General features: G+C 66.3%; 44 protein-coding genes (1 of these 44 running past the window's edge). 25 read left to right on the forward strand and 19 right to left on the reverse strand.

Annotation, left to right across the window (positions count from 1 at the left end; genetic code table 11):
• Positions 1–262 precede the first annotated feature (262 nt).
• The 12 genes from rfbF (at position 263) to HT136_RS09890 (ending at position 14706) form a co-directional block, all read left to right on the forward strand.
• Positions 263–1030 carry a glucose-1-phosphate cytidylyltransferase gene (rfbF, locus tag HT136_RS09835; protein ID WP_214199599.1) on the forward strand — a complete coding sequence of 256 codons (768 nt, stop codon included), beginning with the start codon at positions 263–265 and terminating at the stop codon, positions 1028–1030.
• Positions 1024–2112: a CDP-glucose 4,6-dehydratase gene (gene rfbG, locus HT136_RS09840; RefSeq protein WP_214199830.1), complete on the forward strand. Its 1089-nt coding sequence runs from the start codon at positions 1024–1026 to the stop codon at positions 2110–2112. Before rfbF ends, rfbG begins: the two co-directional genes overlap by 7 nt.
• Positions 2102–3463 carry a lipopolysaccharide biosynthesis protein RfbH gene (gene rfbH, locus HT136_RS09845; RefSeq protein WP_214199600.1) on the forward strand — a complete coding sequence of 454 codons (1362 nt, stop codon included), beginning with the start codon at positions 2102–2104 and terminating at the stop codon, positions 3461–3463. The genes rfbG and rfbH overlap by 11 nt, the downstream gene beginning before the upstream one ends.
• A 28-nt stretch (positions 3464–3491) precedes the next feature.
• The gene (locus HT136_RS09850) at positions 3492–4199 is read left to right on the forward strand and encodes a hypothetical protein (RefSeq protein WP_214199601.1); all 708 of its coding nucleotides are present in this window, start codon (positions 3492–3494) and stop codon (positions 4197–4199) included.
• A complete protein-coding gene (locus HT136_RS09855; protein ID WP_214199602.1) occupies positions 4196–6004 on the forward strand; it encodes a thiamine pyrophosphate-binding protein in 1809 nt (602 codons plus the stop codon). The genes HT136_RS09850 and HT136_RS09855 overlap by 4 nt, the downstream gene beginning before the upstream one ends.
• A gap of 24 nt (positions 6005–6028) precedes the next feature.
• Positions 6029–7045, forward strand: coding sequence for an NAD-dependent epimerase/dehydratase family protein (locus tag HT136_RS09860; RefSeq protein WP_214199603.1), 1017 nt, complete (start codon positions 6029–6031; stop codon positions 7043–7045).
• 90 nt (positions 7046–7135) lie between these two features.
• On the forward strand, positions 7136–9094 hold the full coding sequence (locus HT136_RS09865; RefSeq protein ID WP_214199604.1) for an SLBB domain-containing protein: 1959 nt from the start codon (positions 7136–7138) through the stop codon (positions 9092–9094).
• 35 nt (positions 9095–9129) lie between these two features.
• Complete coding sequence (locus HT136_RS09870; protein ID WP_214199605.1) at positions 9130–10197, forward strand: GumC domain-containing protein; 1068 nt, start codon at positions 9130–9132, stop codon at positions 10195–10197.
• Entirely contained in the window at positions 10190–11173 is a 984-nt protein-coding gene (locus HT136_RS09875) for a glycosyltransferase family 2 protein (protein WP_214199606.1), read from the forward strand. Before HT136_RS09870 ends, HT136_RS09875 begins: the two co-directional genes overlap by 8 nt.
• A gap of 7 nt (positions 11174–11180) precedes the next feature.
• Positions 11181–11570 carry a GtrA family protein gene (locus HT136_RS09880; protein WP_214199607.1) on the forward strand — a complete coding sequence of 130 codons (390 nt, stop codon included), beginning with the start codon at positions 11181–11183 and terminating at the stop codon, positions 11568–11570.
• The gene (locus HT136_RS09885) at positions 11567–12997 is read left to right on the forward strand and encodes a glycosyltransferase family 87 protein (protein WP_214199608.1); all 1431 of its coding nucleotides are present in this window, start codon (positions 11567–11569) and stop codon (positions 12995–12997) included. Before HT136_RS09880 ends, HT136_RS09885 begins: the two co-directional genes overlap by 4 nt.
• Positions 12997–14706, forward strand: coding sequence for an ArnT family glycosyltransferase (locus tag HT136_RS09890; RefSeq protein ID WP_214199609.1), 1710 nt, complete (start codon positions 12997–12999; stop codon positions 14704–14706). Before HT136_RS09885 ends, HT136_RS09890 begins: the two co-directional genes overlap by 1 nt.
• A 167-nt stretch (positions 14707–14873) precedes the next feature.
• Here the strand turns inward: HT136_RS09890 and HT136_RS09895 are convergent, their stop codons facing one another.
• Positions 14874–16772: a hypothetical protein gene (locus HT136_RS09895; protein WP_214199610.1), complete on the reverse strand. Its 1899-nt coding sequence runs from the start codon at positions 16770–16772 to the stop codon at positions 14874–14876.
• Between the two features lie 896 nt (positions 16773–17668).
• On the opposite strand from HT136_RS09895, the gene HT136_RS09900 reads away from it, so the two are divergent.
• Positions 17669–18526 carry a sugar transferase gene (locus tag HT136_RS09900; RefSeq protein ID WP_246543571.1) on the forward strand — a complete coding sequence of 286 codons (858 nt, stop codon included), beginning with the start codon at positions 17669–17671 and terminating at the stop codon, positions 18524–18526.
• Positions 18527–19511: 985 nt separating this feature from the next.
• On the opposite strand, the gene HT136_RS09910 is transcribed toward HT136_RS09900, so the two are convergent.
• The 5 genes from HT136_RS09910 to HT136_RS09930 form a co-directional block, all read right to left on the reverse strand.
• Complete coding sequence (locus HT136_RS09910; RefSeq protein ID WP_214199612.1) at positions 19512–20723, reverse strand: hypothetical protein; 1212 nt, start codon at positions 20721–20723, stop codon at positions 19512–19514.
• 2 nt (positions 20724–20725) lie between these two features.
• Positions 20726–21469, reverse strand: coding sequence for an HAD family hydrolase (locus HT136_RS09915; protein WP_214199613.1), 744 nt, complete (start codon positions 21467–21469; stop codon positions 20726–20728).
• Positions 21447–22631, reverse strand: coding sequence for a glycosyltransferase family 4 protein (locus tag HT136_RS09920; RefSeq protein ID WP_214199614.1), 1185 nt, complete (start codon positions 22629–22631; stop codon positions 21447–21449). Before HT136_RS09920 ends, HT136_RS09915 begins: the two co-directional genes overlap by 23 nt.
• Positions 22632–22686: 55 nt before the next feature.
• The gene (locus HT136_RS09925) at positions 22687–23532 is read right to left on the reverse strand and encodes a glycoside hydrolase family 16 protein (RefSeq protein ID WP_214199615.1); all 846 of its coding nucleotides are present in this window, start codon (positions 23530–23532) and stop codon (positions 22687–22689) included.
• 312 nt (positions 23533–23844) lie between these two features.
• Positions 23845–24537 carry a class I SAM-dependent methyltransferase gene (locus HT136_RS09930; RefSeq protein WP_214199616.1) on the reverse strand — a complete coding sequence of 231 codons (693 nt, stop codon included), beginning with the start codon at positions 24535–24537 and terminating at the stop codon, positions 23845–23847.
• Positions 24538–24826: 289 nt separating this feature from the next.
• Between HT136_RS09930 and HT136_RS09935 the strand changes: the two genes are divergently transcribed.
• The gene (locus HT136_RS09935) at positions 24827–25957 is read left to right on the forward strand and encodes a glycosyltransferase (RefSeq protein WP_246543573.1); all 1131 of its coding nucleotides are present in this window, start codon (positions 24827–24829) and stop codon (positions 25955–25957) included.
• 10 nt (positions 25958–25967) lie between these two features.
• Complete coding sequence (locus HT136_RS09940) at positions 25968–27434, forward strand: hypothetical protein (protein WP_214199617.1); 1467 nt, start codon at positions 25968–25970, stop codon at positions 27432–27434.
• A 96-nt stretch (positions 27435–27530) separates the two neighbouring features.
• Here the strand turns inward: HT136_RS09940 and HT136_RS09945 are convergent, their stop codons facing one another.
• Together HT136_RS09945 and HT136_RS09950 are read right to left on the reverse strand one after the other, a co-directional pair.
• Positions 27531–28661: a glycosyltransferase family 4 protein gene (locus HT136_RS09945; protein WP_214199618.1), complete on the reverse strand. Its 1131-nt coding sequence runs from the start codon at positions 28659–28661 to the stop codon at positions 27531–27533.
• 64 nt (positions 28662–28725) lie between these two features.
• Entirely contained in the window at positions 28726–29634 is a 909-nt protein-coding gene (locus tag HT136_RS09950) for a glycosyltransferase family 2 protein (RefSeq protein WP_214199619.1), read from the reverse strand.
• A gap of 196 nt (positions 29635–29830) precedes the next feature.
• On the opposite strand from HT136_RS09950, the gene HT136_RS09955 reads away from it, so the two are divergent.
• The gene (locus tag HT136_RS09955) at positions 29831–30805 is read left to right on the forward strand and encodes a glycosyltransferase family 2 protein (protein ID WP_343222166.1); all 975 of its coding nucleotides are present in this window, start codon (positions 29831–29833) and stop codon (positions 30803–30805) included.
• On the opposite strand, the gene HT136_RS09960 is transcribed toward HT136_RS09955, so the two are convergent.
• The 3 genes from HT136_RS09960 to HT136_RS09970 form a co-directional block, all read right to left on the reverse strand.
• Positions 30794–33472 carry an oligosaccharide flippase family protein gene (locus HT136_RS09960; protein ID WP_214199621.1) on the reverse strand — a complete coding sequence of 893 codons (2679 nt, stop codon included), beginning with the start codon at positions 33470–33472 and terminating at the stop codon, positions 30794–30796. The two genes, HT136_RS09955 and HT136_RS09960, sit on opposite strands and share 12 nt — an antisense overlap.
• An 88-nt stretch (positions 33473–33560) precedes the next feature.
• Positions 33561–35789, reverse strand: a complete 2229-nt coding sequence (locus HT136_RS09965) for a GumC family protein (protein WP_214199622.1) — start codon at positions 35787–35789, stop codon at positions 33561–33563.
• Positions 35790–35889: 100 nt separating this feature from the next.
• Positions 35890–37188 (reverse strand): outer membrane beta-barrel protein, encoded by a 1299-nt coding sequence (locus tag HT136_RS09970; RefSeq protein ID WP_214199623.1) that lies wholly within the window; start codon positions 37186–37188, stop codon positions 35890–35892.
• Between the two features lie 366 nt (positions 37189–37554).
• Between HT136_RS09970 and HT136_RS09975 the strand changes: the two genes are divergently transcribed.
• Positions 37555–38157 (forward strand): polysaccharide biosynthesis/export family protein, encoded by a 603-nt coding sequence (locus tag HT136_RS09975; protein WP_214199624.1) that lies wholly within the window; start codon positions 37555–37557, stop codon positions 38155–38157.
• Between the two features lie 113 nt (positions 38158–38270).
• The gene (locus HT136_RS09980; RefSeq protein WP_214199625.1) at positions 38271–38861 is read left to right on the forward strand and encodes a hypothetical protein; all 591 of its coding nucleotides are present in this window, start codon (positions 38271–38273) and stop codon (positions 38859–38861) included.
• Positions 38862–38891: 30 nt separating this feature from the next.
• On the opposite strand, the gene HT136_RS09985 is transcribed toward HT136_RS09980, so the two are convergent.
• The 7 genes from HT136_RS09985 to HT136_RS10015 form a co-directional block, all read right to left on the reverse strand.
• Positions 38892–39344, reverse strand: coding sequence for a MaoC family dehydratase (locus HT136_RS09985; RefSeq protein ID WP_214199626.1), 453 nt, complete (start codon positions 39342–39344; stop codon positions 38892–38894).
• Entirely contained in the window at positions 39344–41185 is a 1842-nt protein-coding gene (locus HT136_RS09990) for an acetyl/propionyl/methylcrotonyl-CoA carboxylase subunit alpha (protein WP_214199627.1), read from the reverse strand. Before HT136_RS09990 ends, HT136_RS09985 begins: the two co-directional genes overlap by 1 nt.
• Positions 41182–41499, reverse strand: a complete 318-nt coding sequence (locus tag HT136_RS09995) for a DUF3088 family protein (protein ID WP_214199628.1) — start codon at positions 41497–41499, stop codon at positions 41182–41184. Before HT136_RS09995 ends, HT136_RS09990 begins: the two co-directional genes overlap by 4 nt.
• A 4-nt stretch (positions 41500–41503) precedes the next feature.
• Complete coding sequence (locus HT136_RS10000) at positions 41504–43105, reverse strand: carboxyl transferase domain-containing protein (protein ID WP_214199629.1); 1602 nt, start codon at positions 43103–43105, stop codon at positions 41504–41506.
• Positions 43106–43223: 118 nt separating this feature from the next.
• Entirely contained in the window at positions 43224–46853 is a 3630-nt protein-coding gene (locus HT136_RS10005; protein ID WP_425516889.1) for a hydantoinase B/oxoprolinase family protein, read from the reverse strand.
• A gap of 52 nt (positions 46854–46905) precedes the next feature.
• On the reverse strand, positions 46906–48126 hold the full coding sequence (locus HT136_RS10010; RefSeq protein ID WP_214199630.1) for a M20 metallopeptidase family protein: 1221 nt from the start codon (positions 48124–48126) through the stop codon (positions 46906–46908).
• Between the two features lie 57 nt (positions 48127–48183).
• A complete protein-coding gene (locus HT136_RS10015) occupies positions 48184–49545 on the reverse strand; it encodes a lipopolysaccharide biosynthesis protein (RefSeq protein WP_214199631.1) in 1362 nt (453 codons plus the stop codon).
• Positions 49546–49790: 245 nt separating this feature from the next.
• Between HT136_RS10015 and HT136_RS10020 the strand changes: the two genes are divergently transcribed.
• The 5 genes from HT136_RS10020 to HT136_RS10040 all read left to right on the forward strand — a co-directional run bounded on the left by HT136_RS10020 (position 49791) and on the right by HT136_RS10040 (position 55133).
• Entirely contained in the window at positions 49791–50954 is a 1164-nt protein-coding gene (locus HT136_RS10020; RefSeq protein WP_214199632.1) for a hypothetical protein, read from the forward strand.
• A gap of 8 nt (positions 50955–50962) precedes the next feature.
• Complete coding sequence (locus HT136_RS10025) at positions 50963–52135, forward strand: glycosyltransferase family 4 protein (protein WP_214199633.1); 1173 nt, start codon at positions 50963–50965, stop codon at positions 52133–52135.
• A gap of 116 nt (positions 52136–52251) precedes the next feature.
• Entirely contained in the window at positions 52252–53304 is a 1053-nt protein-coding gene (locus tag HT136_RS10030) for a diacylglycerol kinase family protein (RefSeq protein ID WP_343222157.1), read from the forward strand.
• Positions 53305–53370: 66 nt separating this feature from the next.
• Positions 53371–54354 carry a hypothetical protein gene (locus tag HT136_RS10035; protein WP_214199635.1) on the forward strand — a complete coding sequence of 328 codons (984 nt, stop codon included), beginning with the start codon at positions 53371–53373 and terminating at the stop codon, positions 54352–54354.
• Positions 54354–55133, forward strand: a complete 780-nt coding sequence (locus HT136_RS10040) for a nucleotidyltransferase family protein (RefSeq protein ID WP_214199636.1) — start codon at positions 54354–54356, stop codon at positions 55131–55133. Before HT136_RS10035 ends, HT136_RS10040 begins: the two co-directional genes overlap by 1 nt.
• 34 nt (positions 55134–55167) lie before the next feature.
• Here the strand turns inward: HT136_RS10040 and HT136_RS10045 are convergent, their stop codons facing one another.
• The gene (locus HT136_RS10045) at positions 55168–55674 is read right to left on the reverse strand and encodes a DUF2141 domain-containing protein (RefSeq protein ID WP_214199637.1); all 507 of its coding nucleotides are present in this window, start codon (positions 55672–55674) and stop codon (positions 55168–55170) included.
• A 310-nt stretch (positions 55675–55984) separates the two neighbouring features.
• Between HT136_RS10045 and rpe the strand changes: the two genes are divergently transcribed.
• Both rpe and HT136_RS10055 read left to right on the forward strand, forming a co-directional pair.
• Positions 55985–56647 (forward strand): ribulose-phosphate 3-epimerase, encoded by a 663-nt coding sequence (gene rpe, locus HT136_RS10050; protein ID WP_214199638.1) that lies wholly within the window; start codon positions 55985–55987, stop codon positions 56645–56647.
• Positions 56648–56772: 125 nt separating this feature from the next.
• Positions 56773–57671, forward strand: partial view of a heparinase II/III family protein gene (locus tag HT136_RS10055; RefSeq protein WP_214199639.1) — the start only. 928 nt of this gene lie beyond the right edge of the window; only the first 899 of its 1827 coding nucleotides appear in the window; it begins with the start codon at positions 56773–56775; the stop codon falls past the right edge of the window.

Consider the following 57671-nt stretch of genomic DNA (forward strand, 5'->3'; position numbering starts at 1 on the left):
ACAACCAACATCCCTGTACCCGCCGTTCGGAACCCAAACGGCGGCGCTTCTCACAATGAGATGAAGGGGGTCAATTTTAGACGCCGATCACCCCGCTAAGGGGGTCAATTTTGCACGCCGCTCCACACCCCAAAAATCCCGAAATAAAGATTGACGACAGAGGGATCGACTCTAAGGGTCTGAACTCACCGCAGCATTGCCGCGCGGCTTCGCAAAGTATGCAGCACCACCCCATTGCCGAACAAGCAAAATGTGAGCAGTTGTGACAAAAGTAGTTATCTTAGCCGGTGGCCTTGGCACGCGCCTTGGTGAAGAAACCGGCCTCCGCCCGAAGCCCATGGTGAACGTCGGCGGCAAGCCAATTCTTTGGCACATCATGAAAATCTATTCACAGCATGGTGTGAATGACTTTATCATTTGCCTTGGGTACAAAGGCTATGTGATCAAAGAATATTTTGCAAACTATTTTCTGCACAATGCGGATGTCACGATCGACATCGAACGCAACGAGCTCAAGGTGCATCAGAACTGGGCCGAACCTTGGAAGATCACGCTGGTCGAGACGGGCGCCGAAACGATGACCGGCGGCCGCCTCAAGGCGGTGCGCAACTACCTTGACGACGAGCCCTTCTGCTTCACCTACGGCGACGGCGTGGCCGACATCGACGTGACCGCGCAGCTCAAGTTCCACGCCGAGCACAAGAAGAAGGCCACCATCACCGCCGTCGCCCCTCCGGGCCGCTTCGGCGCTCTCGAATTCGACGGCGACCTCGTCCGCCGCTTCCACGAAAAGCCGGCCGGCGACGGCGGCCTGATCAACGGTGGCTTCTTCGTGCTCGATCCCTCGGTGATCGACCTCGTCGACCAGCCCTCGACGATCTGGGAAAAGGAACCGCTCGAGAAGCTCGCGCAAGCCGGCGAACTCGCGGCCTTCCGCCATGACGGCTTCTGGCAGCCGATGGACACCCTGCGCGACAAGCAGCACCTCGAGCAACTCTGGGAGCAGGGCGCACCTTGGAAGTCATGGTAAACGAGGCGTTCTGGCGCGACCGCCGCGTTCTGCTGACCGGCCACACCGGCTTCAAGGGAAGCTGGCTGGCCCTGTGGCTCTCGCGTCTTGGCGCGAAAGTTACGGGCTTCGCCCTCCCGGCTGAGGAGGTCAGTCTCTTCAACCAGGCCGGCATCGCCGGCCTGGTTGATCACGTCGAGGGCGACATCCGCGATTTCGCGGCCGTCGAGGCCGTCGTGCAGCGCGCACAGCCCGAAGTGGTCTTCCACCTCGCCGCGCAGCCGCTCGTACGCCTGTCCTACGACGAGCCGGTCGAGACCTTCGCGACCAACGTTCAGGGCACCGTGCACGTGCTCGACGCCTGTCGCCGGGTCCCCGACCTCAAGGCGATTGTCTGCGTCACCAGCGACAAGTGCTACGAGAACCGCGACTGGGTCTGGCCCTACCGCGAGAGCGACCCGATGGGCGGCCACGACCCCTACAGCGCGAGCAAGGGCGCGGCGGAACTCATCGTCGCCTCGTACCGGCGCAGCTTCTTCTCGCAAGGCGAGACGCGGCTCGCCTCGGTCCGCGCCGGCAACGTGATCGGCGGCGGCGACTGGGCCGCCGACCGCCTGATCCCCGACATCGTCCGTTCGCTGCTCGTGGGCGAAAAGCCCTTCATCCGTTCGCCGGATTCGATCCGCCCCTGGCAGCACGTGCTTGAGGCACTTGGCGGCTACCTGCTGATCGCGCAGCACCTTGCCGATGGCCGTGACTGGGCGGCCACGGGGTGGAACTTCGGCCCCGCCGACGACGACGCGCGCCCGGTGCACTGGATCGCCGACCGCATGACCGAGACCTGGGGAACCCCGGGCTGGACGACGCAGGCCATCCAGCAGCCCCACGAAGCGCGTCTTCTCAAGCTTGATTGCACCAAGGCACGCAGCGAACTGGGTTGGCGGCCCGCACTGCGCCTTGCCGAGGCGCTCGACTTCATCTGCGACTGGCACAAGGCCCTGGCCGGCGGCGCGGATGCTCTCGAGACCTCTTTCAATCAATTGGACGATTACCGCCATCGTCTCAACGAAGCCCTTGATGGAACGAAACCCTATGACCGTTGAACAAATCGCGAGCGACCTCTCCTCCCTTGCGGGTGACTGCGATGAAAGCCAGCTGCGCTCGCTCATCCTGGACCTCACCGGCGAATATGCCCGCCGCTTCCACGCCCCCAAGCCGTTCGTTCCCGGCGAGAGCCCCGTCCCCGTTTCGGGCAAGGTCTACGGCGAGAACGACATGCGCCTGCTCGTCGATTCCTCGCTCGACTTCTGGCTGACCACCGGCCGCTACAACGACGCCTTCGAGAAGCGCCTTGCCGAGCGCGTCGGCGTGGCTCACGCGCTGACCACCAACTCGGGATCGTCGGCCAACCTGCTCGCCCTCTCGACGCTGACCTCGCACTACTTCCGCGGCGACGCGCTCAAGGCCGGCGATGAAGTCATCACGGTGGCGACCGGCTTCCCGACCACGGTCAACCCCGCGCTGCAGTACGGTCTCAAGCCGGTCTTCGTCGACGTCGACATCCCGACCTACAACGTCAAGCCCGACATGATCGAGGCGGCCGTTTCGGACAAGACCCGCGCGATCATGATCGCGCATACGCTGGGCAACCCCTTCGATCTTTCCGAAGTGATGCGCGTGGCCGAGAAGTACAACTTGTGGGTCATCGAGGATTGCTGCGACGCGCTCGGTGCGAAATACGACGGCAAGGGCGTAGGTACCTTCGGACATATCGGCACTCTCAGCTTCTATCCCGCCCACCACATCACGATGGGCGAAGGCGGCGCGGTGTTCACCGACAAGCCGCGCCTCAAGCGCGTCATCGAATCGATGCGCGACTGGGGCCGCGACTGCTGGTGCGCGCCCGGAATGGACGATACCTGCGGTAAGCGCTTCGCGCGCCGTCTCGGCACCCTTCCCGTCGGTTATGACCACAAGTATACATACGGTCATGCCGGCTACAACCTGAAAATCACCGACATGCAGGCCGCCGTCGGCCTCGCGCAGATGGATCACCTCGAAGGCTTCATCGCCGCGCGTCGCCGCAACTTCGATCTGCTGACCGAGATGCTGCGCCCCCTCGAGAACGCACTGATCCTGCCCGAGGCGACGCCCAACAGCGATCCCTCCTGGTTCGGCTACCCGATCACCATCCGTCCGGAAGCCAACATCGACCGCGAAGAGCTGATGCGTTTCCTCAACACGAAGAAGATCGGCACGCGCCTCCTGTTCGGCGGTAACCTGCTACGCCAGCCCTACATGAAGGGCCGCGACTACCGCGTGGTCGGCGAACTGACCAATGCGGACCTGGTGACCACGAACACGTTCTGGATCGGCCTGTTCCCCGGCCTGACCGAATCGCACCTCGCCTACACCACCGAACAGCTCGCCAACTTCATCGCCGGCAAGCGCTGAAGACCACAAGTTTGAGGAGGAGCAAACTGTGACCGAGATCAAGTTCGTTCTGGATTTCGATGGCGTGCTGTTCAACAGCGCGTTCGAAGCCTACAGCGTGTGCAACGAAACCGTCGCCAACAAACCCGGGTACCGCCAGGACGTGAGCTACGAGGAATTCCTCAGCTTCCGTTCGGTGGTAACCGACGCGTGGCAGTACAACCGGCTCTACAGCAGCGAGCGTAGCGTCCCGCTCTCGGCGATCACCGCGATCAAGCCGGATGCCGCCGACTGGCAGTTCTCGAAGGAGTTCTTCGAAGCGCGTGAGCGGATCATGGCCAATCCCGATTGGCCCAAGCTCATGCCGCCCTACGACTTCTTCTACCTGCTCAAGCCGTACCTGATCGAGTACCCGCAACACTTCGCGATCCTCTCGACGCGCAACGTCACCTCGCTGCGCGAGACGCTGGCGTTCCACGGCGCGGATGTCATCCCGGTCTTCGGACAGGAGGACATCCGACGCCTGGGCAGCAAGCTCGATGTCGCCAAGTCGCAGCACTGGCTCGATCGCGGGCGCTACCTCATCGTCTACGTCGACGACATGAACCGCCATCTCGAACCGTTCGAGGGCGAAATCCACCTGCCGCTCCACGCCAACTGGGGATATGACGCCAGCACGTCGAGCAGTCTTTCGGCCAATCAGATACACACGATCATCACGTCTCTACTCACGATTGCCAAGAGGGGGAGCGAATGAAGTATTCAGATCAGATCGGCGCCTGGCTCAAGGCCGCCGGATATACGCACTATTTCTATGTCGGCGGGGGCAACATCATGCACCTCACCGAGAGTCTCGACCGGTTCCTGACCGGCGTTCCCGTGGTCCATGAAGTGGCCGCGGGCATCGCGGCGGAATACTTCAACGAGATTCATCCCGAGGCGCGCGCGCTGGCGCTCGTGACCACCGGGCCGGGTCTTACCAACGTGCTCACCGCGGTCAGCGGCGCCTGGCTGGAAAGCCGCGAGCTCCTGCTCATCGGCGGACAGGTCAAGACCAGCGATCTCGCCAACGGCGAAGTGCGCGGACGCGGCATTCAGGAAGTGGCCGGCGTGGAGCTCTTCGCCCCCACGACCAAGGCCTCCTACCGCTTCACTGCGCCGATCGACGCCAAGGCCTTCCTGGGCCTGATCGAGCAGAGCTGGACCCCGCGCAAGGGCCCCGTCTTCCTCGAGATGCCTCTCGATGTGCAGGCCGCGAACGTCGAGGAAGAAGCCCTGCCCGAAATCGTCGCGCCCAGCCTGCCGGCGGCCCCGGACAGCGACGTCCAGAAAGTCGTCGAGCTCTATCGCTCCGCGCAGCGCCCCGTGGTGCTGGTGGGTGGCGGTATCGACAACGCGACGGTCGACGCCCTGCGCGCTCGCCTCGAGGACCTGCGCGTCCCGGTGATGACCACCTACAACGGCGCCGATCGCTTTGCCGGCGATGCGCCCAACTTCCTCGGCCGCCCCAACACCTGGGGCCAGCGCGCCGCCAACATCGTCATCCAGAAGTCGGACCTGATCATCGCCCTGGGCACGCGCCTCGGGCTGCAGCAGACCGGCTTCAACTGGCAGGAATTCGGCCGCGACGCCCAGATCGTCCAGCTCGACATCGACGCACGCGAACTGACCAAGGGCCATCCGCGCATCGATCTCGGCCTGCCCTTCGACGCCAACGACTTCCTGACGCGCCTCGCCGCCTACGACCTGCCCGCCAAGCAGGACTGGATCGACGAGGCCCAGGCGATCCGCGCAAGCATCCCGCGCGTCGAACCGGTCAACCACACCGGCCCGGGCTATCTCTCGCCCTACGACTTCATCGTCGGCCTCGAGAGCTTCACCCGCCCCGACGACCTCATCATCCCGTGCTCGAGCGGCAGCGCCTTCACCTTGTCGATGACGCTCTACCAGCCCAAGCTCGGCCAGCGCATGCTGACCAACAAGTCGCTCGCCTCGATGGGCTATGGCCTGTCGGGCGCGATCGGCGCGGCGGTCGCCGGCGAAGGCCGGCGCACCATCCTGATCGAGGGCGACGGCGGTTTCGCGCAGAACATGCAGGAAATCGGCACGGCGGCGATCAACGATCTCAACCTGAAGATGTTCATCTTCGACGACCAGGGCCATGCCTCGATCCGCATGACCCAGCGCAACTACTTCAGCGGCAAGTACCTGGGCTGCGACACGAAGTCGGGCCTCGGCCTGCCGCGCTGGGAAAAGCTGTTCCAGGCTTGGGACGTGCCGGTCATGCCGGTGCCGCTCGATTTCCGGACGAACCCGGAATTCCGCGCCGCAATGGAGCGCCCGGGCACCGAGGCCTTCATCGTCCCGGTCGATCCCGAGCAGACCTACTTCCCCAAGATCAGCAGCCGGATCACGGCCAGCGGCTCGATGGAATCGAACCCCATCGATCGCATGAGCCCGGAAGTCGACTACCCGCTTGCAGCCCCCGCCGAGCCGGCCAGGCAGGCAAAGCCAGCCAGGCAGGCGAAGCCGGCCATCCTCGAGGAGCAGGAACCGGGCTGAAGCCCGGTTCGCTTCACGTCGGCCATGCACCCTCGCTCCGTCGCCAGCCACGGCTCCCTTCGCCTCGCGCCCGCAGCGCGCGCTGCGCTCGCCGATGACGATCGCAGGATCGTCATCGTGGGCGCGCGCGGATGGATCGGGCAGACGTTGCTGAACCTCCTCGACGAAGCGCTCGGTGCCGATGGGCTTGCCGAACGCGTCGTCTGCTTCGGTTCGGCCCCGGCCGAAATCACGCTCGAAAGCGGCACCGTTGTATCCCAACGAGCCCTCCCGACGCTTGCCGATCTCGAGACGCGCCCCACACTGCTCTTCCACCTCGCGTTCCTGACCATGGACAAGGTCTCGGGCATGGTCGAGAGCGACTATGTCAGCGCCAACAAGGCGCTGAGCCGCCAGGTCCACGAGGCGCTCGACCCTATCGGAGTGGACCGGCTGTTCGTGGCCTCGTCGGGCGCGGCGGCCTTTGCCGACGATCCGCAGGCCGCGGCGCCGCTGCGCCTCTACGGCCGCCTCAAGTGCGAGGACGAGGTGCTCTTCGCACGCTGGGCGAACGCGCGCGCCGACCGCGGCGTACGCGCCGCGATCGGACGGATCTACAGCGTTTCGGGTCCTTTCATGAACAAGCACGGCACTTATGCGCTGGCTTCGTTCATTCTCGATGCCCTGGCCGCGCGACCGATCATGGTGCGCGCGCCGATGCCGGTGCTTCGCAGCTACGTTGCGGTTCGTGAGCTCGTCTCGTTCGTCGTCGCCGAATTGCTGGGGACAATCCCCGGCCCGGCCGCACTGCACTTCGAGACCGCCGGCGAAGCGCTGGAATTGGCCGAAGTGGCCGCTTGCGTCGCGCAAGTCCTGGGCACCACGGCGCCCTCCCGAACGCTCCATTCGCACGACGCCAACCGCTACGTGGGCGATCATCTCGCCTGGCAGGACTTGCTTGGTCGCCATGCAATCGCGCATATGCCGCTCGAAGAGCAGATCCGGGAGACCGCCGCGTGGTTCGTGGAGAACGTGGCTGAGGAAGCTGCGGTCCCCGACTAGAGGGCGTGTCTGTGCAATTCGTTCGTATTGATAGGTGTCTCGCCGCTCCGCACGTTTCATCCGGAGCGCGTTTGAATGGGAAATGGTACGTTGACTAACAACAAGACGGCCAAACGCGGCTGCTGGCTCTCCAAGGTTTCGCTAACAAGCCTGGTCGTCGCTGTCGGCCTGGTGGGCAGCGCCCCATTCAACCTGGCCGCGGCACAGACGCGCAACGACAGCAGCAGCGATTCGTCGAGCGATTCGAGCAGCAGCTCCTCGTCGAGCAGCGACAGCTCGAGCTACAACCCCTACGCGGGCAACGCGAGCCAGAAGCCCTACAGCGTCTCGAGCTCGAGCGACAGCAGCGATAGCAATTCCTCGAACCTCCTCACCATGCAGGCCCTTCTCGCCGCGCGCGAAGGGGCCGGCTCGGAGAACGAATTGCGCAAGCCAGCGGACCCCAGCCAGTTCCAGCGCTACGTCGAACGGCTGCTCGGCTACGAAATCAAGCGCTTCGGCGACACCCTCGTGTTGCCCGGAAACCGTGATTTCGCGACTCCGGCCGAAGCCAGCGTGCCGCCCAGCTATGTCATCCAGCCCGGCGATACGGTTACCATCAACCTTGCCGGTTCGATGGAAGGCAGCGTCGAGCGCAAAGTCGACACCAACGGTCGGATCTTCCTCGAGGGCGTGGGCCCGGTCACCGTCGCGGGCGTGCGCCAGGGCGACCTGCGCGACGTCATCGCGCGGGCCATCGGTACCCAGTTCCGCGGGTTCACCGTCTCGGTCACGCTGAGCGAACTGCGCGGCATCCGCGTCTTCGTCACCGGCTTCGCCAACAACCCGGGCGCCTTCAGCGTGGGCAGCCTGTCGACGCTCGCCAACGCGGTGTTCCAGGCCGGCGGCCCGGCTACCGGCGGCAGCTGGCGCGACATCAAGCTCTACCGCAACAACCAGCTGATAAAGGACTTCGACCTGCTCACGCTGATGCGCGGGGGCAATCGCATCGACGACGAGCTGCTGCAGAACGGCGATGTCCTGTTCATTCCGGCCGCAGGCCCCCAAGTTGCGGTCATCGGCGCCGTCAACGACGAAGCCATCTACGAAGCGCGCGCGGGCGAAAGCCTGGCCGATCTGCTGGCCGACGCCGGCGGCGCCAACACCGTGGGCGACACCAGCCGCCTGGTCCTCTACCGGACCGGCACCGAAGCCGTCGCCGGCCCGCAGATCTTCTCGCTGGCCGAGGCGGCCTCGGTCTCGATCCGCCCGGGCGACATCATCCAGGTCCTGGCAACCGGCACCTTGCAGCAGCCGACCGCTCAGCAGAAGGTCCTGGTGCGCATCGAAGGCGAAGTCCAGAAGCCCGGCATCTACTATGTCGCACCCGGCACCCAGAGCCAGGATGTGATCGCGATGGCTGGCGGGCTCACCCCCCGCGCCTATCCCTTCGCCACGAAGTTCACGCGCCAGTCGATCATGCTCCAGCAGCAGGACGCCTACAAGGAAGCGCTCGAGCAGTTGCAATTCGCGCTCGCCGCGACCCCGCTCAGCGCCGATCCCAGCGTCAACAACGGCGATCGCGACGACCAGGTCACCGCAGCCAAGGCGGTCCTCGCCCAGCTCAAGGAAAGCAAGCCCGACGGCCGGATCATCCTTCAGATGGATCCCAACGCGCAGCAGGTACCCACGTCCATCACGCTCGAAAACAACGATGCGATCTACGTTCCGCCCAAGCAGAACACGATCGGCGTCTTCGGGGCCGTCTACCGCCCGGCCTCGTTCCTGCTGGATGACGCGCACAAGCCCGAGCGGATCGGCGACTACATCGACATGGCCGGCGGCACCCAGCGCGTCGCCGATCGCGGCGGCATCTTCGTCGTGCGCGCCAACGGCCAGGTGATCTCCAAGAAGAACGGCGCGCTCAACGCCCACGCCTTGCCCGGCGACGTGATCTTCGTCCCGGTCAAGACCCAGCCCAACACCTTCTGGGCCAAGTTCCAGAGCGTGGTCGGTGGCCTGTTCGGCCTCGGGCTTTCCGCCGCCACGCTCGTGGCGGTGACCCAGTGACGCCGGCCCGAAGCCTCGTGGGGACTCTGACATCGATGCGCTGGCTATCGCGCTTCCGCAACCGGGCCCTCGTGTTCGGCCTGCCCATCCTCGCCTTCGCCGTGCTGGCGGTGTTTCCCCAGCGCTATCTCGCCGTCGCGACGATGACGCCGAGCGACCCCAGCAGCATGGGCCTGAGCGCCACGCTGGGCCAGCTGGGCGCAAGCAACAGCGTGTTCGGCAACCAGGCCGCGATCGAGATCGCAATGCGTGTCGCCAACGGCGTCTACGTGCGCGACCTTGCGATCAAGACCGGCCACCTCGACAAGGCGCTCGGCAAGTCCTCGCTCGAGCTCGAGCGCGAGCTCGAGCACCGGGTCGACATCCGCTCGCTTCGTGGCGGGATCATCATGATCAGCACGAAGGACCGCGATCCCAAGCTCGCCAAGACGGTCGTCTCGTCCTACACCGTGGCGCTGCGCTCGCGCCTCGGCCAGATCGCGCGTGAGCAGAGCGCCTACAAGCGCAAGGTCCTCGAGCAGCTCGTCGACGAAGCCTCGAAGAACTACGCCAAGGCGCAAGCCAACTACGACACCTACCGCCGCACCTATCGCACGCCCAACCCCCAGGGCGCGCCCGACAGCGTCAACACCCGCCTGCTGCAGCTTCAAGGTGCCATCGACGCCCAGAAGATCGCGCTCAGCACCGCGCGACAGTTCTACACCGACGACAACATCCAGATCCGCCAGCTCAAGGCCGAGATGGCCTCGCTTCAGGAACAGCTGAACCAGGCCCGTTCGCTTGCCCCCAACATCAAGCAGGACAACGTGGGCAGCGTGATCGAGAACACCACGCGCCTGTTCGACCTCGAACGCAAGCTCGGCCTGCAGCGTTCGCTCTACGACAGCTACCAGCGCTTCCTCGAGGGCACGCTCGTCGAGAACATCGCCTCTGATGCCAATTTGCGCATTCTCGAGCCGCCCTACATCGAGACCGACCGTCAGTACTGGATGCCCGGACTGGCCGCGTTGGCCGCCCTGATCCTGCTGTGGGGCGCGATCGAATTCTACCGCCTGCGCCCGCCCGTGGGTGCCCGGCTCGAGCGGGAGGACACGCATGCCTGAGACATCCACCGGCTCCGCACCAATCGGCGTGCGGGCGGTTCCGGCGATCCCCGAGGTCTCGGTCGTGATCGCATGCCGCAATGAAGAGGACAACGCCGAGGCCATCGCCGCCGCGGTCATCGAAAAGCTCGAGCCGATCGTGCCGAGCTTCGAGATCATCTTCATCGACAACGAGAGCCAGGACCGCACCGTCGAGATCGTGAAGGGCATGTGCCTGCGCGATCCGCGCATCCGCCTGATCGTCAACACCCGCAACTTCGGCCAGATGCGCTCGCCGACCTATGGAATCTACCAGGCCAGCGGCAAGAGCATCATCTCGATGTGCGCCGACTTCCAGGACAGTCCGGACCTGTTGCCCGAATTCGTGCGACGCTGGCGCGCGGGAACCGACATTGTCCTGGGCGTGCGCGAGAGCGAGCGCTCGGGCCTCGTGCTCGGCACCGTCCGCGAACTTTCCTACAAGCTGCAAAAGCGCTTCGGCGACTATCCGATCATCCCCAACGCCACCGGATTCGGCATCTACGACCGCCGTGTCGTCGATTCGATCCGCGCGATGAACGAACCCCAGCCCTTCTTCCGCGGACTGCTGGTGGAAACCGGCTATTCGATCGAGACGATCTCCTTCGCACGCCCGCAGCGCGCCGGCGGCCGGTCGAACAACAATTTCTTCACCTTGCTCGACTTCGCCCTGAACGGGCTCGCCGGCTCGTCGAAGAACCTGCTGCGCGCACCCCTCTACGCAGCCTTCCTGATCGCCGTGATTACCTGCATCTCGCTGGTCGGGGCGCTGGTCTCGGCCTTCACCGGGCATTCGTGGCAACTCTGGCTCTTCGCCGCACTCCTCGAAGTGCAGTTCGGGCTGTTGTTCGGCTTCCTCGGATTGCTCGGGGTCCAGGTGGGACTGATTTCGGAGCGTACGCGCAACCAGCCGCTCGTCCTCGAACGCGAGCGGGTCAATTTCCCGCAGGAAAGTTGAGCCGGGCATGTTTGACTGGAAATCGCCGGGCGAGTGGAAGCGGGTTTTCCGCTATTACCAGGCCGGCATCGTCAACACCGCGTTCGGCTACGGCCTCTTCGCGCTGCTGGTCTATCTCGGGGTCAACATCTACCTCGCCCAGATCGTCAGCCACGTTGTGGGCATGGCCTTCAACTACCTGACCTACAGCCGCTACGCCTTCGCCGATCACCGGGCGAACATGACGCGCTTCGTCCTGTCCTACGCGGTCAACTACCTCCTGGGCCTCGGCTCGCTCTACGCGCTGTCGCAGTTCGTCGCCTCGCCCTACGCGGCCGGCCTGCTCTCGACGGTGTTCGTCTCGGCGATCAACTACCTCGTCTTGCGCAAGCTCGTCTTCACGGAGAAGACTGCGTGATCCTGCCGGTCAGGCGACCGCGCGGATGGCAATTGCCCTTCGAATGGACGATGGCGTGCATCGTGCTGTGCGCCATCGGTTACTCATTCTGGTTCCTGGCGCACAACGGCTATCTGCCGATGACGTTCTTCTACGAGCCCGACGACGTCTTCGCCGACTGGTTCAACACCGCCTACTGGGCCTACGACAAGGGTGCCTACGACACCTGGACGACGCTCTACCCCCCGGTCTCCTTCGTATTCCTGGGCCTGATCACGCGCGCCGAGTGCTATCCGATCCGCGGCATCGGGTCGGATCTCAGCGTGGGCCTTGCCGCGCGCTATTGCGACTGGGGATCCTACGTCTGGATCGGCGGCCTGTTCCTGCTCAACATAGTGCTGGTCTACCTGGTGCTGCGCAAGGCCGACCGCACCACGGCCATTCCCCGCACGATCGCCGTCGCGCTTGGCTGGCCGGCGCTGAACGGGCTCGAGCGCGGCAATCTGGTGCTGGTGGCCTTCACGCTGTTCGTGCTCGGCTTCGGGCCGCTCCTGCGCTCGGCCTGGCTCAAGTGGCTGTGCGTGGGCCTTGCCGTCAATTTCAAGGTCTACCTGATCGGCACGGTGGTCGCCCCACTGCTCAAGCGGCGCTGGCGCTGGAGCGAAGGCGCGTTGATCGCGGTGGTGGTGGTCTACCTCGTCAGCTTCGCCTTGCTCGGGCGCGGATCGCTGTTCGAACTGATCGGCAACCTGCAGAACTGGTCGGCGCTGGGGGCCGCGAGCCCGCTCGACATGTGGTCTGCCTCGACTTACGAATCGCTCTACAAGCTGCTCGATTCCGAACAGTATCCGATGGCCGCAATCATCGGTTCGGACAAGGTCATCCTGCTCCACTGGCTGATCCCGGCCTTGCTCAACGCCACCCGCCTTACGATCGTCTTCGCCGCCATCGCCACCTGGTTGCGTCCCGAGGTCGTGCCGACCTATCGGGTCGTCAATTTCGCGCTGATGATGGCGCTGATTTCAAGCGAGGCAGGCGGCTATACGTCGGCCTTCTTCATATTCCTGGTGATGTTCGAGCCCTGGCGCGGGTTCGGTCGCAAGTTCGCGATCGTCCTGTGCTACCTCCTCGCCCAGCCGATCGACTTTCCGATCGATCATATCGCCGACGTGGTGCGTGACACCTTTTTCGGTCACAGCACCACCATCATCAGCTTCTACATCAAGCTGGGCCCCTTCATCCGGCCGCTGATGATCGAACTGGTCGCCGCCGCGATTTCCTTCGTCACGATCCGTGACGTGTGGATCGACATCCACCAGCAGGGCTGGAGTGGACGCTGGCGCTATCGCCGCGACGTGCCGTTCCTGCCCTGGATCCGCAAGCCGCTCCCGCCCGGCGCAGGCACGCGTGCCGCGGGGGATTCGACTGCCGTGCAAGGGCAGGCCTGATGGCTTCGTCTTCGGCCGTCCGGTCCCGGATGCGCCTGGCCCGGCCGCGGCTCGCCACGCTGGCGCTTGCGGCACTGGTCCTGGCCGGCCTCGCGATGCGCCTGCACGGCAGCCGCTTCGGACTTCCGGCGATGAACGATCCGGACGAACTCATGTTCGAGCTGGGCGCTCTGCGCATGATGAGCAAGCACACGCTCAACCCGGCCTGGTTCGGCCATCCCGCGACGACCACGATCTACCTGCTCGTCCTCGTCAACCTCGGGGTCTTCGTCAGCACCATCGCCAGCGGTAGTTTCATCTCGGCCAAGGCCTTCACCGCGTCCCTGTGGCTCAACCCGGGCCTGATGATCTGGCCCGGAAGGGTCGCTATGGTGCTCTTCGGCACCTGGGCAATCTGGCTCACCTGGCGTCTCGCGCGACGGCTCACCGACCCGCGCGGGGCCCTCCTGGCGAGCGCACTCGTCGCCTTCAGCCCCCTTCTCGTGACATGGTCACAGGTGGTGCGTTCGGACATGATGGCGACGTGCTTCATGTTGCTCGCGCTGTTGGCGATCACGAACCGGCTGCAGGTCCGGCGTCGACGTGACCTGGTCCTGGCAGCGTTCTGGCTGGCCTGCGCAACGGCGACGAAATGGCCCGTCGCGCTCGCGGGCACCAGCCTCGTCATGGTCATCACGGTTCAGGCGCTGCGCCAGAACGACGGCGCGATCCGCCGGGCCCTCCGGATCGCACTCCCCAAACTGGCCTTGAGCGGGGCGCTCTATTTCGCCTTCCTCATCCTGATTTCCCCCTATCTGGTCCTCGATTTCCAGACCGTCGTCGCCGATCTGCACGGCGAAGCGCAAAGCCACCACCTGGGCGCGACAGGCGGCAGTCCGGCCTTCAACCTGGCCTGGTACGTGCGCCACGCGATGCTGCCAGGCCTGGGCTGGGGCGGCATCCTCCTTCTGCTGCTGGCGCTGTGCCTCGGCTTGCGCCGGCATCTGGTGGGCCGCGGACGCGGAGCGCGGGTCTCGGATCTCACCCTCGTGGTCCTGCCGTTCCTCGTCTGCTTCCTTGCCGTGATGGCGATGCAGAACCTCGTCTGGGCACGCTGGCTCATTCCGCTCGTGCCGCTGCTTGCGATCCTGGCCGGGCGGGGGTTCAGCGCCCTGCTCGACGTCCCGTACTTGCATGCTTCGCGATCGCGGCGTCGCGTCCTGGGCACCCTGACGGTCCTTGCCCTCCTACTGCCGTTGGCGCTCACCAACCTGGGCAATGCGACCATGCGCCTGCACGATACGCGCCAGCAGGCGAGCGCCTGGGCCATCGGCCATGTTCCCGCCGGACGTTCGGTCCTGGTCGAGCAATTCGCGTTCGACCTGCTGGCGCAGCCCTGGACACTGTACTTCCCGGTCGGTCGCGGCGGCTGCCTCGACGCGCGCGGGTTGCTCGAGGGCAAGGTCGACTATGCGACGATCGACAATGCACGCGGCGGCCATTCCAACCTCGATTACGGCACATTGCCCGAGGAGCGCCGCGCCGACTGCCGCGCCGACTTCGCCATCATTACCGAATACGAACGCTATCGCGCCGAACGCCAAGCCTTTCCCCGCGAGTACGCGGCCTATAGGCAGCTCCTGCAAAAGGGCCGGATCGTGGCCCAGTTTCGCCCCCGCCCCGGCCAGGTGGGTGGGCCGCACGTCTATGTCGTGCAGATGCCCCGCTAGTGGATTTATTCCGACATTTGAACGCACCCTTTCCGATAGGGTACCAAATGTCAGAATCGAACCACTAGAGCGGTTTTCGAACAGATTGCATCAGATCGACCGGTCTGTACCGATGTCTCCCCTCATTTTCGGAACCGTCAGGCGATGCCACCTGACTGGAAAAGGCTCTAGCCCACCACGCCCGAGCGCAGGTTTCCCGATCCGAAACGATCGGCATCGACCGCGCTCCCGGTGACCTGCAACTTGCCCGCAGACGTCACGCGCACGAAGGCACCGTAATTGATCGCGCTGACGTTGATTTCGCAATAGTTGGTGTTCGCGTCGATCGCGACGCCCCCCTGCCACGCCCCCGCGACACCATCGACGAGCGGCGCGACGTAGCTGCGCGAGGCCCCTTCGAGCTGGACCGCGAAAGCGCCTCCGGGGCGCACCCGGTGGATCGTGGGCGTCAGACGCAATTGGGCGCTGTTACGCACCTCGACACCGACCCGGAAGTCGCGCAAGGCCACCGCATTGGCCTGGACCCGCTTCGATCCCAGAATTCGCAGGCCACAGTTCTCGAGCGCCGAATTGGCGATGCAGTCCGCGCCGTCGATCGTGACCAGACCCTCGCTATTCTCGACCAGGATCGCCTCGCCCGTGCCGTTGAGCGCTGCGTAGTTACCGCGCAGCTGAAGCCCGGCCCCCGCGTTGAGATTGCGCAGTGTGATCGCGTTGTGGAGCACCGCATCGAGCACGCAATTGTTGACCCGCACATCCTGGTGCGCGCTGAGTTCGGCAAGGGTGCGTCCGCCCCTATCCGCACCATCTACGTAGATGCCGAATTCGAGCTGACTCATTTCGAACGAGTCGATCCAGGTGTCGCCGATATAGCCGAAAAGATAGATACCGACACGGCTCGGATCGCCTGCCGCTCCCCCCGCACACCCGCACTGAAGTACGCTCAGGCTCGCGTTGGCTCCGATAAAACCGAAAGCCGGAGCGTGACCTCCGATACAGAACGCTGTGTAGAAATCGGGTGCTGAGCCACCCTGTCCGGGCTTGGGACGCACCCCGCCACAGCGCTGCACGGTACAGCTGACAGTCGCGGCGATACGGTAATGGATTGCACTGCCGTAATCGAAACAGTCCTCTAACCGGCCTTCGTACCAGCCCCGGATATCCCAGCCGGGTACGGCGTCCTCGCGCCGGCCACTTGCCGCAGGACGCGTTGCCCCGTCCCGGAACGTGTTGATACCACGCACGTTGAGGCGGCGCGCGCACTTGAGGACGTGGGCCCTCTCGCCGGTTCCCAGGCGCACGACCGCCTGATTCGCGCTGGCCGGGCCGGTCAGCACGATCCGGGTCCCCCCCTCGCCCTCGGCGCTTCCACCGCAACCGATGACCTGGCGATGCGAGCGGTCGAGCAGAACCGTGCGGGTGACATGGTAGTCCCGCGGTCCAAGTCGCGCGGTCTGGAAGACGCGATGCGCGGTTTCGATGGCCTCGGCCCCGTCGCCGAACCAGTCCACCCAGCCCTCCGGGGTGCTTCGGGAATCGACCAGGACGTGCGGATCAAGATAGCCGAAGAATATCTGCGCCCCTGGCGAGGCGGTCAGGCCACCTGCGAATTCGAGTGTTCCCGAAAGACGCCGAAGCTGCACGCCCGGCTGGATACTGACGTGCCCCGTAAAGCGGATGTCCCCGGCCAGGTTGTAGACCCCGGCCGGAACGACCAGAGGACTTCCCGTTGCCGCCGCAGCCCGAAATTCGGCCGAAAGGTCGGCGCGACTCGTCCCCGAACGGATGGCCACCCGCTCGGTCAGGCCGATGAAATCCATGATGCTGGGCGTATCGTCGAGGACGTCCGCCACCGAGCGGATCGCGGCTCCAGCACTCTTGCGTATCCAATTGACGAGCCCCGCACCGCGTTCGGGCATGACCCGTGTCAGGGGTTGCAGCGGGTCGGATATCCTATCCGCCGGCGCGACAGCGGCGACGGCCGCGCCCTTGGCCTCGCTCGGAAGGGCCCCGGCGGCAAGCCACCCACCCCCGGCCGTGCGAAGGATATCTCTGCGCTCGATCATCTGTGCCTCCTGCATCCCGCCGGAACCGCGGCAGGCCGCGACGGAAGTCGCGCCAATTCCGGCGCGCCCATTCGACTTATCGTGCCGCGTTCGCAACTTGCAAGGATTGTGAAGTGCCTCCAGCGCTCCCGGTTCCGACAGGGCGATGGAATCGCGCATGCGCGCGATGGTGCGTGGGAAGGAGCCCGGGATGGAGGGAAACCGCCGGGAAAGAAGGTGGCCGACCCAGCCTGTTCGATCGACGCTACCCACGAGATGATTCAGGCAAGTCGATGCAGGGCAACCCTATTCGCGTGCCCGAAGCCAATATCGACACGAAGGAAAACTTGAATTCATAAATCTATTCTTGCAAATAAGAACAAATTGGACAATCTTCGAAACGCATTATACAAAACCAAGGGCTCAATCAGGATATTGATTTTTACAATACAATGCCTCAATTAAGAAGATAGAATGCTCACGATTTCAATAAATATATACAAAATGCGCGAATTGACCATGAACGCCTTCGAGTCACACCGCAGCCAAAGTTCGCCAGGGGCATGATTCTATTTATAATAGAATTGGAATTTGGACCGATCTGACAAAATCGACGAATGAGAAATGTACATAAGGCAATCGGCTGCTCCATGAGCTCCGTGCCGCGCCGTAGAATGGGCGATGCGCCCTACCGCCCGGCTCGGACTCGAATGGGCAATCCGATTGCAGGACCTTCGCCTCTAAATATCGGCGCAATGCACTTCTTCAAGTAAATGCATTTTCCTTCTGTATTTTTTGGCTCATCGGCAAATAGATACCTGGACGAAACGCCTATATCGCATGAATTTGAATAGCACTTGACTGCAATAGGCGATGCAATACCTTATTTTGTTAGCTAATGGAGGTTACGAGCTTCCATGGATAGGCTGGAGGGCAGCATGACCATGAGCGTGAACCGGTGGCCCAAGTCCACCGACAGTGACAGTTCCCTGCGCTCGATCACGGGGGAAGCAGAATTCCAATTCATCGCCGGGGCTTCGCAAGGCGAATGGTCGGCCAGGACCGCGCCGCGCTTCGACGAATCGCCGGATGACTATGTCCTCTCCGGCTGTCGCACGCCCGCCCAGGCCGCTTGCGAGAGCGCCGATGACGCGCAGACCATCCGTCAGTCCTCCCGCAAGCGCGCGTTCGACATCCTCTTTGCGCTCGCGCTCATGGCTGTCTTTCTCCCACTCTTCCTGCTGCTGTGTCTCGCCGTGAAATTGACCAGCCGTGGTCCGGTCATCTTCGCGCACCCGCGTATCGGCAAGGATGGCAGGCTCTTCAATTGCTACAAATTGCGCTCCATGGTGGTCGACGCCGACGCGCAACTCGCGCGCCTGCTCGCCAGCGACGCCGATGCCCGCGCGGAATGGCAAAGGGACCAGAAGCTGCGCGCCGATCCCCGGATCACCCCGATCGGCACGTTCCTGCGCTCATCCAGCCTCGATGAACTTCCCCAATTGTGGAACATTCTGATTGGCGACATGTCCGTCGTCGGGCCACGCCCGATCGTTGAAGCCGAAGCGGTACGCTATGGCCAGTACTTCCGCCACTATTGCACACTGCGCCCCGGACTTACCGGCCTCTGGCAGGTAAGCGGGCGCAGCGACGTGAGCTACGACGAGCGTGTCAAACTCGATGTCCGCTATGTCCGTAGCCGTACATTTTTCGGAGATCTCGCGATCTGCCTGCAAACCGTTCCGATGATGGTGTCCGCAAAGGGCAGTTACTAGGGCGTAAACCCCTAAAGTCAGTTGAAGTTCGGCGGCTATGCAGATTCAGGGCCCTGCATATCCAAGGGCTGGAGGGCACGGCAACGTCATGAACTGACGGATCGGAAGTGGCGATCATCGAGCCCTTTGCTTCCCAACCGCTCCTCCCGCAAAAAGCGCGTCGGCTTCGCACCGTGGCACTACAAACAGCGCAATCTGGTCGAACGCTTCTTCAACCGGACCAAGCCGTTTCAGGGCATCGCGACGCGATACGACACGTGCGCCGAAAACGACCTCGCTGTCATCAAGCTCGTGTGCCCCATATCTCTGGTGCGCCCATCAATCAGCCGGTGCCCTAGAGCCGCAAGGCGTGAGGGAGCACGTACTGGATCGATTTGGCCTTTTGGGCCCTCTGGTGGTGGGGTGGGCTTGCAAATGTCAAAATCGAACCACTCGCCACACGGCATCCGGATCGATCAGGCCAAGAGATAAAGGGCATACCAGATACCGAGGCTTGCCAGGCCTGCGCACGCCCAGACCAGTGGCTTGATGCGCGCCTTGGCAGAAGGACCGGAACCTGCCCGCGCGAGAAGATCGGGCGTCGCCTCGCCGAGCGAACGGGGACGTCGGCCCGTGGCAGGCGAACCTACAACGATCTTGTCATCAGGGTGGGTGTGCCCGTTGTTCGACCCGCTCTCGGAAACCATATATTCCACATTTGCATATTTGACCGGCCGCGTCTCGACACGACAGGAGAAATACTACGACATTGGCGTCCAATAAGCGCAATTGCCGAGTTAGACAACCATCTTGACTTGCTCCAGGGCACGGAGGGCACGACGTATACGCGTGTCTAGTCGCGCGAACGGCTCCTGCCCTTGCCGACGACGGCGCACCAGCAACCGTCGTGCGTACCGATGCCGATGGCGTGCTGATTGGTGTCCCCGCCCGGCGCACAGCGCCGAAAGCACCGGTCGCAACGGTGCTGGAAGCTTATCGCGCCACTTCAGCCACGTGGCTTCGCAAACCTGCGCCGAAGAAAACGGCCCGCGTGAATCGCCTCGAGCAAGACCAGCCCGAGACGCCCCTTGTTGCGGTAGCGCTGCAGCAGCGCACCTTCGCGCCACAGGCTGGCCGAAATGGATGCGCCATCGGGGAATTGGTGTACCGGCTCGGACCGGCCGAAATCGCGCGCACGCGGCGCCAGCGTCAAGATTTCCAGGTCCGTGATTTTCGGCCATATCACGGCCTGGCGCAAGCGCCGCCATGCCCGCTCGGCCGTCTGCTCGAGGTCCGGCAGGCCGGCGGGGGAAAATGTCTCGAGATAGGAGAGCGCCCCGGCGAACAGCCCCGTGCGATCGAGTGCGATTCGCTCCCTCCACCCGGCAATTTCAAGATTGGAACGCGGCTCGAGCTCGTCAGAAAAGGATTTCACGCTTTCCAGGTCCGGTTCGAGCACCGCTTCCACAAGATGCCAGAACCTCAGCACCGAAGTGCGCGCATTCCACGGACAATACCCGTCGCGCTCGACGCTCAGTCCCACGGTGACGTCGAAATGCGGGGTCGCGAAGCGCTTGTAGTTGCTGCGCGCGAACTGCGCAGCGAACCAGCGCGTGTCGGGTACCCCGTCACGCAGCAGGCGCACGGTGCTGCCGTAAAGCCCGGTGTCGCACAGGATGACCTGGCCGCGCCCCGCGCAGCGCCCGGCAAGATGGCGCCGGAACGCGCCATCTTGCCGGGCGACCGCCTCGCGCAGCCGGACACTGCCCGGCGCCGCGCTGCGGTAGAGTTCGAGAAACGCAGCCCCCTCGAACGGACGGTGCCACGCTTCCTCGAGCGCGATCGCCGGATCCTGCGCAAGGACGTGCGCGACCTCGGCCATCGTCTGCCCCTCGAATTCGCGTCCCAATTCCTCGATCAGCGCACGGCCGGGCGCGGCGAGACAAGTGCGCGCCGCCACCAGTCGGGAGATCATGAGGTCGTCGTGCGGCATCGGCGCAGGAAGGCCAGTGGCGGCCAGGAACGCCTCGTAGAGGAGCCGCAGGCGCATGCCGCCGCGCGCGCAGAACAGCAGCGTCGTGTCCTCGGCAGCGGGGAAATAATACTGGAACATCCAAAGGCGATGCGCGAACTCGGCGAAGATCGGACCAAGCACGTCGCGTCCGAAGCGTTCGGTAGCAAGGGCCTGGTTGCGCAGCGAGGGTTCGACGAAGTTCATTTTCATTGCTCCGGCATCGCGCGCATGACGCGCGCGCGTGCGGCGTCGAGCCGACGCGCGAAAATGGTCCGTCGGGGCGGGACGATCCGGTGCGAGCGCAAGCCCGCACGCTGCGCCATCGCTTCGTCCGCAAGGGCATCGTCACCGATATGGAAGAAGGCCTGCGCCGGCTCGCCCTCGGCCTCCAGAACCTTGGGAAAGATCGCGGAACTGCGCTTCGTCGCGCCGAGGTCTGCGCTGGTGTAGACCTTGGCCACCGGGTTGCCCGGAGCGACGCGGTCGAGCAGGCCGCGAATCGTCGCCGCGCTGTGCCAGGTGTCGCTGACCGCGATGATCCGCAAGCCATCCGCGCTGCGCCAGGCGAGCCAGCCGAGCAGAGCCGCGTTGGGCGAAAGCTGGGTCTGTTCCACCGCGATCTCGGCACGGGCGAGGACACGCGCCTCGTCCACCCCCAGCCCCAGCCCCAGCGCCATGCCCTGCATGAGTGCATCAAAGCCGACTTCCCCGTTCGGGTCGGCCATGTCGAGCGCCCGGTAGGCCAGCCGTTGCGCGCGCGCGCGCGCGCGAGCCAGAGCCTCAACCTCGATCACCACGCCGCGCTCCTCTCGCAGCATCTCGGCGGCGCGCTGCGCGATGCGCTTCACGCGGCCCGGCTCGGCGATGGCATTGCGTTGCAACAGCGTGTCGAAAACGTCGCAGGAGATGACCCGCACTCCCTGCAGGTCAACGCTTTTCATGGCGATCACCGATCTCTCCTCCCGACCCTTTAACGGTTCGAGCCTGCGCAAAGGCGGCCGCTTCGGCGCGGTTACCCACCCCCGCCGGCACCGTCGGCCGCCGGGCAGCGGCCCGCAGTGTCTCGGCGTAGACCGCCATCGATTTCTCCGACATGCGCCGCACGGTGATCTCCGCGATATCCTCGCGCGCAGCCTGCGAAAGCGTGTTGCGCAGTTGCTCGTTGCCGAGAAGACGAACGATCTCGTGCCCGATTGCCCCGCCATCACCGGGCGGCACGAGCACCCCGCGCCGACCGTGCGCCAGAGTCTCGGGAATACCATCGACCGCCGTTGCGATGATCGGGTTGCCCATCTCGCGTGCCTCGAACAGGACCAGCGGGCATGGGTCGCGCAGCGAGGCGAGCACGAAGAGGTCCGCGCTCGCGAGCACGTCGCGCGGATCGTCGCGATAGCCCATGAAGTGGATGTGGGCCCCGCTTCCCGAGGCACGGGCGCGTTCCTCGAAGTCGGCGCGCTCGGGCCCACCCCCCACGATGTAGAGATGAGCGCCGGGGAACTGCCGCCGCGCCGCCACGAAACCGTCAATGAGGTGGCCTACTCCCTTGCGCGAATGAAGACCGCAGACGGTCACCACCGCCGGATGCTGGAGCGCCAATGGCGGCCCTACGAAAGCCGGACGCCGCACGCCGCCGACGGTTCCATTGGTAACCGCACGGATCTTCTCCGCGGGAATTCCGCGCGCCTTCATGTCCTCGCCGACCGCTTCGCTGACGACGATCACCCGGTCTCCGACGCGCATCAGGTTGGCCTGCTGGTCGAACGAATTGTGCACCGTCGTGACGAGGCCGTAGCGCAGCCTCGGCCCGACCAACCGAGCCAGACGCGCCGAAATCGCGGCATAGACCATGTGTGCGTTAACGACATCGGGCTTGATGCGGCGCACGGCCCTGAGGAACCGCCAGGTCATCGTCGCCAGCCGGAAAGGCCCCTTCGATTCCCCGAACTGGATCACCTTCACGCCATTGCGCAGCAAGACCTCGTCCCAGTCGCCCCAACCGCTGATGACCGTGACATCGTGCCCTGCGCGCACCTGCTCGCAGGACAAGTCGACGGCGACGGCGACATGGCCATTCCCGAGGCAGGTGTGATTCAGGTAATGGACAATTTTCATCGGACGCCTCGACCTCGCCGGAAATGAGGGAACCGGAGCCGCGCCGGACGCACGATCACGCCTCCTTCAACGTGAAGACCTTGATGTAGTCGACGTACATCACGGACGGGTTCTTCATGCCCTGGATCGGCCACCCACCACCGGCGGCCAGATTGACCATGGGATAGAGCCGCTGCAGGTACTCGGGCCGCGTCGCCTCGTAGGCCACGACCTTGCGATCGAGGTAGAAGGTGACGAAGGCCGCATCGATCGAGACCCCATACGTGTGAAATCCGGTTTCGAGCGAGTGCGCCGGCACGTCGACCCGGTAGGACGAACCCCCAATCGACTTGCCATCCTTCCAGACATGCGTCGTGGCAAGATAGGCCCCGGGAAAACGGCCGTAGTATTCGAGAACGTCGATCTCGGGGTTGGGATGGACGCCATCCGCGTTCGAGCCGAGCCAGAACGCGGGCCAGACCCCCGGTCCATCGGGCAAGCGGGCCCGGACCTCGAAATAGCCACCCGACTGAAGAAACCCTTGCGAACGGCTGTCGCTTGCGCAGAGCAGTCCCGATTCCCACCGGCCGTCGCGCTGGCGCATGGTGATCCGCAGCACGCCGTTCTTCACGGTAAACGGGACTCCATCGCGCGGATCGAGAAAGACCGCATCGCCGAAGTCCCCCGCCCAGGGGGTGTGCGCGATCCAACGCGTGCCAGGCCCCCAGGCCGAGACGTCAAGAGCCTCGAACGGCTCCGCAAACGTGATCCGGTAGCGTGAGATATCCAGCTTCGCCCCGAGTTGGGGCGGCGTCACCGCCCCGGTCGGAAGCGCACCGCCGTCGCCTGCAACGACGAGCAGCAGGGCCAGGGTCCCGCCAAGCCGAACACGTGGCCGCCGCGGGCCGCGTACGCCGCGCATTCGCCTTCTCCGAAAATCCATTCGCCGCGCTGTCTCGGGACGATGATCAGAACAAAATTCCTTGCTCGACAACATCCAGATCCCCAGGCAATCAATAAATTTCAATTAACCTATCAATAATGTATAGGATTCCAAGCCTTCAATTCAAATTAAATTCAAATCATCATTACTGTATTTTAAATGCAACGCCAAAGCATGTGCGAATACATTTCACAATATGCACAAGTCAGGCCACGAAAAATCCAATGTGTCGAACCAAAATACGGCTTCCAACAAACCCCAATTCCTGACCACGTCCTCGAAGCACTCCGGTCACTTCGCCAGCACGAGCAGCGAATAGCCCCCCACGACCCGCACCGCGAGATCGGGCGAGAGCGCGTAGAGCAGCCGCCTGGGCCATTTCATGAAGCGACTGAGGTAAGCCTGGTCGGGCAACTCCAGCCGACTGGCGGTGTAGCGCCAGTCGAGGACGGTATAGCCGCTGTCGCGCAGCGCGCTCAGCGCGAGGTCCTTGAAGAAGTAATGGATATGGCCCAGGTCCTGGCGCTGGCCGATGATCGGCGAAACGCGCAGCACCGACTGGACCGAAAGGTCGAGCGGGATGTGCAGGACCTTGTAGGTTCCAATCGGCTTGAGACTTTTCAGGAACGCCATGTAGTCGTCGACGTGCTCGATGACGTCGATCAGGAGCGTCACGTCGAATTTCGGGTCCGGCTCTTCAAGAATATTTCCGAAATAGAATTTCGTCCTGTCCGTCCCGCGCGTGTTCGCAACCGAGAAGGCGTGCGGTGAAATTTCATACCCAGACAAGTGCGAATTGGGAAACAATCTCTCCAGGTTTAGAAGTATTCCCCCAACACCGCACCCGACTTCGCAAATCGTGTCGTGCACGATCCCGTTGTCGAGCAATATGTTCTTTATGTGATTTGCCTTCCAGGGCGAATCACCTTCATGCCACGCCGGGTTGTTCTCGAAGTATGTTCCGTCCTGGTATATACTGTTCATACCCCAGCCTTTTCGCCAAGTTCCACCGCGCAATCCGACAGAAATACGAAAAAACACCTAATTCAACGAATAGGTATTTTCTCATAACACGCACAAGGCAATACAATGGAGCGCCTTTGTCAATATTTCTATTTTTAAAATAGATGAACAATGGCGGCAATTTGAATTGAAATTGATTTCCATTCCAAGCAATATCTCACGTGGAATTACCAGATATCCGGATGATACGCTTGTTCCGCCCGCAGTACGGCGACCAAGGCATCCCGGTTCGTTGCAACGAGGACTCGGTTTGCGCACGGCGATCATACACTACTGGCTTGTCGGCATGCGCGGCGGCGAACGCGTTCTGGAGCATATCTGCGACATGTTCCCCGACGCCGACATCTATACCCACGTCGTGCGCCCCGAACGCCTTTCGGACAAGTTGCGCACACGGCGCATCCACACGACCTTCATCTCGCGCCTGCCGCTCGCGCGCTCGCAATACCAGAAGTACCTGCCGCTCATGCCCCGCGCGCTCGAAGCGCTGGACCTGAGCGCCTACGACCTTGTCATCAGCAGCGAAGCGGGGCCCGCCAAGGGCGTGATCACCCGGCCCGATGCCACGCACGTGACTTACTGCCATTCCCCGATGCGCTACATCTGGGACCAGTACCACCAGTACCGCGGTGCGACTGGCCTCGGCGGACGCCTGACGATGCCGCTCTTCGCGCCGGGTTTGCGCGCCTGGGACTTCGCCAGCGCCGCGCGCAGCGACCTCATCATGGCCAACAGCGAATACATCCGCGCGCGCATCGCCAAGTTCTGGGGGCGCGAGGCCACCGTCGTCTATCCGCCGGTCGACACCGCGCTGTTCACCCCCGATGCGCAGCCCGACGACGAATATGTCTGGATCGGCCAGCTCGTCCCCTACAAGCGCCCCGAACTCGCGGTCGACGCCTTCTCCCGCAGCGGCCGTAAACTCCACGTGATCGGCGACGGAGCGATGTTCGAAAGCTTGCGCGCGCGCGCCGCGCCCAACGTGCGCTTCACCAAGCGACTCGATTTCAGCGCCCTTCGCGCCGCCTACGCCAAGGCCCGCGCGCTCGTCTTCACCGGCGAGGAAGACTTCGGAATGATCCCGGTCGAGGCCATGGCCTCGGGGCGTCCGGTCATCGCCTATGGACGCGGCGGCGCGCTCGAGACCGTGGTCGACGGAGAGACCGGCCTGTTCTTCCACGAGGACACGGCCGAGGCCCTCGCCGCCGCGGTTGAGCGCTGCGAAACCTGGCTCGAACGCTTTTCGCCGCAGGTCGCGGTTCGCCAGGCGCAGCGTTTCAGCCCCGAAGCCTTTCGGACGCGCTTTCGCGAAACGGTGGAGCGCGCACAAGGCGCCGCCCATCCGCGCGGTTCGAGCTTCGCGCAACTGCGCAGCGCCTGAGGTCCGCGCAATGGTCCTCACCTACATCGGTCTCATCATCGCCGCCCTCGGCCTTTTCCTGATGTTTCGCGGTGGCATGATGGAGATGCTGCTGCTGGTCATGGGCTGCAGCCTGCTTGGCGGCTCGGCGGCCGCGCAAATGCCCGCGCTCGGCGGCTCCTCGATCCCACCCGCGCAGTTCGCGCTGCTCTTCGCGATGGCCCGCATGACCCTGCCCAACAGCCAGCGCTGGGCCCAGGCGCGCGAGGCCGTGCGGGCCAATGGTTTCCTCGGGATTTACGCGCTGTATGGCCTCCTTGCCGCCGCGCTCGCCCCAAGTTTCTTTCGCGGCGAGATCGAGGTCACCGCGATGCGCAATCCCACGCCCACGCACACCTTGTTCGACACCGTCCCGCTCGCCCCCTCGCCGCAGAACATCACCGTGGCGGTCTACATGCTGGGCTCCTTCTGCGCCGGACTGGTAACGCACATCGCGCTGCGCGAAGAAGGCGCGGGGCGGCGCTTCGTCACGATGGGCGTGACGATCGCCTGGATCCACGTCGCGCTCGGCGTTCTCGCGGCCGCCCTGAGGGGCACGCCCTTCGACGAGGTCATCGATTTCATCCGCAACGCCAACTACAACATGACCCACCAGACCTTCGAGGGCTTCGTGCGCATCACCGGGGTCTTCGCGGAACCCGCCGCCTATGTGGGATTCGGATTCGGCTGGTTCGTGTTCCTGCTCGAATGCTGGCTGCGCGACGTGCTCCCCCGCCGAACCGGACCGGCGGCGCTGGCGCTGGGCCTCGTGCTGTTCTTCTCGACATCCTCGACCGCGTACCTCGGCCTTGGTGTCTACGGCGTGATCCTGGCGCTGCGCATCCTGTTCCTTCCCCAGTACCTGGAGGCCCGCAAGGGCATGGCGCTCGCCGGTGCGGGCCTGGCCCTGCTCGTCGCGGTCAGCGCCCTGATCTTCCTGATGCCGTCCTTCCTCGAACTGATGCTCAGCATCTTGCGCCAGGCGACGATCGAGAAGCAGGCCAGCATGTCGGGCATGCAGCGCGCCTTCTGGGCGAAGATCGGCATCGACGCGTTTTTCTCGTCCTACGGCATCGGCATCGGCCCTGGCAGTTTCCGCTCGTCGAGCTTCTTCACCGCGATGCTCGGCTGCACCGGTCTCGTCGGCTCGATAGCCCTGCTCGCGCATCTCCTGCGCAGTTTCCGCCCCTTGCGCATCTCGACGTATTGCGGCCCCCGGCTCGGACGGCGTTTTGGCGAGGACGCGATGATCGGTGCGGCCGGAGGGTGGGCTGCGATCGGCGTGCTCATCCCGGCCTCGGTGGTCTCGCCGACCTGCGACCCCGGCAGCGATTTCGCCATGTTCTGCGCGGTCTCGCTGGCCCTGCGCAGCCTTGCCGCGCGCGCGCCGCAAGACAGGGAAACCGGTTTCACGCCGGGAGGGCCACTGGGTTACCACGCCCGTCCTGTCACGATCTGAACCAAGGCCCCCGAAGCACGCACCTCACCCCGTCGCCAAACGGGCGCGCATAACCCGCGAAGACGCGCCCGACCTTCCAAGCAGGCGCGCGCGGATCTAGGCGAACTGCGCTTCCGGTTGCCGCGAAGGGGCGCCGGCAACGAAGCCCATCGCCGCCATGATCGTGCGCGCCTGGTTCTCCCAACTGAACAGGTTCGAGCGCGCCTGCCCCTTTTGCGACAGGTCCTGCGCCAGGTGCGGATCGCCCATGATCTCGAGGATGCGCGTGACGATGCTGCCCGCATCGTAAGGGTCGCAATAGAGCGCGGCATCGCCGCAACGCTCGTTGAGCACGGGCAGGTCCGAGGTCACCACCGGACACCCAAAGCGCATGGCCTCGCTCGGCGGCAGGCCCGAAGCCTCGTAGAACGAGGGGTACATCAGGCAGCTGGCTTCGCGGTAGAGCCGGGCGAGTTCGTCGTTGTCGACATAACCGGTGAAATGGACGTGGCGCCGCTCGTGATCGGACAAGTCCGCGAGCAAGGCATCGCACTGCGCGTTGGGCTTGCCCACGAGCCGGGTCTCGATACCGCGAGCGGCCAGGGTCCGGGCGGACGCGAAGACGCCTTCCACGTTCTTGCGGTTCGAAAAGCCACCAACATGGAGCACGTAAGGCCGGCCTTCGCCACCCGGTTCCGGGCGCGGCGAGGGCGGCTCGTCATTCATCCAGCTCCCGTTGGGCGCCACCACGATGTGCGCCGGCCGCCCCCCGTTTCCCGCCCGGATCGCATGCGCTTCGGTGTGCGAGACGGTGATCAGCGGATGGGCCCGGCGCACCAGAAAATAGCCGATGATCCCGTGCAGCAGGCGATAGGCCAGACTGTAGTCGCGCGTAAACTGCCGAAACGACTGGTCGTGCAGCATCACGCCCACGCGGCCCCGCCCCACGAGACCGCGCAAGGGAGCGATATTGCCCAGGCACAACAAGGGTGTGCGCCCCGCCCGGCGCGGCAGCGTGACCTGCTCCCAGAAATGCCCCTGGCCGCCGCGCACGTGCTCGGTCGCAATATGCCGGACCCCGAGCGAGCGGAAATCGGCCCCCTCGGGCGCCACCAGCATCGCCCGCAATCCCGCATACTCGCCCTTGTCGATGAGCCGATCGAGCGCCTGGACGAATTCGCGCGACACCCGCTGCACCCCGGTTGCGGGTTGGCAGAGGAAGCGGCCGTTGATGAGGAGATCGCTCATGAAGGCTCCGTACCTGCGCGAAGCGATGGCGCGAACGCGGGGCGCGTCGAGGAAACGGGTGAGTTCACAGTTCCAGGATGCGCATCGGATCGACGCGCCCGCGCACGATGTCCCAGAGCGCCACCCAGTTACCGATCACTCGCCCGCGCCGGTCGACCCAAGGCTCCGGCTTCGCCGAGCGCACGTGGTTGGCGATCATGTTGCGCGTGGCCATGCCTAGCGCCTTGCGGCGCTTCATGCTGCCCTTGCGCAGCAGATAGAGCGGATTGACGATCTGCGAATAGCCCAGCCGCTTGCCGCAACTGCGCCCCCCCTTGATCCCCTGGTGGACCCCCGCGAAACCGTCGGTCCGCCCCATGCGCCGCCCACGCGCGACCCGTACCGCGAAGTCGACATCCTCCTGCCAGGCGTAGAGCGGCAGGTTCTCGTCGAACTTCTCCCCTTCGATCACCTCGGCCCGGTAGGCCATATTGCACCCGTAAAGCCCGTCCCAAGGCTCGAGCGAGGGCGGATTGCTCCGCAAGCCACGGCTTTCGTAGGCCTCGATCAGTGCGCAGGCGCGCTCGAACTCGATACCGCTCGAATTGATGCCGTCGCCCAGCATCGTACCGGTGAGGCCCACGACGTCGGGCAACTGGGCGAAGCTGCGCACGATGTCCTCGAGGCACGTGCTGGTGGGCACGTAGTCGTCATCGAAGAAGGCCACGAATTCCGGATCGCCCGTGATCGCGGCAAGCGCGCAGTTGCGCTGCTTGGTAAGTCCGACGGGGCATTCGATGATCCTGAGGCCGGGCAGATCCTCGCCGAAGTCGCGCTCGGGAGGCAGGTCGGCACGCGAGGTGACCGCCCAGATCATCTCGTTCGGCTTCAAGGTCTGCTGCGCGATGTGGTCCACCCAGCGCCCCAGTTCGCGGGGGCGATGCACGCTTGCGATCACGACAACGATCCCGTCGGCCATAGTCATCCCTTTCATCCACACGCCTTGAAAAGAGATACTTAATTCAAATCAAATTTCAATTACCATTAATACTACCCCTTCGAAACAACTTTGCTAGACTAATAAACTTCTCATGGCATGATTGAATTCACAGTACGCGATCAATTCATGCGATATTCGACTCAAGCATTATTCCGGAGCTTCCATGAGCGCAACATTCCGCTTGAGCATAGTGATTGCCAACTACAATTATGGTCGTTTCCTGGCGCGTGCGATCACGAGCGCGCTGGACGTCGACTGGCCCGACCTCGAGGTGGTCATCGTCGACGATGGTTCGACGGACCACTCGCGCGACATCATCGATTCGTTCGCAGGACGCGTGACGGCGCATTTCCAGGAAAACAGGGGACAGGTCGAGGCCAACAACGCGGGCTTCGCGCGCTCGACGGGAAGCCTCGTGATATTCCTCGACGCCGACGACGTGCTCCAGCCCGAAATCGCCCGCGAGATCGCCAAGGTCTGGCGCAAGGGGGTCAGCAAGGTCCAGGTGCTGATGGAAAAAGTCGACGAGAACGAGCGTCCGCTCAACGCCATCCTGCCCCACATCCGTTCGGTGCCGAGCGCCGAAGCCATTCGCAAGTGGGCGCACCGCACCGGCGAATACCCCTCACCGCCCGGATCGGGCAATGCCTATGCGCGCAGCTTCCTGGACCGGATCTTCCCGCTCGATACTTCGCGCGACAGCTCGACCGACACCACCTGCATCGCCATGGCCCCGTTCCTGGGTGACGTGGTGACCATTGCCAAGCCGTTGGTACTTTACCGGATTCACGGCGCGAACGACAGCAACATGCTTGCCAAGGTGGACACCTTCGGGCGCGAGGTGGAGCGGGCTCGCAAGCGCCTGAAAGCCTCGCAGGATGCCTGCGAGATGGAAGGCTTCCCCCCGCCGGACGCAGGATCGCTGCGACGGGGCAACCATCTGCTGCAATTGCGCGCGGCCTCGCTGCGACTTCAGCCTGCAACGCATCCGCTCGCCGACGATTCGCGCCTCACCGTCCTCAACGATGCGGTCCGGCTGCCATTCCAGGACAGCTTCGAGCCCCTCGTGCGGCGGATCGCCATTGCCGGCTACTCGGCACTCGTCGCGCTCCTGCCGATGGCCGCGGTACGGCCCATGGTGCGCATGCGCTTCTCATCGCGCTGAACGTGAACGCACGCGGGCCCGCGCCAGCCGCTCGAGCGCGGGGAGTACCAGGCGGTCGTAGAGCATGTGCTCGATCCCGCCTGGCCGGCCCGCATGGTGCCAGGCAAGTGCCAATACCATGACGTAAGCCCCCATCCCCAACCCCGCGACGATGACGAGATGGGCCGCCAGCGCAAGCCCGGTCATCCCGTCCAGCAAAGGGCGCAGCGCCGCCAGGACGAGCACCAGCGCGCCACTGGCCAGGATCGTGCGCCACAGGCCCGCCACCTGGCCGAGCAACGAGACCCCGATCATCCGGCTGGTCAGTACCATGACGATGAGCGCCGTCGTGACCGAGGCGATCGCGCGCGCGCCCACAGCCCCTTCCACGCCGAAGCCGATCGCGCCGACCACCATCAGCGGCAACTTGAAGAGCAATTCGGCCGCGCGCTCGCCAAGCAAGCCCTGCGGCCTGTCGGTGGCCATCGCCAGCGACGCGTAGGGCGCGGTAAAGAGCGGCGGGATCAGCGTCAGCGACAGCCATTGCAGGATCGGGATGGCGGCCAGCCATTTGTCCCCCAGCGCCAATTCGACCGCGGGTCCGGCCAGGACGCTAAGCCCCAGCAAGACTGGCGCGCCGAGCGCCAGGACCGCGTTCGAGGCCATCAGATAGGCCGAGGCCAGCCGCGCGCGCTGCCCCGAGATTTGCGAGAAGACCGAGAGCAAGGGCCGCAGGATCGGGCGAATCAGCGCCAGTTCGGGTACATAGGACAAGTCGTTCGCCACCGAATAGGTGCCCAGTTGCGCGGGCGCCACGAAGCGGCCCAGGATCAGCCGGTCGCATTGCCAGTTGATCGCCGCGATGAGCTGCGCGGCCGTGGTCCACCCCAGAAAGCCTCGAAAGCTCGACCATTGCGCGAGCGAGAAGCGCGGGCGGTAGGGGGCCAGCAGATAAGTCGCCACGATCCAGATCGAAGGCGTGGCCAGGATCCCGATCATCAAGGCCCGGTAGTCGCGAAAGGCCCAGGCGCCCAGCACCGAAAGCACCAGCGAACCGGTCTTGCAGATCATCTCGGCGGCGATCTCGCGCCGGTAATTGAGATTGCGCGCGTAGACCACGAGGCGCGGACTGCCCATGCCGCGCAGGCCCGGCGCAAGGCCGAGCGCGAGAATCATCCAGGCCAGGTTCTCGCTCTTGTAGAAATGCGCGAAAGGCAGCGCCAGCGCCCACACCACCAGCGTCAGGGCCAGCCCGCGCAGCAACCCCAGGGTAAAGGCGGTGTCGAGATGGCGCCGCTCGATCTCGTTGCGCGCGATCAGGACCTGATAGATCGGCAGCTCGAACACCGCCTCGATGATGGTCACCAGCGTCATGGCGATCGCCACCACGCCGAAATCGGCGGGCGTGAGCAATTGCGCGAGCGCGAGCAGGGTGAGGAACTCGACCGCTTTGGTGAACAGCCGTCCGCCCATCAGCCAGACCGCGCTGCCCGCCGTGCGTCCGCCCAGGGCCCCGTTCGCGGGGGCCTCGGGTGGCGGTGGCACGGCGCTGCACGCAACGTCCCCCGAGACCGGCGCTTCGCTCGGCGCGTCGTCCGCCTCCGAGTGCGCCGGCGCGCCGCCTTGCGCCATCGAGCCCAGCATGGCGGCGTGCTGCGCGACGACGTTGTCGAGGCGGAAGAAGGCGGCCGCCGCGCGGCGTACCGCCTCGTCCTCAAGCGCCCTTTCATTCTGCACGAAAGCGGCCATCGCCTCGGCCAGGGCCTCGGCATCCTCAACCGGGACGATCCAGCCCTTCTGCGGCGTGTCGATGAGATCGCTCGGCCCGAATTCGCAATCGGTGGCGATCACGCAAAGCCCCGCCGAGAGCCCCTCGACGATGGCGACGCCAAAGCCCTCCCACCGCGAGCCGCTGACGAAGCAATCCGCTTCGGCGAGGTGCTGCGCGGGATAGGCAACGCTTCCGGCCAGGTGCACCTTGCCGGCAAGCCCGAGCGTCTCGATCTGCTGCGCAAGAGCGGCGTATTCGTCGCCATCACCGACGATGGTCAGCCGCGCATCGATGCCGCGCGCAACCAGCCGGGCGAAAGCGGCCACCAGCACGTCGTGGCCCTTCTGCCAGGCCAGGCGCCCGATCGTCACGAAATGGACCGGCCCCTCGCGCGGGACAGCCCGTTCGACTTCGGCGAACTGGCGCACCGGATTGGGCAGGTAGTCGGTCAGTCCCGGCCGCCCGGTCCGTCCATCGACGTAGCGCGCCAGCGAAGGCGAGACCGCGATGACCTTGTCCATGCGCGGCACGATCCGGTTGAACAGCGAGAAGGCCAGCCGGGCGCGCCGCGAGCCGCCTCCCTCGATCCGCGGATTGCCGTGGAAATGCATGATGAAGCGCGCCTTCCCCCCCATCAGGCGGTGGCACAGCCAGACCAGCGCAGTCGGCTCGAACTGGGCGATCACGACGAGGTCGAAATTGCGCCGCCCCAGCCGGCGCGCCACGCGCAGCGGAAAGCCGCGCAACTGGTCCACTTCCTCCCAGATCACGCTGTAGGGCAGGTCCTCGGGCAATTCGGGATAGCGCCGGCAATAGAGCACGGTGACATCGAACTGATCCGCGTAATGGCTCGACAATCCCAAGGCGAGGTCGTGAACGACCCGCTCCATTCCCGCGAAATGATTCGACGGGGGCACGACATAAAGTACCTTCATCCGCACGCGTCACCATCCGAAGCTGCTGCCCTGACCGATGCCGCTTCCACCGCACCTCGTCCAGGCAAGATCAAGCGTAATACTTGCGATAGTATTCGTAGTAGAAGCCGGGATCGCCGTAGCCGAACTTGGCCTGCTTGCGGATGTCAACCTGGCTGAGCACGGCCCCGGCAAGCCGGACGCGCCCCTCGGGCAGCAGCCGCAGCGCGGCACGCACCGCGTGGTCGGCGGTGGCACGCCACTTGGCCACCACGACCACGCCATCGACCTGCGAGGCCAGCGTGCGGGTATAGGTGATCGGCAGGATCGGCGGTGCGTCAAGCAGGACGAGGTTGAAGCGCTCGCCCAGCCGCGCCAGCAGCGCCGCGATTTCGCCCCCGTTCATGAGGTCCTCAAGGCCGCTGGCATCGCCCACGATCGGCAGGACATAGGCGCCGCTGTACTCATCGCGGACAAGCGCGTCCTCGAGGCTGGCCTCGCCGCGCAGGACTTCGAGCAGCCCCACGCCCGGACGCACCGAGTCGAGCAACCGGCTCGCCCCGCGTTGGCGAACGTCGACATCGACCACGACCGCACTCTCGCCGCCAAGTGCCGCGACCCGCGCAAGACAGGCGCAGATCGTCGTCTTGCCCTCGCGCGGCAGCGCCGAGGTGATCATGATGACGTTGCGCGTACTTCCCAAGGCGTGGTTGATTGCGGCTCGCAAGCCCCGGAAGGCCTCGACATAGCCCGACATCGGCGCGGCATAGACCGCCTCGATCGGGTTGCGCTGGCCGGGCAGGATGCTGGCGACCTGCGGCACGCTTTCAAGGCAACGGATACCAAGCTTGTGTTCCACGTCGGCCGAGGTTGAGAGGCCCGTGTAGAGCATCTCGCGGATGAGCCCGACCACCACGCCCACGCCCAGGCCCACCACCAGCGCCAGCGCGAGGTTCAGCACGGGGCGCGGCGCGAAGGGGGACCGCGGCAGCTCGGCATAGGAAATCACCCGCGCATCGGGGCGTTCGGTGCCCTGGCTGGCGACGGTCTGCTTGTATTCGGCCAGGTAGCTGTCGTAGAGCTGCTGCGAGGCCTCGGCCCGGCGCGAGAGGTCATCGAGCGCGACCATCGCGCGGTTGTTCGAGGCCAGCTGGCCCTTGGCCGAGCCCAGCGAGCCCTGCAGCGAGCCGAGACGGCCCGAGGAGACCTCGACCTTGGCCTCCAGGTTGGAGATGATGCGCTTGATTTCCGAGGCGATCTGCGCGTCGATCGTGTCGAGTTCGGAGCGCGCGCTCTGCAGCGAGGGATAGCCCGGCCCGAACTGCGATTCGAGCGAGGCGACGCGTCCGGCGACTTCCGCGCGCTTGGAGCGCAGCGAACTGACCACCGGCGAATCGAGCGCCTCGCCCACGTCGTCGCCGGCCGAACCGTTGCGCAATTGCGCGCGCGCGGTCGAGAGCTGGGCGCGGTCCGCCGCCGCCTCCGCCCGGGCCGAGGCCACTTCCTGGTTGTAGCTGGAGATCTCCTGCTCGGAGAGCGAGGCCCCGGTCGTGCTGAGGAGATTGTTGGCGATCCGGTACTGCTGCACCCGCGCGGTGTCCGCCATCGCCTGCTGGCGCAGTTCCTCCAGCCGGCCCGAGAGGAATTTCGCGGCCTGCGCGCCGCTTGCCCGCTTCTGGACGAGATAGAACTGCGAGTACTGGCGGGCGTATTCGTTGGCGATCGCCTGCGCGTCCCTGGCATCGGGCGCGGTCACCGAGATGTTGAAGGCATGCGTCGTGCCGATGCGCTCGACGCTCAATTCGTCCTGCAAGCGGTTGGCGATCGCGCGCAGCACCTCTTCGCGTGTGCGCACGGGGGCCGGTCCATCGCCCCCCAGCCCCACGAGCGCCATCAGCCGCTGGCGCAGACCTGCGCCCGAAGTGCCCGCAAAATTGGGATTCGTGTCGAGTCCAAGCGTGCGCGCCACGCTGAGCGCGAGTTCGTTCGAACGGATGACTTCGACCTCGGTGTCGACCTGGTCCGAATCGGGCGGCGCGCTCGGATTGGCCTCGCGCCGGGGCGAGCCGCGATCCTCGGCGGTGTTGAGCACCACGCGCGAACTCGCCTTGTACTGGGGATGCTGCAAGGCGGTGAACGCGATCGCCAGGAGCACGAACAGCCCGGCGATGGCAAGGATCACGGACAGCTGGCGCCGCAGCGCGAAATAGATCGAACGCAAGTCGATGCGATCTTCGGGTGGCGAAGCAAGGGCCGGGAAGGCCTGGGCCCATTGGGCCTCGAGCGCGCTGCCGCGATGGACGACAAGAGAATTGTTCATGCTAGCCTCGCAATCAATTACGTCCTCGCCCCCCGGGGCCGAATGGCGGAATGAAAGTGCGGGAAGCGCGGCACCGCGCCAGCGTCCCCGCGCGGTTGCGCTACCCCTTGATCCGCAGGCTCAGCAGAGCCGCGTTGCCCGTGAAGGGGCGCGCCTGAAAGCCGTGGCTCGACTGGTCGCGGTGGCTGAGGCCAAGTCCCAGCTCGAGGTTGCGGCCGATCAGCCAGCGCGCATCCAGGCCGGCCCGGAACTGACTGTCGCGCCGATCGGATCCGAAATAGTCGTAATGACGATAGCCCACCGTGACCGAGACGATCAGGTTGCGCAGCAGTTCATAGTCAAGGTCCAGATCGACACCATCACGAATGACTCCCGGTTGATTGTAATAAGGACTGGCTTCGAGGGCCCGGTCCACGTTCAGCTTCGCCGTCATCAGGGCCGTCGGATTCCAGATGATCCGTCCCGCGTAAGTCAGCCCGGACACGGTGCCCGAACCCGGCTCATCGTAGTCCTGCGACAGGTAACCTACGCTAATTTCGCCGCTCATCAACGCCGTTAATCCAAATGATACTCCACCGAGAACAGAATATCCTTGCGAGTTCTGACTTAATCCACCGAAATTCTCGCGATAATCCTGCCAATTATAGTATCCCTGAACAAATACTCGCAGCGAAGATCCCGCCCTCAACCCCAAACGCGAAGAAATCGAATAAGCGGTCCGATCGCGGTAATTCTGCAACACATCCTCGTCCTCGAGATGCACCGTGCGGTAATCGAACTGTTCGGCGCCGCCGCTGGCATTGAACGTGATTCCGGCAAGGTCCAGCGTGACCCCGGCACGTCCGGCAAGACGCGTGTAGGTGTTGGGCGCGCCAATCACGGCCTCCCCCAGCGAACCCGCCTGCTCGGTAAGCCGGCCATAGCCGCCCGACATGTCGATCCGCGCCTCGCCCAAGGCCAGATAGCCCTGCCCTTCGACCTGATATTGCTCGTTGTTCTGCAAGGAGAGGTCCGCGTAGCGCACCAAGGTCGCGTCCGCCCGCAAGGTCAGGCCGTGATCGGGTGCCGCGTTGACGAAAGACAACCCCGGAACGATGATCGCCCGGCCATCGGAATGCCGCTCGTTCTCCACGTTGAAGACATTGTCGTCGTATTCGATGCGCGCCGCCAGCGTGGGGTAGAGCGTGAAGGCGCCAAGGCCGATCCCGGGCGGATCGTAGGCCGCCTTGGAGCGCGCACCGACCGAATTGGCCGTGGCGGTATCGGCCAGCGTCGGCCCCTGGGCCTGGGCCCGGGCCGTAGCCGAAGCCAGAACCGTGAGGCCCGTCAGCCCGGCCCAGATTCCCGCCCGCACGAGCCTGGAACCGCGCGTTCGTGCAGATCGAACGGGCGCCGTCATGGCACGAAATTCGGTTCGATGCGGCCAAAACCCAATCACTGATCCCCCCGAGACTGGCCATCGCCCAAGATTGCAACTCACACAATTCTTCGGCGATGCAAAAACATCGCGTGTATACACATATGTGCCGCATGCTTTAGACGAGTCAACAATTGAATATTTTCTGCAAATCAATATCTGCCATGACATCAAACAACTTTTCTTGTATTAACGCACTACAACATGAAATGAAGACAGTTCATCTCAATGGAAGTATTTAAGGGCGATGCAGACAATTTGGCGCGCAGACGCTTCCATTCGGGAATTCACGCGACCCGCGAGGACGAGCGCGCAAGCGCGCGGAGTCCGGGCAAAGGAGATCAACAGATGCCACGTCCCGTGTTGCCCTTAAGCCTGCTCGTCATCGCTGGCCTGGCCTTGCCCGCCGGGCCCGCCTCGTCGCAAGCCAGTGCCACGGTGCAGGCCGCGGCCGCCAGCCAGCCAGGCTCTTCGCCCGACGGGCTCGAGACCTACCACCTGGGGCCGGGCGACAAGCTGCGCATCACCGTCTTCAACGTCGCCGACATTTCGGGCGAGTATGCAGTGAGCTCCTCGGGCCTCGTCGCCATCCCGCTGCTTGGCGCGATCCGTGCTGATGGCGAGACGACGCAGAGCCTGACCGCAGCGATCCGCGCCGGGCTGGCGGGCACCTACATCAAGGACCCGCGCGTCACCGTCGAGATCGTCGACTACCGCCCCTTCTACATCCTGGGCGAAGTCAACCATCCGGGCGAATTCTCGTACAAGCCGAACCTCACGCTCGAGCAGGCCGTCGCCACAGCGGGCGGCTATACGTACCGTGCCGCGCGCAAGAAGGCCTTCTTGCGCCGTGCCGGCAAGGAGGAGGAAATCGTGCGCTTCGGACAGGAGAGCAAGGTCGTCTATGTATTGCCGGGCGACACCATCCGCATCGGCGAACGGTACTTCTGAGCACCTTTCCCCGCATCGACGCGGAGGCGATCTGCCGCGAGCTCGACGACGGCGGCGTCGCCCGGGTCGAGGGCTTCGTCGCCACCGACGATCTCGCCAGGGCCCAGCGCTTCGTGCGCTCGGGGATCGCCGGTAGCGCGAGCGGCTATTTCGGGGTAGGCTGCGGGGAACCGCTCGGCGGGACCTTTCTCGAGGCCCTGCGCGAGGACGCCGCCTTCCACGCGGCGTGCCATGCGATCTGCGAACAGGCCACTGCCGGACCGCTACCCCGCTCCGCCTTCTACCAGATCCTGCGCTGCCTGACCGGTTCGGCGCAATCCGGCCATGCCATGCGCTTCCACTACGATTCGTACGTCCTGACCGCGCTGATCCCGATCCTGGTTCCCGAAACGGGTACCGGGCGCCTACTGCTGCGGCCCCCCTTGCGTCCGCTGCGGCGCAGCTATCTCGTGAACGTGCTCGACAAGGCCCGGGTCGACAATCCCCTGGCCCAGGCGCTCTATCGGCGCGGCCATGCCCGGCACGATCCGCGCCTGCAGCGCGTCGCGCTGCGTCCGGGCGATCTCTACCTGTTCTGGGGCTATCGCACGCTGCACACCAACGAGCCCGCCGACGACGAAGGCATCCGGGCGACCGCGCTGTTCCACTACCACGATCCCCACGCGCACAGCGGGGTCAAGCGCGCGCTGCGCCCTCGACGTTAGGCCGGCGCCCCTGAAGGTAGCACCTCGCGATCAGCCCTGCGATCCGTGCAACAGGACCGTGCGCAACATGGAGAGCGCGCATTCACCGCGCTGGTTGGTCATCTCGTGCCGGAACACGACAATGCCCTGCCCCGGCCGCGAACGGCTCGGACGCATCTCGACCACTTCGCTCGAACAGGTCAGCGTATCGCCGAGGAAGGTGGGATGGGGCGTCGTGACTTTGTCGAAGCCCAGGTTCGCCACCAGCGTGCCGAGCGTCGTGTCGGCGATGGAGAGCCCCACCGCGAGGCTGAAGGTGAAGGTCGAATTGACCAGGATCTGGCCGAATTCGCTCGCCCGCGCGGCCTCGGCATCGAGGTGGAGCGGCTGCACGTTATGGGTCATCGTCGAAAACAGCAGGTTGTCGGTCTCGGTCACCGTGCGTGAGGGCTGGTGAACCACGCGATCGCCGACCCGCCATTCGTCGTAAAAGCGTCCGGCCATCAGCCCACCTCCTCCTCGATCCGCGCGAGCGCCGCCTCCAGGGCCACCTGCTGGCCCTCGACCGCCGCGAGCGTGGCCACCACCCCGTCGAACGGCGCGACAAGCGTGTGCTCCATCTTCATCGCCTCGAGCGTCAGCAGTTTCTGCCCTCGCGTAACCCTCTCGCCTTGCTCCACCGCGACGGCGATCACCTTGCCCGGCATCGGCGCGAGGATCGCCCCGCTCCCCGCCGCGGCGCCGTGCACCCCATCGCGGCGCCAGCCGGTCAGTTGCCACGCCTCGCCCCTTTCGGCGAGGAGTACGGCGTCGACCGGTTCGTCGCATCCCTCGCCCAGCGCGATGTCGATCGGCTCGCCCTCGAGCCGAAAGCGCGCCACCCGCCGCGGCGGCGCGTTGAGACGAAAGCCCATGAGCCGCGTGCGCCCCACCAGCGCGTTCGCCGCCGCTTCAAGCACCTCGCGCGAGGGCTGCACGGACCGCGCCAGCGCCTCGCCATCGCGCGCGACAAGCCCGGTGTCGACACGCCCGGCCACGAAATCGGGATGCTCGAGCGCCTGGACGAGGAAGGGGGCGTTGCTGCGCACCGGCCAGACCGCGCTGCCTTCCAGCATGGTGGAGAGACGCTGGCGCGCCTCCTCGCGGTCGGCCCCGTGGGCGACGAGCTTCGCGATCATCGGGTCGTAGTGGGGCGACACCTCGTCGCCTTGCGCGACCCCGGTCTCGACCCGCCCGCTCGGCGCCTCGCCGAATTCGAGCCATTCGAGCCGCCCGGTGCTGGGCAGGAATCCGCGCGCGGGATCCTCGGCGTAAAGCCGGGCTTCCATCGCCCAGCCGCGCAGCGACAGCTCCTCCTGGCGCCGCGGCAGCGGTTCGCCGCTCGCCACGCGAAGCTGCCATTCGACGAGGTCGACCCCCGTCACTTCCTCGGTCACCGGATGCTCGACCTGGAGACGGGTGTTCATCTCCATGAACCAGATGCGCTCGGCATCGAGCGGCCCCGAACCGTCGGCGATGAACTCGATCGTGCCCGCGCCGACGTAGTCGACCGCGCGCGCCGCGCGCAGCGCCGCCGCGCACAAGGCCTCGCGCGTCGCCGGGTCCATGCCGGGGGCGGGGGCTTCCTCGATCACCTTCTGGTGGCGGCGCTGAAGCGAACAGTCGCGCTCGAACAAGTGCACGGCATTCCCGTGGCTGTCGCCGAAGACCTGCACCTCGATGTGGCGCGGGGTGGCGATGTACTTTTCGAGGAGCACCCGGTCGTTGCCGAAGCTGGCCTGCGCCTCGCGCCGGCACGAGGCGAGCGCGTCGGCGAACCCGGCCTCGTCCTCGACGCGGCGCATGCCCTTGCCGCCCCCGCCCGCGACCGCCTTGATGAGAATGGGATAGCCGATCCGCGCGGCCTCGACGGCGAGCCGCCCGACCGACTGGTCATCGCCGAGGTATCCCGGCGTCACCGGCACCCCCGCCTGTTCCATCAGCGCCTTGGCCGCGTCCTTGAGACCCATCGCGCGGATCGAGGACGGCGAGGGCCCGACCCAGACCAGTCCGGCCGCGATTACCGCCTCGGCGAACTCGGCGTTCTCCGACAGGAAACCGTAGCCCGGATGAATCGCCTCGGCCCCGGTGAGTTTTGCCGCCGCGATGATCTTCTCGCCGCACAAGTAGCTCTGCGCGGCAGAGGCGGGCCCTATCCGGTGTGCGACGTCCGCCATCGCCACATGCAGCGCGCCGGCATCGGCATCCGAATGGACGGCCACGGTGCGGATCCCCAGACGGCGCGCGGTGCGGATCACGCGGCAGGCGATCTCGCCGCGATTGGCGATGAGCAGCGATCGGATCATGGGTGCCTCTCGGGAAAGCCGTGGCGGGTGTGGAGCGCGGCGAGGATCGCCTCGATCTCGTTCGCGAAGCCGCCCTCGGCAAAGACCAGCGCGGGCAGGTTCTGGTTCGCCTCGCCCAGCCGTTCGACGACCGCCGCGCGCGGGCGCGGCCAGCCCACGCGCACGACCTCGATCCGCGCGGCGCGTTCGGGGAACAGGGCCAGCAACCCTTCCACGGTCACGCAGTCCTTGCAGTAGAAACGCCGCGCGCCGCCCAGCTCGGGGTCGGCCCAGTCGGTGTCGAGCACGAAGAGGGTATCCTTGGTCGAAGTCATCGCATCACATCCTGAACAGGCCGAAGCGCGGCGTTTGCGGGAACGGCGCCTCCAGCGCGGCTTCGAGCGCCAGCCCCAGCACGTCGCGGGTCTGGACCGGATCGATCACGCCATCGTCCCACAACCGGGCGGTCGCGTAGTAGGGATTGCCCTCGGTCTCGTACTTCGCGCGGATCGGCGCCTTGAAGGCCTCGGCCTCTTCGGCGTTCCAGCTCTTGGCATCACGGTGGACGGTCGCCAGGACCGAGGCCGCCTGCTCGCCGCCCATCACCGAAATCCGCGCGTTGGGCCAGGTAAACAGGAAGCGCGGATCATAGGCGCGCCCGCACATGCCGTAGTTGCCCGCGCCGAACGAACCACCGATCAGGACGGTGAGCTTGGGGACCTGCGCGGTCGCCACCGCCGTCACCAGCTTGGCGCCGTGCTTGGCGATCCCCTGCGCTTCGTAGGCCCCGCCGACCATGAAGCCCGAGACGTTCTGGAGGAACAGCAGCGGAACGCCGCGCTGGCAGGCCAGTTCGATGAAGTGCGCGCCCTTCTGCGCGCTCTCCGAGAACAGCACGCCGTTGTTGGCGAGGATCGCCACCGGAAGCCCGTGGATATGCGCGAATCCGCAGACCAGCGTGCTGCCATAGAGCGGCTTGAACTCGTGGAACTCGGACCCGTCGACAAGCCGCGCGATCACCTCGCGCACCTCGTAAGGCGCGCGCACGTCCTCGGGGATCAGCGCGTAGAGGTCTTCCGGATCGTGCACGGGCGGGCGCGCCTCGCGCCGCGCGAGTTCAGCCGGCTGCGAGGGCCCCAGGTGGCTGACGATGTCGCGCAGGATCGAGAGCGCGTGGGCATCGTCGTCGGCGAGGTGATCGGCAACGCCCGATGTGCGCGCATGCAATTCGCCTCCCCCCAGCTCCTCAGCCGAGATCACTTCGCCCGTCGCCGCCTCGACAAGCGGAGGGCCGGCAAGGAAGATCGTACCCTGTTCGCGCACGATCACCGTCTCGTCGGACATGGCGGGAACATAGGCGCCGCCCGCGGTGCAGCTGCCCAGCACCGCCGCGACCTGGGCGATGCCGGCCGCGCTCATCTGCGCCTGGTTGAAGAAGAAGCGGCCGAAATGGTCGCGGTCGGGGAAGACCTCGGCCTGGTTGGGCAAGTTCGCTCCGCCCGAATCGACGAGGTAGAGGCAGGGCAGGCGGCAGGCCTGCGCGATCTCCTGCGCGCGCAGATGCTTCTTGACCGTCATCGGGTAGTAGGTGCCGCCCTTCACCGTCGCGTCGTTGGCAAAGACCATGCACAGCCGCCCCGAGACGCGCCCGATCCCGGCGATGATCCCCGCGCCCGGCACCTCGTCGCCGTAGAGCCCGTTCGCGGCGAGCTGGCCGATCTCGAGAAAGGGCGAGCCTGCATCGAGCAGGCCCTCGACACGCTCGCGCGGGAGCAGCTTGCCGCGCGCCTGGTGCCGCTCGCGCGCGCGCTCGCTGCCGCCGCGCGCTGCCGCCGCGACCCGCGCGCGCAAGTCGGCAGCCAGCGCACGGTTGTGACGCGCGCGCGCCTCGGCTTCGGGTTGCGTGGTGTCGAGCGCGGTGGGCAGGACGGGCCCGCTCATCGCACCGCACCATTGTTTCGCAGCTGCGACATTATCCTCTTCCTATGCCTTATATATTTTCAAGCATCGTGGCACAGGTCGAAGGCCTCAGGCAAGCCCAAGCTTGCCGCAAGCGGCTCTAGGCAGGACCGAAACCGCCGCCCCCGGGGGTTTCGATCACGAAGACGTCGCCCGAAGCAAGGTCCACCCGCGCGGTGCTGCCGAGCGTTTCGACCCGGCCATCGGCGCGTTCGATGCGGTTCGCCCCGCGCGCGCCCGCTTCGCCCCCGGCGAGGCCGAACGGGGCCACCGTGCGCCGCTGCGAGAGGATGCCCGCCTGCATCGGCGCAAGAAAGCGTACACGGCGCCGCGCGCCATCGCCGCCCCGGTGCGCGCCCGCCCCGCCCGAACCGCGCCGGATCGAAAATTCCTCGAGCAGGACGGGGAAGTTGCTCTCCAGCACTTCGGGGTCGGTCAGCCGCGAATTGGTCATGTGCGTCTGGACGACGCTGGTCCCGTCGAAATCGGGCCCCGCGCCCGATCCGCCCGCGATCGTCTCGTAGTACTGGTGGGCCGCATCGCCGAAAGTGAAGTTGTTCATCGTCCCCTGCGCCGCGGCCATCGCGCCGAGCGCGCCGAACAGCGCGTCGGTGATCGCCTGGCTGGTCTCGACATTGCCCGCGACGACGGCGGCAGGCGCCACCGGATGCAGCATCGAGCCTTCGGGAACGCGGATCTCGATGGGCCGCAAGCACCCCTCGTTCATCGGCACCGGATCGTCGATCAGCGTCCGCACCGCGTAAAGCACCGCCGCGCGCACGACCGGCAGGGGCGCATTGAAATTGTCGGGCAGCTGGGGCGAGGTTCCCGCGAAGTCGATCACCGCGCTGCGCTGCGCCCGGTCGATCCGCACCGCGACGTGGATCTCGGCCCCGTTGTCCATCGGCGCGACGAAGGTTCCGTCGGACAGGCGCGCGGTCAGCGCGCGCACCGCCTCCTCGCTATAGGCCTGGACGTGGCCCATATAGGCATCCACCAGCTCGCGCCCCTGTTCGCCTGCGATGCGGCGCAATTCCGAAGCGCCGCGCACGCAGGCGGCGAGCTGGGCACGCAAGTCGGCCATGTTCTGTTCGATCGCGCGCGAAGGCCAGGGCCCCGAGGCGAGCAAGGCGCGCAGGGCCTCCTCCTGAAGCGTTCCCGCATCGACCAGCAGCGCATTGTCGATCAGCACGCCTTCCTCGTCGAGGGTGCGGCTGCCCGGCGGCATCGAGCCCGGACTGATCCCGCCGATGTCGGCATGGTGCCCGCGCGCGGCGACGAACCAGGCGGGCTCGATGTCCCCGTCCTTGGCAAAGACCGGCATGACCACGGTGATGTCGGGCAGGTGCGTGCCCCCGTCGTAGGGCGCGTTGAGGACATAGGCATCGCCGGCAAGGATGCCGCGCCCGTCGGCAGGATGGCCGTCCGCACCCATCCCGCGCCGGTTCAGGATCGTGCGCACCGATTCGCCCATCGAGCCCAGGTGCACCGGCATGTGCGGCGCGTTGGCGACGAGATTGCCGTACCGGTCGAACAGCGCGCAGGAGAAGTCGAGCCGCTCGCGGATGTTCACCGAGCGCGCCGAATGCTGGAGCGCGGCGCCCATTTCCTCGGCGATCGCCATGAACAGCGCGCCCATGATCTCGAGGCGCACCGGGTCGCGTCCCGTCTCTGCGCCGACTGCGATCGGGGGCGGGGCCGGGCGGGTGAGCACGAGATTGCCCACGCCATCGACACGCACGATCCAGCCCGGCTCGACCACCGTGGTCGAGACCTCGTCGACCACCAGCATCGGACCTTCGCCGGTGAAGCCCTCGGCAAGGTCCTCGCGGCGGTAGAGCGGGGCTTCGTGCGCCGCTCCCTCGGTCCAGATTCGCTCCGTTTGCGCCGGATCGCCTGAAACCTGGGGGAGCGGCGCGATCGCCCCCCCCCCCGGATGCCCGCCGGCGACCGCCTCGACGCGCAAGCTCTCGGCGACGAGGTCCTCGCCGGCCGCGAAGCCGAAGAGGTGGTCCCACCCGGCGTGGAAGGCGGTGCGCATCGCAGCGAGATCGCCGAAAGGCACCGCGATCGTGCTCTCGCTCCCCCTCGGGCGGATCGCCAGCGACGCTTCGATCGCGATGGCTTCGACGGCCACACCCTGCGCTACGAGATCGGCCCGCGCTGCTTCGCCGAGTTCCGCACGAGCCTCGTCGAGTGCCGCCGCGCTTTCGGATCCGAGCGTCAGTGCCAGCGTGCGCTCGTGCAGCACACGGCGGTCGGCAAGACCCATGCCGTAAGCCGAGAGCACCGAGGCGAGCGGATGGCACAGCACACTCGTCACGCCGAGCGCGTCGGCCACCTTGCAGGCATGCTGCCCGCCCGCACCGCCGAAGGTCACCATCGCCGCGCGGGTCACGTCGTGGCCGCGGCGCAGCGAAACGGTCTTGATGGCGTTGGCCATGTTGGCGACCGCAATGGCGAGGAAGCCCTCGGCGGCCTCCTCGCGGGTCATCGCGCGGCCCGTCGCCGCCTTGGCCTCGGTGAGAATCGCATCCATGCGCCCCTCGGCCGCGGCCCGCGAAAGCGGCTCGTCGCCGTCGGGCCCGAAGACATGCGGGAAATGTTCGGGAAGCAGCTTGCCGAGCAACAAGTTGCAGTCGGTCACCGTAAGCGGACCGCCGCGCCGATAGCAGGCCGGGCCCGGCACCGCGCCCGCGCTTTCGGGTCCGACGAGAAAGCGCGCGCCGTCGAACGCGCAGATCGAGCCGCCGCCCGCCGCCACCGTGGCAATCCGCATCATCGGCGTGCGCACGCGGTTGCCGGCGATGCGTGTCTCGCTGTCGCGCTCGTACTCGCCCGCGTAGTGCGAGACGTCGGTCGAGGTCCCGCCCATGTCGAAGCCGACCACTTCGGCAAAGCCCGCCTCCTTCGCCACCGCCGCCATGCCGACGATGCCGCCCGCCGGGCCCGAGAGGATCGCATCCTTGCCGCGCAGCGCGGCGCCGCTGGTGAGGCCCCCGTTCGACTGCATGTAGAGCGCCTCGACATGCGGGCCGAGGCCCGCCTCGAGGCCAGCGACGTAACGATCGAGCACCGGCGATAAGTGCGCGTCGACCACGCTCGTGTCGCCGCGCGCGATGAGCTTGATGAGCGGGGCCACCTCGTGGCTGACCGAGATTTGCGTGTAGCCGATCGCGCGCGCGATCCGGGCCAGCGCGACCTCGTGCGCGGTGAAGCGATAGCCGTGCATCAGCACCACCGCGACCGCGCGCAGGCCCGCGTCGAAGGCCGACTGGAGCCCCCAGCGCGCGGCCTCTTCGTCGAGCGCGCGGTGCACCGTCCCGTCCGCGCCGACGCGCTCGTCGATCTCGAGCACGCGCGCGGCGAGCGGCTCGGGCAGGACGATGTGGCGCGCGAAGATGTCGGGCCGCTCCTGCGTGCCGATGCGCAGGGCATCGCCGAAGCCGCGGGTGATCGCGAGCAGGACCGGCTCGCCCTTGCCTTCGAGCAGGGCGTTGGTGGCGACCGTGGTGCCCAGGCGCAGCTCGCAGGGCGGCAGCGCCCCCTCGCCCACGCCGGTCAACCGGCGCATGGCCTCGACGGCCGCGTCGCGGTAGCGCTCCGGGTCCTCGGACAGCAGCTTGAGCCGCTCGAAAGTCCCGTCCGGCGCGCGCGCGACGACATCGGTAAATGTGCCTCCGCGATCGACCCAGAACTGCCAGGTGCCGCGCGTCGTATCCGTCATCATCTCCGTCATGGCGCCTACATGGCAAGACACCGCCGCGATGGCAAACCGGGGTTCAGACCTCCCAGCCGCGCGCGAGGAAGCGCTCGGCGAGCCCGGCGAGGAACAACGCGCCCTTGGGCAGCGCGCGCTCGTCGACCATCATCCGGGTCGAATGGATGCCACAGCACTGGCGCCAGTCTGCACCCTCCTCGGCAACGCCCAGGAAGAACATCGCCCCGGGCACTTTCTCGAGCACGTAGGCGAAATCCTCCGCCCCCATGATCGGATTTTCGAGCCGCTCGAAGGTTTCGGGGCCGAAGAGGTCCCCCGCCAGCGCCTCGCCGAGCGCGACCGCCTCACCCGCGCAAACGGTGACCGGAAAGCCCTCGAGAACCTCCACTTCGGCGTGAAGCCCGTGCGCCCGGGCAATGCCCTGCGCCAGCTCGGGCACTTCGGCGCGCAGCCGCTCGCGGTTGGCACGCGAGAGCGAACGCATCGTGCCCAGCATCTCGACCCGGTCGGGAATGACGTTGTGCGCGCTGCCCGCCGCGATCTTGGCGATGGTGACGACGACCGGATCGAACACGGGGAAGCGGCGCGCCACCAGCGTCTGGAGCGCGGACACGATCTCGCAGGCGACGGGCATCGGGTCGAGCGTGTCGTGCGGCATCGAGGCATGGCCGCCGCGCCCGGTGACGGTAATCCGCAGCTGGTCGGCCGAGGCCATCAACGGCCCGGCGCGTCCGCCGATCATGCCGTGGCGCGCGTTGGGCATGACGTGGAGCGCGAAGGCCGCCTCGGGCAGTGCGCGATCGGTACCGGGCCCGCCGAGCAGCCCGTCCTCGAGCATGAAGCGCGCGCCGTGCCAGCCTTCCTCGCCGGGCTGGAACATGAAGCGCACCTCGCCCGCGAGGTCGGCGGCCTTGCCCGCGAGCAGCCGCGCTGCGCCGGCCAGCATCGCGACATGGGTGTCGTGGCCGCAGGCGTGCATCGCTCCCGGAATCGTCGAGGCGAAGTCGAGCCCGGTCTCCTCGGGCATCGCGAGCGCGTCCATGTCGCCGCGCAGGAGCACCGTGCGCCCCCTGCCCGCGCCGCCCTTGAGCGTCGCGACGAGCCCTGTGGTGGACGGCCCTTCGGCCCATTCGAGCGGGAGGTCGGCCAGCTCGGCGCGGATCTTGTCACGGGTGAGCGGCGTGTGGAGGCCGAGTTCGGGCTCGGCATGGATGGCGCGGCGCAGCGCGACGATGCGCGCGGTGACGGCCTCGGAGCAATCGGCTTGGGCAAGAAGGGTCATCGCGCCATGATGGCGAGCGCGGCCCGCGCTGTCGAGGGGGCCCGCCCCGCTGCGGGCTCAGTACGCTTCGGGGGGCAGTTCACCAACGGCGGGCGCGTCTTCGTGCGGCATGCGACCGAGCGCGCGCCAGGCCATGATGCCGAGCGCGGCGTAGTTGGTCGCCGCCGCGCAGCACACCGCCCACGCGATACCGATGGCACCGAAGTGGTTGAGGCCGACCACCGCCACCGCGAGCGCGAGAACCGAGAGGACCCGGCCCACCAGCGCCAGCCGGGCGCGGCCGGTGGCGTGGAGCACCGGTTCGAAGGCCACGCTGGCAAGGCCGAAGCTGGCCGCGATCGCCAGCGGGACGAGCACTGCCCCGCCTTGCGCGAAGGCCTCGCCGCCGATCAGGCCGAGCAGCTTGCCGCCGATGGCGATCGCCACCACCACGACGATGCCGCCTGCGATCCCGGCGACCTGGTTGATGCGCTTGACCATGCGCCCGAACTGCTGCGCCGAATCGGCCACCCGCGCGCGGTTGACCTCGGGGTAGATCGCGCGCGCGATCAGGGTCGAGAGCTTGCTGAAGCCTTGCGCGAGCTGGTCGGCAAGGCGGTAGATACCCGCCGCCTTGGTACCCAGGAAATAGCCGACCGCGAGCAGCGGCCCCTGCTTGTAGACCGCATCGAGCGTGCTCGAGCCCGAAGTGGCGAGCAGAAACTGGCCGATGCCCGGGTTTTCCTTCCAGGCGCTGCGCCACTGGCGCAAGGCGGCAAACGGCGAGGAACCGGGAATGAGGCGCAGCGCCATGACCCAATAGGCCATGGCCGAGGCAATATCGATTGCGGCCCAGGCGAACAGGAACAGCTCGACGCTTGGCCCATACCACCAGATGAAGGCCGCCGCGAAGAGCCGCCCGACCGGCACCACCGCCTCGACGTAGACCGCCATATCGAAGCGGTTGAGCGCGCGCATGATCCCCGTGGGCGCCGAAACGCGGCCCCACATGAGCGCGCAGTTGAACACCAGCGCCATCGTCACGTAGGCCGGGTTGAGGCTCAGCAAGTCGGCAAAGCCCAGGAACACGATCACCGCGATGCCGCAACCGAGCACCGAGCCCGCCGCGTCGATCAGCCCGCACAGCATCGAGAGCCGGGCGAAACGCAGCCAGTCCTTGTCGTGGACATAGCTCGCCCCGTAGCGCACCACCGATTGCCAGGTCTGGAAGCCGGCGATCGCGACGAGCGCCTGGGCGGTCCCGAAGATCAGCGAGAAGTGGCCGAAATGCTTGACCCCCAGCGAACGCGACAGGATCGCGAGGTAGATGATCGAGCACAGCCCGCCAAAGCCCTTGCCGCCCAGCAGCCAGGCGGTGTTTCGCAGGATGCGGCGCGCGGTGGAGTGCGCCGGCTGGGAGAGGGTCTCGGGGGCAGACATCTGGCGCGCTGTGTACCAGTTTGCGAGGGAGGGCAAGCGATCAGCGGTCAAACGGTGTAGCAGGGTGTATCGAGCTGTAACGTCGCCTCCGTTCGCCGGGTCCCACAGCCCTGCGCGCGCCTGGCTCAACGCAGCGGCAAAGCTCGCTTCGCGAGGCGCGTCAAGGCGTCGCACAAGGCCTCACGCACGGGGCAAGGGCCTCGTGGACCTAGGCAAGGGCCGGGAAATCGGATAGCGCGCCGGGCGTGACCCGGATCTGCTTTCTCTTCAACCACGATCAGACCCACCAGATCGCCCACAGCCTGCCGATCGCGCTGGAACTGGCCCGCACCGGCCTCGCCAAGGTTACCCTGGCGGTGACCGAAGCGCGCATCGAGCAGAGCGTGCGCACGCTCGCCGGCGCGGACCTTGGTTTGTGCGAACTGGTCACGCTCGGCCTGCACACGCGCACCTCGCGCCTGCTCCAGCGCGGCCTCGAGGGTCTCATCCCCGCGCGCAAGCTTCTGGTCTACCGCGACAACCTCGAATTCTTCCGCGGCTTCGACGCGCTCGTGGTGGCGGAAAAGACCTCGCTCCTGCTCAAGACCCGCTACGGGCTGGACAACCTGAAGATCATCCACACCCGCCATGGCGCTGGCGACCGCGCGATCGGCTTCGGTAAGGAAAGCGCACGCTTCGATCTCGTGCTGGTGGCAGGCCCGAAGATCGAACGGCGCCTCGTCGCCGACGCCGGGGTCGATCCGGCGCGCATTCGCGTGGTGGGCTATTCGAAGTTCGACTTGTGCGGCGCGAATCGCCGCGACCTCGGCTTCGCGCAAGCCTCGCGTCCGACCGTGCTCTACAACCCGCACCCCTCGCCCAGGCTCTCGAGCTGGTTCACGATGGGCGAAGCCCTGCTCGAGGCCTTCGCCGCCTCGAACGAATTCAACCTCGTCTTCGCGCCGCACGTCATGATGTTCGCCCGGCGCTGGACGGTGACCATCAATCCGCCCGCGATCCGCCGGATGCATCCGCCCGCCGCGCGCTTTGCCGAGGCCCCCAACATCCACGTCGACCTCGGCAGCGCGGCCTCGACCGACATGACCTACACCAACAGCGCCGACATCTACATCGGTGACGTCAGCAGCCAGGTCTACGAGTTCCTCTACCATCCCCGCCCGTGCCTGTTCCTCGACGCGCACCAGACCGCCTGGGAGAACGATCCCGACTACGCGCACTGGAAGGCAGGCCCGGTGATCGGCCCCGGCACCGACATCCTCGCGGGCGTGCGCAACGCCATCGCCACGCGCGACCGCTACCTGCCCGTCCAGCGCGCGATGCTCGCCGACACCTTCTCGGTCACCGACGAGCCTGCCGCGCTCCGCGGGGCGAAGGCCATCGCGCAATTCCTCGCATCCTCGGAGGCGTGAGCCCTACCATGACTTCCCCCGATCCCCTCGCCGCGCTCGACGGTGCCCCCGTCTGGGTCATGGCCAAGGGCTATGCGCCCGACGAAGGTGGCATGCAGACCTATGCCCAAGGCGTGGCCGAGGCCTATGCCCGCGCCGGGGCGCGGGTCACCGTCTTCACCCAGACCAGCGCGGGCCCGCGCGAGGAGACGCTGGGCGCGGCCCGCCTCGTCGACATCGGCGCGGGCAAGTCGCCGATGGTCCCGCTCCGCCTGCTCAAGGCGCTCGGCGCCAAGCGCCGGAGCGAGGGCGCGCCTGCCTTCCTCCACGCCACCACCTGGCGCACCTCGGTGGTGCCGATGCTGCTCGGCCTGCCTTACATCACCACGTTCCACGGGCGCGAGTTCATGTACCCGGCGGGAATCGCGCTGCGCCTGATGCGCCGCGTCGCGCGCCGGGCGCGGGGCATCCTCGCCGTCAGTCACTACAGCGCGATGCGCTTGTCCGAGCGGCTGGGCCCGGACGCCTCCGCGCCGCTCGTCGCCTGGAACGGGCTCAGCCAGGAGCCCGACCCGGACGCCCCCCTCCCCGTCAAGCACAGCGCGCGCCACGAGGGCGTCCCGCTGATCTTCACGCTGTGCCGGCTCGAGCCGCGCAAGAACGTCGCCGCCGCCGTGCGGGCCTGCGCGCGGGTCCGGGGGGAAGGCGCCTCGTTTCGCTACGTGATCGGCGGCCGCGGCCCCGAACTCGAACGCATCCGCGCGCTCGTCGCCGACCTCGGTCTGGAAGACTGCGTGGAAGTGGCCGGTTTCATGCCCACTGCGCGCGTCGAACAGCTCTACCGCGAAGCCGATATCTTCCTTCACCCCCAGATCGAGGCCGACGGGGGGCGCGACTTCGAGGGCTTCGGCATTGCCATCGCCGATGCCATGGTCACCGCCAGTGCGGTCGTCGCCGGGATCGACGGCGGCACGCGCGAACTGATCGAGGACGAAGTCCACGGCCTTGCTGTCGACGGGCACGACGAGGAGGCGATTGCCCGGGCGCTGTCGCGACTCGTCACCGATGCGCCGTTTCGCGAATCGCTGGGGGCTGCGGCGCACGCTCGGACACTGCGCGAATTCACCTGGAAGCGGCACATTTTCCGCATTGCGGAACGATTTCCTGTCGCATCAACGTCGCAAGCCGGTAATCAACTGTAAAATAACGATGGACAAGTGGCGGCAAACCGCGCAAAACGTCACAAAAATGCAGGATTAATCTGGCATTCATGCGATCCTGCGTGATTTTTTGTGCATCTGCGGTTATAGCGCCTCCCGTGCACGGAAACATTTACGAATTCAGCTCGCTGCCCAAGGCAACCCTCAACCGCGAAAGCGAACGCGCGCGCAAGGCCCGTCCGGTGCGCCACGCACCCGCCGTTCCGCTCGTCGGCATCATCCGCAATCCGCGCAGCCACCGCAACAAGGGCGTGGCCGCCGAGATGGCGGATTGTTCCAACATCCTGACCGAAACGCCCAAGAGCCGTGAGGACCTGTTCCTGACGCTGGCCGGCTTCGCCCGGCGCGGGATCGACTACCTAGTGATCGACGGCGGCGACGGCACCGTGCGCGACGTGCTCACCTGCGGAGCGCAAGTCTTCGGCGACACCTGGCCGCGCCTGATCGTGCTGCCCAAGGGCAAGACCAACGCGCTGACGGTCGATCTCGGCCTGCCCGGCAAGTGGACGCTGACCGAAGCGATCGCCGCCGCGCACAAGGGCAACACGGTCACCCGCCACCCCTTGCGCATCACCTCGGCCGACGCGGCGGCGCAAGGCCTGGCCTCGGTCCAGGGCTTCATCCTGGGCACCGGCGCCTTTACCCTGTGCACCGAGGCGGGCCAGGAAGCGCACCGGCGCGGGGCCTTCAATTCGGCGGCGGTGGGCCTCTCGATCCTGTGGGGCGTGCTGCAGTCGCTGTTCGGCCGCGCCGGCAACATCTGGCGCAGCGGAACGCCCACGCGCCTGCTCGACCGGCTAACCGGCCGACTGCTGCCGCGCACGGGACCGGGCGAGCCCGACGAGCGTTTCCTTGCGATCGCCACCACTTTCGAGCGATTCCCGCTCGGCGCGCGCCCGTTCGGCAGCAAGGTGGCGCCCGGCCTCAAGATGATCGTGCTCGACTGGCCCAACCGCCTCGTACTCGCGCTGATCCCGCTCATCATGTTCGGCCTTTCCGGCCGCTTCCTCGAGAAGCGCGGCCTGCACCGCTTCGCCACCAGCGACGTGGAAATGGACATCGAGGGCTCGTTCATCCTCGACGGCGAGGCCTTCCCCGCAGGCCGCTACATCATGGACGAGGGCCCCAAGCTGACCTTCGTGGTGCCCTGAGCGCCCTCGACCGCCCGAAATTCCCTCCGTCTTGATTTCAGGGCGGCCTTGCCCGAGCATAGCGTCATGAGCGAAGACCTCCCGGGGCGGATCCGCACCGCGCTTGAACGACCCGTCGAACCGGCTGTGGCCGCCTTCGCGCAGCGCCTCGCCGCGCACTCGCCGCTGCCCGTGCTGGCGGTGCTGTTCTACGGCTCGAACTTGCGCACCGGCTCGCTCGAGGGGGTACTCGACTTCTACATCCTCACCGCGGGGCCTCAGGTCGAGAAGATCTGGCCGCGCGTGAGCTATCACGAGTGGACTTGCGGGCCGGCCGATGGCGAAGGTGTGCCCGAGGCCGACTTGCGCGCCAAAGTGGCGACGATGCCGCTCGAAACCTTCCGCGCGGCGGCCGCGGGCGAATGCCTCGACACCACCATCTGGGCCCGCTTCGTACAGCCCAGCGCTCTTGTCTGGAGCCGCGACGAGGTCGCCGCGCGCCGCACTGGCGAGGCCGTCGCGGGCGCCGCGATGACCGCTGCGCGCCTCGCCATCGCGCTCGGCCCCGAGACCGGCAGCCCCGAGGACTACTGGCGCGCGCTGTTCCGCGCCACGTACGCCGCCGAGTTCCGCGTCGAAAAGGCGGGCCGCGAGGATTCGATCCTCTCGGCCAATCGCGACCACTTCGACGGCCTGCTCCCACTCGCTCTGGTGGCACAGGGCATACCTTTCGCGCGCGGCGGACCGACCGGCACGATCCGACCCGAGATCGACAAAGCGTCCCGCGCCCGCACGCGCGCCTGGTGGCAACGCCGCCAGCGCCTCGGCAAGCCCTACAACGTGCTGCGCCTGATCAAGGCCTCGACCACCTTCGACGGCGCCGCGCGCTACGCCGCCTGGAAGATCGAGCGCCACACCGGCGTCCCCGTCGCCGTCACCCCCTGGCGCGAGCGCCATCCGGTGCTCGCCGCCCCCGCGGTGCTGTGGAGCGTGTGGCGCGCCCGCAAGGCCGCTGCCCGGGCCTCGACACGCGCCGCAAACGCGCCCGATACCGACAACCGCGCCGCCTGATGGACACCCTCCTCGACACCGCCCCGCCGCTCAGTGCGCTGGTCCTCGCCGGCTCGCGCCCCGGCGCCCCCGATCCCGTCGCCAGCGCCGAGAAGGTCGCGCACAAGGCGCTCGTTCCGATCGAGGGCACGCCGATGCTGGCGCGCGTGGTCGCGGCGCTGCGCGGCGCCGGGATCGTGCGCATCGCGGTCGTCGCGAATGCGCCCGAGGTCATCGCCCTCGCGCAGGACCTGGGCTGCGAAGTGCTCCCCGCCGAGGCGGGCCCGAGCGCCAGCGTTGCCGCCGGTTTCGCACATCTGGGCGCGCCGATGCTGGTGACCACGGCCGACCACGCGCTGCTCGAGAGCGTTTGGGTCACCGATTTCGTGGCCGATGCCGGACACGACAGCGACGTCGCGATCCTGCTCGCGAAGCGCGAGGCGGTGGAGAAGGCGCTGCCCGGTAGCCAGCGCACCTGGCTCAGGATGGCCGACGGAGCCTGGTCGGGGTGCAACCTGTTCCTGCTCGCGCGCCCGCAGGCCCTGGGCGCGATCGAGACCTGGAAGGCGGTCGAGGCCGACCGCAAGCGTCCCTGGCGCATCGCCATGCGGCTGGGGCCGGGCATGCTGATCCGCTTCCTCGCCGGGCGCCTGACGATGACCGACGCGATCGCGCGACTGGGGGCCAAGATCGGCATTGCGGCAACCTGCGTCGCCGCGCGCGACGGCCTCGCCGCGGTCGACGTCGACAAGCCTTCCGACCTCGTCGACGTGCGCCGGATCCTCTCCGCGCGCGGCTGAACGACCGTCCCGGCCGATCGCCGCGGCGCGCGGATCACATGTACTTCATCGCGATCCGGATCGACTTGACCCCGTCGCCCACCGGCACCCCGACCTTGGTATAGCTGGGCTTGCCGAGGTTGAAGATGTTGATCGAGGGGTTGTTCGACATCGCACCGCCGTCTTCGGAAAGGTCGGTCTTGCCGTTGTTGTTGAGATCGTGTCGCACCGCGACGCCGTAGGTCCCCGGACCCGGTACCGGCAGGCAGAACGTCATCGTCCCGGCCTTGGCGGGCACTTCGATGCGCGCGAGCCACTTGCCCGTCTCGAGCCACTCGGCCTTGGTGGCGCGATAGGACTGGATGCGCAGCGTGCCGCGCGAAGCCGTCACCCCGTCCACCGTCACCATCAGCGCCGAGCCGCTTCCGGCCTGGCACTTGCCCATGTCGTTGCCGATCTTGTGGCGGTACTGCGCCAGCGCCGGCGTGGCGAACCCTGCGGCGAGAACGCCCGCAGCCACCACGATGCCAAGTCCCCGGGCGCGCAATTCGCTTCGAATCATTTCCGTCCTATCCTCGATTCCACTCGATTTCAGGGTCTCGCTCCATCGCTGAAACGGATCGGACCCGCCCGCCCTCCGGCAGGACTTCATGGCTCCGCACTAGGTGGGCCGCGCTTAATAGGCTGTGAATTTCACGGTCTTTCGCCCGGGCCCGTCCCTCGCCGAGATGCCCCAACCCCAACCTTCGGCCGCCCGAAAGGATCCGGGACGGCGCAAACCCCATATCGTGTGTGGAAAAGGCTCCTTCCACGCCTTGCCGCCCCAACATGGGGTGTCCTATCGGATGAACTAGAGGAGTTCCATCAGATCCATGACCACGCCGCTCATTTCCCCGTCGATCCTGTCCGCCGACTTCGCGCGTCTTGGCGAGGAAGTGCGCGCCATCGATGAAGCCGGCGCCGACTGGATCCACGTCGACGTGATGGACGGCCACTTCGTGCCCAACATCACGATCGGCCCGGCCGTGGTGAAGGCGCTGCGCCCGCACTCGGCCAAGACCTTCGACGTGCACCTGATGATCTCGCCGGTCGACACCTACCTCGAGGCCTTCGCCGAAGCCGGCGCGGACATCATCACCGTCCACCCCGAAGCCGGCCCCCACGTCCACCGCACGGTGCAGACGATCAAGAAGCTGGGCAAGAAGGCGGGCATTTCGCTCAACCCGGCGACCCCGGCCAAGATGCTCGACTACCTGATCGACGAGATCGACCTCGTCCTGATCATGAGCGTGAACCCCGGCTTCGGCGGGCAGAGCTTCATCTCCAGCCAGCTGCGCAAGATCGAGGCGGTGCGCAAGATGATCGAGAAGTCGGGCCGCGAGATCCTGATCGAGGTCGACGGCGGCGTCGATGCCGTGACCGCGCCGCAGTGCGTGGCTGCGGGCGCCGACGTGCTCGTCGCCGGTTCGGCCACCTTCCGCGGCGGCCCCGAGCACTATGCGGGCAACATCCGCAAGCTCAAGGGCCTGGACTGAACGCGGTGCGGCTCGACCCTCAAATCGACGCCGCCCCGCGCAACCTTGACGACCCTTCGGCCGTTTCCCTTGCCGCCGACGCCGGACAAGCGGTTGTCGAGGAGGCGGACGTCGAGGAGGGCACCATGCACAGACCTGGCAAGAGCCGCGCCGCGAAGCGCGCCCCCGCACCGCCCCCCCCTGACACGCCGGATGCTCCCGCCCCCATCGTGGGCGTCGAGCAGTCCGAGACCGGCCGTGCGCTCGCGCTCGTCGATTTCTCGCCGCCCTCGGTCAGTGCCGGCGAGCGGCTGATCCGCTTCGCCTACAAGCTGGGCGTCCCCGGCACGATGCTGACCACGCCGATGGGCAAGAAGGCGCGCACGCGCCTGCTCGCAACGGTTCGGGCTGCGGTGCCGGGCAATCGCGGCTCGGGCACGGCGCTGCGCGCCGGGCACTTCCTCGTCCACGGCGCCAAGACCCCGATCGCCCAGGTCGACTTCGGCGGCGCCGCGCGCATGACGCCCCCGCTCGAGCGCACCGTGCACAGCTTTGCCTGGCTCGCCGATCTCGAGGCCAGCGGCCCGCGCGAACAGGTCGCCCCCGTCGCCGAGCGCATTCTCGCCGCCTGGCTCCACGCCAACCCCTCGCCCCCCGCGAAGCCCGGCAAGGGCCCGGCCTGGAGCGTCGGGAACACCGGCACGCGCCTGCTCAACTGGCTCGTCTACGCCCCGCTGATCCTCTCGGGCGAGAAGACTTTCCGGGGTCGCATGCTGCGCCACATCGCCGACACCGCGCGTTGGCTCGACCGCCAGGTCCACCATGCCGACGAGGCGCTCGGCGCCGTCGCGGGCTGGTGCGGCCTCGTCGCCGCCGGCCTGCTGCTGCCCGAGGGCCGCCCGCGCCGCCTTTACGCCGAAGCGGGCCTGATGAAGGCGCTGGGCGAGCTGATGGGCGATGACGGCGGCGTGCTCTCGCGCAGCCCGCTGGCGCAAATGGAAGCGATCGCGCTGCTGGTCCGGCTGCGCAATTGCTACCAGGCGAC

Source organism: Novosphingobium profundi (genome assembly GCF_018491765.1).
Taxonomy (GTDB): Bacteria; Pseudomonadota; Alphaproteobacteria; order Sphingomonadales; family Sphingomonadaceae; genus Novosphingobium; species Novosphingobium profundi.

Excerpts from the sequence above, each read along its gene's own strand:
- rfbH (WP_214199600.1), top strand. The coding sequence starts at position 2,102 with ATGACCGTTGAACAAATCGCGAGCGACCTCTCCTCCCTTGCGGGTGAC.
- HT136_RS09995 (WP_214199628.1), bottom strand. The coding sequence starts at position 41,499 with ATGACTTCGACCAAGGATACCCTCTTCGTGCTCGACACCGACTGGGCC.
- HT136_RS09965 (WP_214199622.1), bottom strand. The coding sequence starts at position 35,789 with ATGAACAATTCTCTTGTCGTCCATCGCGGCAGCGCGCTCGAGGCCCAA.
- HT136_RS10010 (WP_214199630.1), bottom strand. The coding sequence starts at position 48,126 with ATGACCCTTCTTGCCCAAGCCGATTGCTCCGAGGCCGTCACCGCGCGC.
- HT136_RS09870 (WP_214199605.1), top strand. The coding sequence starts at position 9,130 with ATGCGCTGGCTATCGCGCTTCCGCAACCGGGCCCTCGTGTTCGGCCTG.
- HT136_RS10045 (WP_214199637.1), bottom strand. The coding sequence starts at position 55,674 with ATGATTCGAAGCGAATTGCGCGCCCGGGGACTTGGCATCGTGGTGGCT.
- HT136_RS09975 (WP_214199624.1), top strand. The coding sequence starts at position 37,555 with ATGCCACGTCCCGTGTTGCCCTTAAGCCTGCTCGTCATCGCTGGCCTG.
- HT136_RS09855 (WP_214199602.1), top strand. The coding sequence starts at position 4,196 with ATGAAGTATTCAGATCAGATCGGCGCCTGGCTCAAGGCCGCCGGATAT.
- HT136_RS09910 (WP_214199612.1), bottom strand. The coding sequence starts at position 20,723 with ATGAACTTCGTCGAACCCTCGCTGCGCAACCAGGCCCTTGCTACCGAA.
- HT136_RS09950 (WP_214199619.1), bottom strand. The coding sequence starts at position 29,634 with ATGAAAGGGATGACTATGGCCGACGGGATCGTTGTCGTGATCGCAAGC.
- HT136_RS09900 (WP_246543571.1), top strand. The coding sequence starts at position 17,669 with ATGGATAGGCTGGAGGGCAGCATGACCATGAGCGTGAACCGGTGGCCC.
- HT136_RS09880 (WP_214199607.1), top strand. The coding sequence starts at position 11,181 with ATGTTTGACTGGAAATCGCCGGGCGAGTGGAAGCGGGTTTTCCGCTAT.
- rfbG (WP_214199830.1), top strand. The coding sequence starts at position 1,024 with ATGGTAAACGAGGCGTTCTGGCGCGACCGCCGCGTTCTGCTGACCGGC.
- HT136_RS09945 (WP_214199618.1), bottom strand. The coding sequence starts at position 28,661 with ATGAGCGATCTCCTCATCAACGGCCGCTTCCTCTGCCAACCCGCAACC.
- HT136_RS09895 (WP_214199610.1), bottom strand. The coding sequence starts at position 16,772 with ATGATCGAGCGCAGAGATATCCTTCGCACGGCCGGGGGTGGGTGGCTT.
- HT136_RS09930 (WP_214199616.1), bottom strand. The coding sequence starts at position 24,537 with ATGAACAGTATATACCAGGACGGAACATACTTCGAGAACAACCCGGCG.
- HT136_RS10015 (WP_214199631.1), bottom strand. The coding sequence starts at position 49,545 with ATGTCTGCCCCCGAGACCCTCTCCCAGCCGGCGCACTCCACCGCGCGC.
- HT136_RS09860 (WP_214199603.1), top strand. The coding sequence starts at position 6,029 with ATGCACCCTCGCTCCGTCGCCAGCCACGGCTCCCTTCGCCTCGCGCCC.
- HT136_RS10025 (WP_214199633.1), top strand. The coding sequence starts at position 50,963 with ATGACTTCCCCCGATCCCCTCGCCGCGCTCGACGGTGCCCCCGTCTGG.
- rpe (WP_214199638.1), top strand. The coding sequence starts at position 55,985 with ATGACCACGCCGCTCATTTCCCCGTCGATCCTGTCCGCCGACTTCGCG.
- HT136_RS09970 (WP_214199623.1), bottom strand. The coding sequence starts at position 37,188 with ATGACGGCGCCCGTTCGATCTGCACGAACGCGCGGTTCCAGGCTCGTG.
- HT136_RS10035 (WP_214199635.1), top strand. The coding sequence starts at position 53,371 with ATGAGCGAAGACCTCCCGGGGCGGATCCGCACCGCGCTTGAACGACCC.
- HT136_RS09920 (WP_214199614.1), bottom strand. The coding sequence starts at position 22,631 with ATGAAAATTGTCCATTACCTGAATCACACCTGCCTCGGGAATGGCCAT.
- HT136_RS09925 (WP_214199615.1), bottom strand. The coding sequence starts at position 23,532 with ATGCGCGGCGTACGCGGCCCGCGGCGGCCACGTGTTCGGCTTGGCGGG.
- HT136_RS10005 (WP_425516889.1), bottom strand. The coding sequence starts at position 46,853 with ATGATGACGGATACGACGCGCGGCACCTGGCAGTTCTGGGTCGATCGC.
- HT136_RS09875 (WP_214199606.1), top strand. The coding sequence starts at position 10,190 with ATGCCTGAGACATCCACCGGCTCCGCACCAATCGGCGTGCGGGCGGTT.
- HT136_RS09990 (WP_214199627.1), bottom strand. The coding sequence starts at position 41,185 with ATGATCCGATCGCTGCTCATCGCCAATCGCGGCGAGATCGCCTGCCGC.
- HT136_RS09940 (WP_214199617.1), top strand. The coding sequence starts at position 25,968 with ATGGTCCTCACCTACATCGGTCTCATCATCGCCGCCCTCGGCCTTTTC.
- HT136_RS09985 (WP_214199626.1), bottom strand. The coding sequence starts at position 39,344 with ATGGCCGGACGCTTTTACGACGAATGGCGGGTCGGCGATCGCGTGGTT.
- HT136_RS10000 (WP_214199629.1), bottom strand. The coding sequence starts at position 43,105 with ATGAGCGGGCCCGTCCTGCCCACCGCGCTCGACACCACGCAACCCGAA.
- HT136_RS09890 (WP_214199609.1), top strand. The coding sequence starts at position 12,997 with ATGGCTTCGTCTTCGGCCGTCCGGTCCCGGATGCGCCTGGCCCGGCCG.
- HT136_RS10040 (WP_214199636.1), top strand. The coding sequence starts at position 54,354 with ATGGACACCCTCCTCGACACCGCCCCGCCGCTCAGTGCGCTGGTCCTC.